Source organism: Collinsella sp. AM34-10 (assembly GCF_003469185.1).
Lineage (GTDB): Bacteria > Actinomycetota > Coriobacteriia > Coriobacteriales > Coriobacteriaceae > Collinsella.
In genome coordinates this window covers 57,672-115,104 of the sequence record NZ_QSIL01000004.1, presented here as the reverse complement: position 1 = coordinate 115,104, position 57,433 = coordinate 57,672, and the positions used below count along the sequence as shown (strand labels likewise).

The window sequence follows — 57,433 nt, the reverse complement described above, 5'->3', positions numbered from 1 at the left end:
GGACTCCTCCTGCACGCGCTCAAGCGGACGGTGGCAGTCGGGGCACAGGTGCTGGCCGACGCTGCCGTACTCCTCGTCGCCCTTCTGGACCTGCGTATCGGTGAAGTAGGTCTCGTCAGGCACGCAATACCAGCCGTCGTAGCTGCCCTTATACAGGTAACCGGACTCCTTCATGCGCTCCCACAGGTACTGCACGGCATGATGCTGGCGCGGCTCGGTGGTGCGGATGAAGTCGTCGTTGGAAATCTCGAGCTTGCTCCAAAGCTCCTTGAAGCGCGGGGCCTGGCTGTCGGTCCACTCCTGCGGCGTCATACCATGCTTGGCTGCGGCCTCGGCGACCTTCTCGCCGTGCTCGTCCATGCCGGTCAGGAACTTGACGTTATAGCCGGCGGAGCGGCGATAGCGAGCCTGAACGTCGGCGATGATGGTGGAATAAGCCGTGCCCAGGTGCGGATCGGCGTTGACGTAGTAGATGGGCGTCGTGATAAAGAACGAAGGCTTGCTTTGATCCATGGGGTTTGTCCTCCAGAAAAACGTTGCATACAGGGGATGATTCTAGCGCAAGGGCTGGATATCCTCCATCTATTGCATATCGAGCACTATGGCATAGACATCGCGCTTGCGGCGCGAATACTTCTGAGACAGGCGCTTGGCCACCGCAGAGGCGGGCTCCCCCTCCTCGAGTGCGGCGCGGATATCCTCGCGCAGGGCCTCGTCGGGATCCGCTGCCGCGGCGCCAACCGGCACGATGCCGGCATCCTCGTCCTCGCTCGGCGGCGCGATGACCAGCGCAATCTCGCCCTTTACCTCGCCGCGAGCACGCAGCTCTTCGGCGAGCTGGGCGGCGGGCCCGCGCAAGACCTCCTCGTGCAGCTTGGTGAGTTCGCGGCAGACGGCAACCTCACGCTGGGGAAAGACCTCCGCCACGGCCTCGAGCGTCGCCACGATGCGATGTGGAGACTCGTAGAAGATGAGTGCGCCGGGCACCACGGCAAGGCGCTGCAAACGACGCACGCGGTCGCCGTGCTTTCGGCCCAAAAAGCCCTCGAAGAAAAAATGCTCACAGGGAATGCCGGACGAAACGAGCGCCGTGACGCAAGCAGAGGGCCCGGGGATAACTTCGACGGGCACATCAGCCTCGCGCGCCGCCTCGACCAGCGCCTGGCCGGGGTCTGACACGCTCGGCATACCGGCATCCGAGGCAAAGGCGAGGGTCTCCCCCGCCAACAGACGGTCGACCAGACCGGCGGCACGGCTGGCGATCACATTCTCGTCGCAACGGACAAGCGGCTTGGAAATTCCCAGGTGCATCAGCAGCTTTGACGTCACACGCGTGTCTTCGCAGCAAATGGCATCGGCGACGGCAAACGCCTCGCCAACGCGCGGGGACAGGTCGCCCAGGTTACCGATGGGCGTACCGACCACATAGAGTTTGCCCGTGTGGGCGCTGTTTTGCGTCATATCAACCTATTCAATCATGCCGCGCTCGAGCGTACCGAGCGCCGCGCGAGCGTCCCATGCTGCAATGCGCTTCTCGGTCTTCCACGTTTGGAAGAACCAACCGGCAGCCGGCGCAAACGAAGCCAGCTGGTTGGCGATAAACACGCGCTCGTAGGCATTGCGGCCCTCGGGCGTAACCGACGAGTTGGCAAAGATCGCCGCACCCGACCATTCGCCCACCAGCACGGGGAACCCAGTCGAAATCGCTTCTTTAAGCTCGCGCTTGTTACGCGAAATCGCCGTCGTCAGCCCGCGGGGGCTCGTGATGTCGAGCGCATGCTCGTCGCGGTAATGGTACAGGTGAAGGTCCATGTAGACGTTCTTGTACTTGGCGCCGCGCATAAAATGCTTCCACTCGCTGGGATGCCCCGAAGACGAGAAGACGACGATCTTATCCTCGGGCATATACGAACGGACGAGCTCGTAGGCATCGCGATAGAAATTGCGTAGGTAGTGGGCCGGAATGCCATCCGTCATGGTAAAGAGACTCTTGCGGACGCTCATCTGTGGCGTATCCAGCAGCTCAATGCCCAGCAGGCTCTCGGCCTCGCCGTAGCGATCGGCCAAGCGCTCGAGCACGTCGAGCGCGACATGACGGCCGTTGGTGGACGAATGCCACTCGGCAACAGCCTCCGGCGTGGTGGGCGAATCATTGGAATCGCCCTGGCCACCGGGCACCGTCGCCAGATCGAGCAGCACGCGGATGTCATACTTGGCAGCCCACTCAATTGCACGGTCGATGTAGTCGACAACCGAGATGTAGGACGCATCGGACTCCTGCGAGCCAAAGGCATACCAGGGCACCGGCAGGCGCACGGCATTGAGACCGATCTGCGCCATGCGGCGAAAATCGTCCTCGCTCACAAACGTCTCGTAATGACGGCGCATGCGCTCGTTATAGGCGGCGGTGCCCATGGCCTCCTGCAGCTCGGCCGCGTTGGATGCACCGGTCGCCGCGTATAGCGACGGGGTCACCCAAGGCTCGGGAATAAACCAGCCAGAGAGATTAACGCCGAGTGTCCTCTCCATCACTGCCCCCTTCGGATCGTGCAGGCCGAGCCTGCATCGTATTGCATAGGAAAAGTATCGTTTTGAGTATACCCGCGCGTGCGGACAGACGACCGAACGGTCTGTAAAGTGGCGCAAAAGCGGGAGGAATGTCTGGGGCGGGCCCGAGCTAGTGCGCCGAGATGTGCACGCACGTCGGAAGCAAGCGCCGGAAAGCGCATGCCGTTTTCTCGTTCAATAACGGGATGCATTTCCGCGGGTCCACATAAAAGAAAAGGACCCCTTTGCAGAGGTCCTAGTCAATTCAAGGTGGCGGGGAAGGGAATCGAACCCCTGACACGAGGATTTTCAGTCCTCTGCTCTACCAACTGAGCTACCCAGCCATTTGAGGTGTGCCTTGTTTCAAGGCTTGATTAGTATAACCAAGGACGCGCTCCGGTCAACCGAGAATTTGAAAAAAGTTTTTGAGCACGGCATCAGCCACAAGTCCGACCCTATAGAACAGCACATTAGAGACATCAACCCACCGCAAGAAGTTTTTCGCTCAGGGCTGCACGGGCAAACTCACTTGGCGTCATTCCTTCAGCCGCCGCCCGTCGACGGATCGCCTCCTTCATCCCTAGGGGAATCTTGACCGATAGCGTTGCCGTCCCTTCGCTTGAGAGTGGAGGCCGCCCGTGCACGATCCCCCCAACGGTATGCTCGCCGTCCGGAAACTCGCCATGCTCGTACGACTCGCACCACGTGTCAATCATTTCATCCGTTATAACCTGACCATTGGCAGCCGTATACGCCTTGCACATCATCGACCCCTCTTCCGAGCTCGCTCGATCTCTTGCCAGAATTTCTTCTGAACCGGAGACAGGGCATGAATAATGAGCCATCCACGAATTAGTTCGACCGCAACAAGTTCCACACTTCGACCATCTGGAAGCCATCCAATGGCAAGCCATCTCGGCGGCTCGTCCTCCGACTCGCGTCGAATGCACTCAGTAACCGCGAACCAGGCACCAAGCACCTGCTTTTCCGTCAAGTGTTTTTTGGCGTTGGGATGGATCTCAACATCCATGCATCTTCTCCTCCATCTTACCCAATTTCGTATGACGAAAGTCCGCTGTCGCCAATTCTTACGCCGGCACTTGTTGGAGGGCGGGAGGCGTAGCGAGAATTGAAGGACGCTCCAGCACCGCCCAGGCACCGGGACAGGAACACATGCGCCAAGGACAGACGTTTTCGTAGCACGCGAGGATGCTGCCGCTACGGTCGATAAAGGCAATGTCGATGGGATAGGCCATAAAGCAGGTGTGGACCGAAGAGCAGCGTGGGAACGCCATGACGAGCGGCAACCCGTTTGCGGCAATCGGAGACCGTCCCAGCATGCCGCGCAGGCGCACGGCAAACGACTCCGCCACCACAAACTCGGCAGGCGTCCAACCCAGCTTGTTGAGCGCCCGCGCGTAGGCAATGTAGGATGAGGCTGCGGTCACATGACCACCCCCGGACGCCACGGATCGACCGTCACCGCGCGCCCGTGCGACAACTGTGCCGGTGCCCCCAGCGAAACGCCGGCGATGCTGAGCGAGCTCGGCCACGGCTCATAGCGCATGGTGCAGGTATAGGTCCTAAACGTGCCGGAAAGCGAAAGCAGGCCGCCATCCGATGTCGTCGCACCCTGTTCACTCGAGACCTCGATCAGCAAGTCATAGCCTTCCATGGCATGTTGAATCTGAGCCTGAACGGTCGCGGAGGCATCGATGGAGCTGCCATCGCCCTCCCCGCTCGGCGCCACGGCATGCGCTAGCACGATATCGGGCACCACGCGATCGAAGCGCGCGACCGCGCTGGCAAAGACCATGACGTTGTACACGATAAGTGCCAGAACCAGCAGGACAGGCGTGACCACGGCCATCTCGACCGTCGCCTGGGCGCGCTCCTCGCGCAGGCGCGTGCGGATGCCCATTACGACCCACCGCCCAGGGCACCCGCCAGTGTGGCGACATCGACGGTAAGTGGAATGGAACCGCCGCCGGGCAGCGGAATCTCCGCAAGCGTGAACACCGTGCCGCTGATGGTGCGCTCGACTTGATATTCCAGCGCCTCGCAAAGCGCCTTGGGGTCGGTCACGCCCAGCGGAATACTTCGTACCTTGTCCTGCACTTTAGAAAGACCTGTGATGTCAGACCCCGGGCTCTTGATGACGTTGACGGTGTCGGTCAGCACCGGCTTTCGCAGGCGCAAGTCGCACGGCTCCAAGCCCAGCGCCGCCACGGACGCCGAAACGGTATCGCCAAGCCACGACGCAATGGAGCCCAACGCACCGCTGCCCCCTCCCAGATCATCGATCATCTCATCCATAAGCTCGTCGGCCGAGCCCTGGATGTCTCCGTATCCCACAAGCAGCCGTCCCCAAACATCCATGACGCCATCGAGTACGCCGGCAACGCCACCCGAACGCTCCTCCAACGTCGAGAAAAACCGCGAGAGAACGTTGTTCTGCGCCGTCGCGTCATCGGGTGCCAGCACCGCAGCAGAGATCGCGCCGCGCTCGCCAAGTCCGACTGTCGTGTTAAACGAAGAGTTGAGCTCATCGGGGCTCGAGATGGCACCCGAAACCGCAAAGGCGACCACGCCGTTGCGACCGGGCGGAGCGATACGCGGGCGCTCGCCCGAAAGCGCTTTAATGGCCTCGTCAAACGCATTGCCCGCACGGTCAGCCTCGTCCTCGGTCTGGCGCATGAGCTCGAGCTCTTTATTGCGGCATTCGACGTATTTCTCCAGGGCGTTTTTGAATCGATCAAAGTGGTACTCGAAGCCGTTTTCGATAGAAGTCGAAGGAGCCGCAACGGCGCCGAGCGACGAAACGCCAAAATGGCATCTGTTGCACTTGTCCTGCCCGTCATAAGCAGCGACCGAAGCTAGCCCGCCTGGTGTCCCTTTCTTATAGTTGGGGCAGCTCGTTCCATAATGCAGATACGTTTTGTCATCGTTGGTACTGGTTGGCCACGCCGCATCGGTATAGAGTTCCGTCGCTCGCACCTCGTCAGTGTTGCGCGGCAACAACGGAATATAGGAAGTGGCCCGGTCTCCGTCTTCGGTTATATATGCGCGATTGACCTCTGCGCTCGCATAGGTGTAAAACGCCTTGCGCGCCGCCGACTCCGCCTTCGTCTCGACGCTTGAACCCTGCGGTTTTTCGTCTGCCAGACGCTGACGGTAGTAAGCTTTTGCGCGGTCGAGCGCCACCTGTGGCTCCCACGTAACGCTCGAGGCATAATGCGGGTTCTGCTCACCTGAGAGCTTTGCCAGGCTCTTCGCGCGTTCCCACATGCATGAGCGGCTGCCGACCGAAGCCGGATCCGACCCGCCGCAATCCGCAAGCCAGGCGCGTTCTTTTGCTTTCGCCGTCTCCTCCGAGGCCTTCTGCAGCTCATCTGCTGCGCGTTCCAGATCTTTCGATGCGTCTTTAATGGCATCGGTCGAGATCTCGGAACCCTCGAGCGCAACGAAATCCGACTCAGACGTTCTGGGCACGGCAAGCGCCGTACCGGTATAGGTCACACCCTCGGTTTCCTGCGCCGAAACCGTCTGCGTAGCTCGCGCGGCAACCAGATACGGTAGAGCCGTCTCGATTTTCTGCAGGCCCTTGGAGGCGCTTTTGGCAAACTTGTTGCGCGTTTTAATGATCTCGATTCCCGTGTCGACCATATCGCCCGCGGCAAGCTCGGCACCCGGAATAAGGATGGCGATCAAGCCGGTGCCGATCGTGGCAAACCCCGCCAGGCCCAAACTCAAAATGCTCGCATCCACCACCGTGGCAGCCGTATGGTAGGACGACACTACATTGGCACCCGCCAGCGCGCCGCTATCGGCCGCCACCTGGGTATCCCCGGCACGCGACATGCTCCATATCGCCGCCGTCGACGAAAACAGCAACGTGAGCACCACCAAGATGACCACAGCAGAGGAGAGCGTGGTATAGGCACCGTCTTCGATAAACAGGTCGATACCGGCTCGACCCATAAAGCCTCCTCGCTTGCAGCGAGCACGCGGTCGGCAACGGCACGCAAGTCCCCTCGTCATCTTCAACAGGCAGCGCTTAATCCCATGCAGCAATCCATGAACCATAGTCTCCCTCCAGCCACTCGGGACGCGATCGATACGAGACATCGACCCTAAGCTCGACATAACCGTTTTGGCCCGCGCTACCCATAGCTTGCGCAAACGCGCCGATCACGGGCAGCGGTTTAACCTCGCCGGTAACGGAAACGGACGAGGCGCCGCCCGCATCGGCCCGACCAAGCTCGATATCCCACGACAGGGGCCCGCCGGCATGAAAAATCGAAACGTCGGGAACCGCGGCAAGACGGCGGCGGGCGAACTCCTTAATATCCTCGTCATCCCCCACCGTCGTCGTGGTCATGAGCCGCGCGGTCTCGGCGGCGGCAGACTCCATGACCGCGCGCGTGTAGAGCAGGCACACCGGCTGCAGCGCCAACAGGACGAGCGTCAGAAACGTCGGCAGCAGGAATGCCGCCTCGACCGTAGACTGCGCCCGGTCCTCGCGCGCGACATCAATACAGCACGATGTCCTTAGAACCCGCAGCAGCGTCGACAACCGATGTCGAAGTGACGCCGTGAGACGCCGCCCGCTCGACCAGCGCCGCCAAGCGCCCATCGGCACCGGCACGCCAAAGCCCCGCGATCGCCAGCACGATGGAAAGCAGCGCCACCGTGACGATGGCGTATTCGACCGTTGCCTGGGCAGATTCCTCGCGCAGGACATCATGCATTTCACGACCCCTCCTTTGAGTTCGTTGTCTGCGGGGTCAGGCGGACCACGCGCAGGCGACACGAAGTATCACCAGCATCCGCGGCAACCGTCACCATATCGACCCAGCCGCGTCCGTCACGCACGATGGCGCCCCACACGTTGCCCTTGATGTCGAGATAGCCGCTCAGAGCAAGTTGCGCCGTAGGCACCTCGCGATAGGAACGCAGCATATCCGCCGTCGCTTCGGTCATCGGTCGGCACTCGGACCATGCGAGACGAACAGCGACGGCATTGTTTGCAGGTGAACCCGTTGCAGCGTCCGCTCGCTCGTCGAGTGCTTGCAAGAACGTTTGCGCCGTGACGACGGCATTCGCATCGTCCGCGTCTCGCGCATCGTCTTTTTGAGACGCCGCAGCCGAACCCGAGCCCGCATCCGCGGCAACCCCTAAACGTTGTTGCCGTGCTGCGTTAAGCCCCCAAACCGCCACTGCCACCGCCACGACCGCACAGGCGAGCACCAGCAACGCGCTGACGGGACGGGCGCCCTCTACAGGCTGTTGATGCCCTCGCTGATAGCGCTCCATAGATCTTGGACCTTGCCCTTAAATGCGACGATGGCAATGATGGCGATCACCACGAGCACACCGACCAGGATGGCGTACTCGGTGGTGCCCTGCGCGCTCTCCTCCCGCAGCAGCTCCTCGGCACGCTGGCGAGCGTGAATTGACTGGCAAAACGCCCAACTCCAGACCTTGCCAGCAACGTCAGTCATCGTATTCATGTATTCCTCCCTACATCATCCCGCCTGCTCCCAGCAGCGGGCCCAATATGGACAGAAGCAACGCCGGCAAGATGAGCGTGCCGGTGGGAATCAGCAGCTTGACCGGCGCGCGCTCGATCTCGCGCTCGACTGCAGCACGATGGGCCGCGCGAATCTCGCGACTTTGGGCTGCCAGCGTCTCGGCAAGCGGGGCACCGAGGGCAAGCGCCTGCCCCGCCGTGATGGCAAAGGTCTCGAGCGCCCGCACATCCAGGTCGCGCGCGGCCGCCAGGAGCTCGTCCTCGCGCGTCCCCACGCCCACCTGCCACGCCATGCAGGCTCGCTCAAGGCGGAGCGCCAACGTCGATCGGCGATTGGCGCAAAAAACCTCAAGCGCCGCATCGAACGAAAGGCCAGCCGAAAGTCCCAGACGCACCACGTCGATCATCTCGGACACCTCGCCAAGCGACACCTGCGTCGCACCACCCGTGCCGAGCATGCCCTTCAACCGTGTTACCAGGGCATTGGTCACCGAGCGGGCAGCCGCGACAACCAGCAGCGCCTCGCATTTGCAGACCTGGGCGATCTTGCATGCGTCCGCACGATTGAGCCCCGTCGCGACAAACACACTGAGCGCGCACAGGCACGCCGCGGCCCCGACCAAGACGCTCATAGCTCCACCCGCATAATGCGTCGGATGACCACCAGGGCGACGGCGTTGAGAGCAAGTCCCAGCACCACGGCACCTGCACCCGCCGGCGTTGCAAGGCCGCGGCGAAAGTCGGCCGAAAGCAGCGCCAGCACCGCGCACATACCCGCCGGCATCGCCGAGACCATATGTGCCGACATACGAGCCTGCGACGTCTTGACGTCCAAGCGGCGTTTGAGCTCAATGCGCTCCCCCACCATGCTCGATGCCTCGGATAACAGGTCGGCAAGCGGGGCACCGGTTCGCTGCGACACCTTGAGTGCCAAAGTGACAAGCGAAAGGCCGGGGGCATCGATACGGTCGAGTAGGTCATCCAACGCATCAGTCGCCGAGACGCCGCAGTCGATCGCCGCCGCCACGCGCAAAAACTCGGTATGCACCGGCTCTTGCGCGTGAGTTCCCACAAACCTCATGCCCTGGGCCAGTGAATGACCCGAGGCGAGCGACATGGAGAGCGCCGTAAAGGCCTCGGGCATGGCTTCTTCCACATCGTGTTGCTCGCGGCGACGGTCGAAAGTGTCGCGAGCGGCGCCTACGCCAAACGGCGCGAGCAGCCCCAGAACAAAGCCGATAGGCGACAGCGATACGGCAGTCAGGGCAATGCCGCAGACACCACTCGATAGCAGCAAGCATGCCAGGCGCGCCTCGTCATCCTCGATAACAAGGCCAACGCGATGTGCTGGAACCAGCGCCGCCCAGGAGCGGGCGATCTTTTTTAGCAGGTCGTTTTCTACCAACTCGCGCGGCAGCTTCTCGGCAACCAACTCAAGCGCATGGCTGACCAGCTCCGCCGGCGGCACGCGCGGCGCACGAGGCTCCGCCCCGCACGCCACCGCGGCAGAAAGTCCTGTCAAACCCCCTACGACGAGGGGCACAACGATCTCCACTCGTCCACCTCCTCTTGCGTGAGCGTTCCCGAGCGCAGGCCCTCTGCGATAAACGGAGGCTCGCGATCGAGCGTCCAGGCGCGCGTGGCGGCATCGAACGTCACGTAGCGCTCAAGCTCCACGCCGCCTGATGTGCCGCGTCGCACCCCCGAATAGGAGGACACGAAACGCCTGCCGTCCGCATGGCGCTCGGACATCACGATGCCGTCGAGCGCCATGGCAATCTGCTCCTCGATAAGCTCGCTCGGCAGGTCGATGCCATAGCGCGCAAGCAGCGTCAAACGCACCACGGTCTCCTGCTCGGTGCCCGCATGAAGCGTGGTGAGCGACCCATCGTGCCCGGTGTTCATGGCCTGCAACATGTCGCAGCATTCCGCGCCGCGCACCTCGCCCACCACAATACGGTCAGGACGCATGCGCAGGGCGTTGGTCACCAGGTCGCGAATTGTCACCGCGCCCTCGCCCTCAATTGAAGCCTCGCGCGCCTCCAGGCGAACCACATGCGGGTGATGCGCAAACTTGAGCTCGGCGGAATCCTCGATCGTCACGATGCGCTCGCCGGTGGATATCTCGCACGACAACGCGTTGAGCAGCGTGGTCTTACCCGATCCCGTGCCACCCGCAACCGCCAGATCTTGACGCAGCGACACCGCACACGACAGCAGCTGCGCATACCAAAGCGGTAGCGACCCCAGGCCCACAAGCTCGTCCAACGAACAGATGCGGTCTGAGAACTTGCGGATGGTGAGGATTGGCCCATCGATCGCCACAGGCGGGATCACCGCGTTGACGCGATAGCCCGTCTTGAGGCGAGCGTTGACGATGGGGCTGCGCTCGTCGATGCGCCTACCCAGCGGCGAGATGATGCGGTCGATGAGCACGCGGATCTGCTCATCGTCCTCAAACGCATGCTCGATGGGATATAAGACGCCGCCGCGCTCAAAGAAAGCCGAGCGACAACCGTTGACCATGATCTCGGTGACGGTGTCGTCCTCGATGAGCGGCTGCAGCGGGCCCAGGCCCACCACGTCATCCAAAATCTCGTCAATGATGGTCTCGCGCTCGGGCGTCGCCAGGTCGATCGCCTCCTCCACGTTGAGCGCCGCCTCCACCGCAGGACGCAATTCCGAGCGGGCGCGCGCCGGATCGATGTATGCGCTGATACGCGCCACCTCGTCATAGCCCATGCGGTCCATCACGGCGCGTTTGGTGCGGCGCTTGACGGCACGGTGGCGTCCCGCATCAACAGGCACTGTCGCCGCGGCCGCACCGGCTTCCTTAATCCTTGTTTGCAAACTCATCGCGAATCACCCTCGCGCGACCAGGGAAGACGGATGCGCGGGCGCTCGGTACGCGTCGCACGGTCGGTGACCATATCGCTCCAGGGACCGACGGCGCAGCCCAGCTCCACGAGCATCTTGCGCGCGGCTTCGCGCACGCTGGTGGCAAAAGCGCTGGTCTGGCCCACTGCCTCGTCAGCACGGCCGAATGCCATGAGCGCCGCCAAGTCCTGCCCGCCGTCGGCGATGCGGATCTTGGAGCTCAACGCGCAGGTAATCTCAAAGCGCATGGCGACATCCTCGTCGGCGCCGCGCGCGCCAAACCGGTTGAATACGGCGCTCATGCGCGTGCGCGGCACGCCCACACGGCTCGCCAACTCGATGACGCGTGCCGCGGACGTCGCAGACGACACCGATGGATCGCCCACGACCAGACAACGGTCGCTTGCCGCCACCGCGGCCGCCACGGCGTCACCCCAAAAGACCGAGGTGTCGACAAGAACCACGTCGGATTCGCGGCGCAAGACGTCGAGCAGCAGCTCTACCGGACGCGCCATGAGCTCGGCCTGTTCGGGCGCGGCGACCGGGCCCCAAAGCGTGACGCCCGGAGCCACGCGCATCGAGGCGGCCACGATGTCCGATTCGGCAAGTGCGCCCGCAGCCGATGGCTCGATAAGCGTCGCCATGTCATGCGGGGCATCGGCACCCAACAGGTCGTAGAGGTTTCCAAACATCAGGTCCAAGTCGAGCACGGCAGCGCGCAGGCCCAGCAGCGACGCCGCGTGCGCCATGGCGGCGACGATCGTCGACTTGCCGCAACCGCCCGAACCCGAGACGGCGCAGACAACCGGGGCTCGATGCGACGAAGCGGCGGCATCCGCCGACGGCGTGGGGGCAGGCGGCGCCGGCACGGGCGGCAACGTCCCTGTCTCCCCGGCAGCGCTCATATGCTGCGCCCAAGCCGGCATGGCAGGCTGCTCGGTCCGCGGGGCCGAATCTGGGGACTTCACGGTCGCATCGACACGAACATTGTCGTTCCCGGCAAGTCCCTCAACCCCGTCGAGCTCATCGACCAGGCTCACGCCATGCACGTATCCCATATCTACAGCAAAAAGATCCTCGCCATACGGCACCGGCTCTCCGACTTCATCGTATGCAAGGGGGTCCCGGGGACACCGACCATGCTCGGCTTCCGCTTTTCCACAATCATCAACACGCGGGCCTCTTGTAGCGCGAGGCGCCCCGGGTTCCCTATCAACAAAAGCATCGGGCTCAATCGTCATACACCGGCCGTAATCAACCGTTTCCTCGCCCGCGCGCCCGTTGCCGCATATGCTGCGCGCAGCGATAACCTCGGTCGCCCCTGCGCGAAACAGCCCCTCGATATCCGAAGGATCGAGCGTCTCTATCAGTACGACCACGCGGCTCACGCGGCCCTCGGCCGTCAGGCGCGCAACGGTCTTTCGCACGTCTTCGGCATCGAACAGGGCTGCCGCGATAATCGCCGCCCCGCGACGCGACGGAAACGCCCGTGCCATGGACACCAGCCCATCCAGGTCGCCCACGCGAAGCACTTGCGCGCCCGCATCGCGGCCCTCGACTTCCCGCTGCAGCAATCCGTAATCACCGCACGCGCAGCATGCAAGCCAGATCGCTTTCATCACTCGTCGCCTCCGCTCTTTTTGTCGCGCACCGTGGCGGGAATCGTCAAACTGACCGTCCCCTTACCCGAGGCCCCCAGCAATTCCTTAACGTCTTCGGGGTCGGCCGCCAGCGTCACCCATTCGATCTTGCCTTCACGCGTGGCGCCGGCATCTTCGCTGGTATCGATTACGCGCGCGCCGCACAGCCGATCGGTCACGCCGTCCTTTTGCACGTACACGTCCACGTAGCTGCCCACGCCCGTGGCGCCCCCGACCGAATGCTCGGCATCGACCGCCACCGAAACGGCGACCTTGCCTTTGGGCACCTCGAACGTGTGGCTTTCGGCCTTGGTGTAGACATCGCAAATCACGGCATTTTTAGGGATGCGTGAGGTCGTCACGTCGCCGCGCACCTGGCGCAACTCGGTCGCCGCATCGCGCGGCAGTAGGCTCGCCAGCCATTCCTGGGTTATGACATTGGTCTCGTCAAGCGTCTCGCCCGCATCGATATCGCGTGCCGCGACGCACACCTCGACGCGATCGCCGCCATACTTGGCCAGCGTCTCGGCCTGGGCCTGCTCAGCCCGCGAGCGGATCGACGATGCGTAGACCATGCAGAGCAACGCGGCGAGCACGCCCGCGATCAGACTGATGGCGATGCGCTTGCTCTTGTTCACGGCCGCTCCTCTCAAGGTAGCACCGGGCGGATGCCCGTACCACCATTGTCCGAGCGGGCAAGCAGCAAAACGACGCGATCGCGATCTTGGTTTTGAGTGTCAAACCAATTGCCGACCAAAAGCTGACCGGTCCGTCAAGCTCGTGGCAAGGTTTTGGTCAGCACGTCGGCAAAACGCACGTTTAAAGACACATCGGCAAGAAAAAAACCGCCTCCCGTACCATTGGGAGACGGCTGTCATAGGTAGATTCGATTACAGATGGACATCGGGATCGAGCATCTGCGCACTCACACGCATGGATGACGCCAGATTTTGGAACGTCTCCAGGCGCAGGCTGTCGATCTGCCCGGCATCCTCGGCCTCGCGAACGGCGCAGCCCGGTTCGTGGGTATGCGTGCAGTCGCCAAACCGGCACGCACGCGACGCCTCGACGATCTCGGGAAACGCGCGTGCCAAGCCCCGCTCATGCCCCACGAGCGGCAGGCTGCGAAGGCCCGGCGCGTCAGCAATAACGCCGGCTTCGCCCGGCAGCGCCACCATCACGCGCGCGACCGTGGTGTGACGACCCTGGTCATCGCGCTCACGCACGCCGCCGGTCGCCAATGTATCGTGACCCAGCAGCGCGTTGAGCAGCGTCGATTTGCCGGCACCCGACTCGCCCAGGATCATGGCGCAGCTCCCGGCGGGCACGCAGACGCGCACCTCGTCCAGGCCACGGCCCTCGGCAGAAGATGTCACGATTACGCGCACGTCCGGACCCACCAGGCGGTGTACGCGGTCCAAATCGCGCTCGAGCTCATCGGTGTCGCAGCGGTCGGCCTTGGTGAGTACCACCACCGGCTCGGCATCGCAGTCGAGTGCCAGCACCAGCGAGCGCGCCACGCGGTCGAGCAGCACCTCGCCGGCGCCGAGCGCCTGCACGATCAGCACGCTATCCACGTTGGAGCAAAGCACCTGACGCTCACCGCGAGCGCGTCCGCGCCAGCGCTCAAAACTCGTGCGGCGCGGCAGCACGCACTCGATCACGCCCATGTCATGCCCGGGCGCACGGCGCACCGCCACGCGGTCGCCCACGGCGGGCAGCAGAACCTCATCCTCGCCACGCGACTTGGCAAACCCCACGGCATGCTCGGCACGAAAGGTGTCGTCGGCAGTCGCCACCAGCGGAAACCCGCGATCCAAGCGCACCACGGCACCAAGTTGCATCTGCTCGGGCTCCTCGGCCTGGGCACAAAAATCATCGAAGGCAGCCTGCTGAGCCCCATCGATCGGCAGGTCGTCGAACGCCGGAACATCCTGCAGCGCGTCGAGCCCCGGCACGCTTGCCAGCAGTTCCTCGGCAGACGCGGGGGCTTCGGTCGCGAGCTTCCGACGACGATCGCGCTTAGCCCGCGCCCCCGTCGTCTTTTTCTTCGCCTTAGCCTTCGCCTTGCCCACAAGCGCCTCCCAGCACCACAAATCACAACTGAGCAGGTATTTTACCCACAAAAAAGAGCTGGTCGAGCAAACGCTCGACCAGCTCACATACTTTCCCTTAGCCAATGGTCCCGAGAGGTTATCCGAAGGCCCGCCCGCCGGGAGGGGTTTCTTCTGAGCGATCCCGCAGCGCGAAGCGCGAGGACCAGCGAAGAAGAAACCCCGCAGGCGGTCGGACCGGTGGGAAGGTTGACCTTTCGACCTACTCCTTCTCGACCGCGCGCATGATCGCCTTGTAGATCTCCATCAGCGGGATGATCAGGAAGGCAAGGCCCAGCGCGGCGATAACGCCCTTGAGCTCAAGCGTCACGGGGCCAAAGAACATCTCGGCAAGCGTCGGCTGCACGGTTACGATCACCGTCAGCACCAGCGCCAGCGCGGCAGAGGCCCACAGCCACTTGTTCTGCTTCTTCATGCTAAACAGCGACGCACGACGGCTGCGCATATTGAAGCAGTGGAAAATCTCGACCATGTTGAGCGTGATGAAAGCCATCATCACGCCTTCCTCGTCGGCATTGCCGGCGATCATATCGGCGATGTGGATGTAGCCCATGTCAAAGTACACGCCCACAAAGAAGCTCGCCAGCACCAGCACAGTGATGATCAAGCCCTGGACCACGCAGTCCAGGCCCATATTGCCGGCAAAGACACCATCCTTGGCGTTGCGCGGCTTGCGCTTCATGATGTCGCCCTCGGCATCCTCCATGCCCAGCGCGAGCGCGGGGAAGCAGTCGGTGACCAGGTTCACCCACAGCAGCTGCACCGGCTGGAAGATGGTGAAGCCGATGAGCGTGGCGATAAACACCGAGAACACCTCGGCAAGGTTAGCCGAAAGCAGGAACTGGATGACCTTGCGGATGTTGTCGTAGATGCGACGGCCCTCTTCGCAGGCACCGATGATGGTGGCGAAGTTGTCGTCGGCGAGCACCATGTCGGCGACGTTCTTGGTGACGTCGGTGCCGGTGATGCCCATGCCAACGCCGATGTCGGCGCGCTTGATGGACGGGGCATCGTTGACGCCGTCGCCCGTCATGGCCACGATCTGGTCACGCGACTTCCAAGCCTCGACGATGCGGGTCTTGTGCTCGGGCTGGACGCGAGCGTACACGCCGTAGTCCTCGATGTGCGCGTCGAGCTCCTCGTCGCTCATGCGATCAAGATCGACACCGGTGATGGCATGGCTGCGATCGGTGACGATTCCCAGCTGTTTGGCAATGGCCACGGCGGTGTCGATATGGTCACCCGTGATCATGACGGTACGAATACCGGCATCGTGGGCCTCGCGGATGGCGTCGGCGACCTCGGGGCGGACAGGATCAATCATGCCGGATAGGCCGCAGAAGACCAGGTCGTGCTCGAGCGCAGCGGGGCTGCAGTCGCTCGGGACCTCGGTGTAAGTGCGGCTTGCCAGCGCCAGCACGCGCAGGGCCTCGTCGGCCATGGCCTTGTTGGCGGCCACGAGCTCGGCGCGACGCTCCTCGGTCAGCGGGACGACCTTTTCGCCCTCGTAGATATGGGTGCACAGGCCGATCACCACGTCGGGCGCGCCCTTGGTGTACTGCTCGTACTCGCCGTCCAGGGTCTCGACGACCACAGACATCATCTTACGGCCCGAGTCGAACGGGGCCTCGCCCACGCGCGGGTGCTCGGCAGTCAGGCCGGTGAGGCCCGCCTTGCCGGCATCGTTGACGAGCGCACACTCAGTCGGCTCGCCCACGGCCTCGCCCAACTCCTCGTCCCACTGGGCATCGGAGCACAGTGCCATACCGGCCAGGAACTTCTCCTTGGGCGCAGCGAGCTCGTGCTTGACGACGGTCATCTTGTTCTGGGTAAGGGTGCCGGTCTTGTCGGAGCAGATGGTCTGCGTGCAGCCGAGGGTCTCGACGGCAGAAAGCTTGCGGATAATCGCCTGGCGCTTGGCCATCTTGGTCACGCCGAGCGACAGCACGATGGTCACGACGGCGACCAGGCCCTCGGGGATGGCAGCGACGGCGAGCGAGACAGCGACCATAAAGGTGTCGAGCAGGGCGGTCGGGTCGGTAAGGACGTTGCCCACGCCGTGGCGGAGGATGTCAACGCCAAAGATCACGACGCAGATGATAATCACCATGATGGTGAGGATGCGGCTGAGCTCGGCGAGCTTCACTTGCAGCGGCGTGAGCTCTTCCTTGGCCTCGGCCAGGGCGCCGGCAATCTTGCCCATCTCGGTGTCCATGCCGGTGCCGACCACGACGGCGCGACCACGGCCGTACACAACGGTGGAACCCATATAGCACATGTTCTTGCGGTCGCCGAGCGGCACGTCATCGGTGCCCGCGGCGAGCTCGATCACGTTGGTATGCTTCTCGACGGGCACGGACTCGCCGGTAAGGGCGGCCTCTTCGATCTTCATCGTGGCGCTCTCGAGGACGCGGCAGTCGGCCGGAACGGAGTCGCCCGCCTCGAGCATGATCACGTCACCGGGCACGAGCTCGGCGCTCGGCAGGTGCACGAGCTTGCCGTCGCGCAGTACCTTGGACTGCGCCGCGCTCATCTCCTGCAGGGCCTCGAGGGCTTCTTCGCTCTTGGCTTCCTGGACCACGCCCAGCACCGAGTTGACGATAACGACGAACATGATAATGACGACATCGGCAAAGTCGGGCTCGCCCTTGACCATGCCCGTGAGCGCACTGATGACGGCGGCAACGATCAGCATGATGACCATGGGATCGGCCATCTGCTCAAAGAAACGCTTCCACAGCGGCGTCTTCTCGGCTTCCTCGAGCTTGTTAGGGCCTGTCTTAGCGAGGCGCGACGACGCCTCGTCGTCGCTCAGGCCGAGGTTCTCATCGACACCCTGGTCGCTGAGCACCTCCGCCGCGGCGGACAGGTATTCCTTTTGCATATAGAGTCCCCTCCTGGGATTCGGGCCACTCAGCAGATTGATGCCCGATCATAATTCCCAGGAGAAGGGCAAGGGCTCATCAAGGCTGCCGTGCTGAGCGGCAGTTGATAGTGGAGCTATGGTACCCCAAAGCAACGCGTCTAGCCAAAACAATCCATTTGGAAATATGGTCCATAAGCAACGGTGCAGGCCGTGTGATGCTCAACATTGATAAAACGTTTTTTCTTCGGCGCATCATCAAACTGAAATATCGCCCAGATAACAGCGGTTAGAACGGTTGGTAAAGTTTTTGCATATACCGTTTTTCCGCAAAAAATGAACTTCTAATTCGGCATACGGTCGATTTTTTGGGGTATTCGGTCGGCATTTCGTTATAATCAACACGGTTTTATTTCTTATGGTTTATCTATCAGCGCAAGACGATGTCAGATGGAGGTCTGAATGTACAAGCGCACTAAGATTGTATGCACCATGGGTCCCGCCTGCGATAGCGACGAGACCATCCGCGAGATGATCAAGGCGGGCATGAACGTCGCCCGTTTTAACTTCTCGCACGGATCCTACGACGAGCACCACGGTCGCATCGAGCGCGTCCGTCGTATTTCCAAGGAGCTCGGTATGCCCGTCGGCATCCTGCTCGACACCAAGGGCCCCGAGGTCCGCACCGGCCTTCTGGTCGATGGCAAGAAGGTTGCCGTCAAGACCGGCGACAAGATCGTCGTCACCGCTCAGCCCACGACCGAGGATTTCCACGGCACCGCTGAGCACATCTCCCTCGACTACCTGGCTCTGCCCTCCGAGGTCGAGAAGGGCTCCCTCATCCTGATCGATGACGGCCTGGTTGCCCTCGAGGTCGAGTCCGTCGACGGCCAGGACATGACCTGCGTCGTCAAGAACGACGGCCTGATCGGCGAGCGCAAGGGCGTCAACATGCCCAACGTCAACATCTCGCTGCCCGCTATCACCGAGCGCGATCGTCAGGACATCCTCTTTGGCCTGACCGAGAACATCGACTACATCGCCGCTTCCTTCATCCGTGACGGCGAGTCCGTCCGCGGCATCCGCAAGCTTTGCCGCGAGAACGGTGGCGAGCACGTGACGATCTTCCCGAAGATCGAGTGCGCCCTGGGCGTCGAGAACTTCGACGAGATCCTCGAGGCTTCCGACGGCATTATGGTCGCCCGTGGCGACCTGGGCATCGAGATCAAGCCCGAGCTCGTTCCCCACATCCAGAAGGAGATTATCGCCAAGTGCAACGCGGCCTACAAGCCCGTTATCACCGCTACGCAGATGCTCGACTCCATGCAGCAGAACCCGCGCCCGACGCGCGCCGAGGTTGCCGACGTTGCTAACGCCATCTACGACGGCACCGACGCCGTTATGCTCTCTGGCGAGTCCGCTGCCGGTAAGTACCCGGTCGAGGCCGTTAAGATGCAGGCCAGCATTGCTCTCGAGACCGAAAAGTACCTCCCGGCTCACGCTCCGCTCGAGGTTCCGGCTGACGCTCACGGCACCCGCGTTGTCAACAACGTTGTGGGTATGTCCGCTGTGAACATGGCCACCACCGTTGGCGCCAAGTGCATCACCGTGCCGACGACCACCGGTCGTACCGCTCGTCTGATCTCGCACTTCCGTCCCAACATGCCGATCTGCGCGTTCTCCCGCCACGAGTGGGCCGTCCAGCAGATGATCATGTACTGGGGCGTTATCCCGCACCAGGCCGAGATTACCCAGGGCACCGTCAACGGCACGATCGTCAAGGCGATCGAGACCGCTAAGGAGCTCGGCTACGTCGAGGCCGGCGACCTGACCGTCGCCACCGCTGGCGATCCCCGCATGAGCGTCCAGCTCGAGGACAAGGTCTCCTCGACCAACGTCGCTTACGTCGCTCAGGTGCGTTAAATCACACTTGCAAACACACTTGCATTGCAAAGGGCCCGGAAGGCTTCGCCTTCCGGGCCCTTTTTCTGTGCCAATGCCGGCGCACAGCAAAACACGCACTCATTTCTTTACCAAAAGTGCGAAATCCACCCTTCGAGGCCCATAAAATAAAGTCCCAAGCGCTAAAAGTGTTCGCCCGGTGGCAAACCCACACCTTAACCGACACTGCTAAATCGTTTTAGCAAGAGTCAGATCGACCTGGTTTTCGGAAGTGCGGGGAAAAATTGCTTACCTCCGAGTACAAGCCCTTTTATTTCAACAAAACCCCTGATAAAGTTGGCTCAAATACCGCTTGTGCTTTGCCTGTTTGTCTTTTTCCCCGCACTTCCGAAACCGATAGCTTTTCTAGCCCAAACTACGCTCAAACGATCGGATCGCTATGTCATTTCTTGCCTGCGGACCCACGGCTTTTCAGTACTATCGCATCCCGCCCCAGATACTGGGACTCTATCCGGCAATCCTGCCGCCCGACCATGACCATCGCTTGGTGCACTACTCAAAACAACCAGTATTTAAAGACTTGCTCGGCACACCAGTTTGGAGATTCGTGGGCGAAAGAAAACAGCGCGCGAACGGAAAGCTATTTCATAGCCGTCTGCTAACCCAAGAGCCGCCTCCTGGGTCGTTTAGGCAGACTGAGCATGGGTTTGATGTCACTTCACCGGAGTTCACGCTGCTCAGCCTTGCCACGCAGGTCTCACGCAGCCAGTTACTCATGGCTTGCTACGAGATGTGCGGCTCCTTTGCAGTGTTTAAGCCCTGCGAGCGAACGCAACAACAACTCGATGAAGCTATTTCGCTTAAGCTCATTCCGCCCAGCTGCGGCTGGGAGCGAGTTAACGACACCAAGGGCAATAACACCAGCTTGTGGAAGCGCACGCCGCTTCTTGCCGCAGCGGATATCGCCGCGTTCGCCAAGCAGGCCGCAGGCCTGCGCGGCGTTAAGCAGCTCCGCTGGGCCGCCGAACGCATGACAGGACAGACCGCCTCGCCCTTCGAAGTCCAGACGTCAATTCTCATCTCGCTCCCCCGCGATGAGGGCGGTCTGGGCATCGACATCACCAACAACGTGCGCATCCCACTCAGCGACGCCGCACGTTCGCTGTATGACAAAACCTGCTGCTACGCCGATATCCTCATCGAAAGCGCCACCGACAGCACGGGCGTCATCCTTGAATGCCAAGGCCGCTCCGCCCACGACAGCGAAGCCGCAAGCCTCTCCGATGCCGAGCGCGCCACCGCACTCACAAGCATGGGCTACGATGTCATCCAAATTACCTATGACCAGATCAAGGAGAAGAAGAGCTTCAACCACATAGCCGAGCTCATCCATAAAAAGGCTGGGCTTCCCTACACCCCAAAGACTAAACAGGAGTGCACTGCCGAAGATGCCCTGCGGCAAGAGCTACTTGTCGATTGGGTTGAGCTATTCACTGCCGGGCCGGCCAGCTAGCAGCTAGCAATCAGGGGCAGCGCAGACACATCGGGCGATTCGACACGGGCGGCAAAACCCGCCTCGGTTAGCTCGACGACCTCGGTAAACGTTGCATCGAAAAACTCCTCGGTTAGCAAGCGATACGGCGGATGATCGGGCTCGCCGGGGTTTTCGCGTACAATCTCGTGCATAACGCCGATGGTCTTGAGCACATACTCCTTATGGATGGGATACTGACCAAAACGCGTCGCCGCAGTATAGAGGCGATCGGTCGCGCGCGGAATCGAAACAATACCGAGCGTCTTGCCAAACCAGTCAAAGTCGCCTTGCTTTTTAATGCGGAATTCCTCGCACGGCTTGCCGCCGTGCGCCTCCAGGTACTGGTTCACGCGGGTGTTCCACACGGTATCGGCCACAAGGTGAGACCAAACGCCCAGCGTCAGATCGAGCAGCGACTGCGCCACATCTTCGGACGCAAGCGAAAACTCACAGGCGCCGGGGCCGGCAACCGGCTCGGCGTCCTTGTAACGTTGGGGATAATGCACCCGATTGAGTCGCTCGCGCTCCTCGGCGATCGAGGTCGCGGCAGCCGGCGTACCAACAGGCGCCCCTTTGAGCAGCGGCGCCACATAGGTATCCCAGAACTCGTGCTCGCGCGGCTTAGGGATAGGCTCGGGCTTGGCAAAGTGCGTAATGCGGTACGGGATGGGATCGGCGATGCCAGGGACCATATAGCCCACGAAGATATCCGGAACCACACAGCCAAACAAAAAGGCATTGCGGTCGCGCACGCTCTTGGCAAGCGCACCGGTGCGCTCCAGCAAACGCTCCGTCTGAGCGATATGAATGTTCCAGCTTGGCATAGCCACCCCCATAAAAACCTGGATAACTATACCATCACGGCAAAGCCGCGCGGGCGGCTACGCACGCTCTACGCAGCAACTAGTCCGTAGAACCGCTTTCGGTTCCATACGACGGCGAAGGCGCCACAACCACATGGTGATATCGATCGATATAGATGGCGCGGGCGCCCAGGCGTCGCACCAAATCCTGGTGATGTGTACTCATCAAGACCGTCTTACCCGCCGCGACGTAGGCCAGCAAGAAGTTGACCACGATGTCGCATGAATCCTCGTCGAGCCCATTGGTAGGCTCGTCGAGCACCAGGATATCGGGATTCATCGACACGACGGCGGCCAGCGCAACGCGCTTCTTTTGCCCGCCCGAGAGCTGATAGGGAGAGGCGTCGGCAAGGTCAGCAACCTGGAACAGCTCCATGGCATCGCGGACGCGGCGCTCGAGCTCGTCTGCCGGCAGCCCCATTTGAGCCGGGCCAAACGCGACTTCCTCGCCCACCGTGGCGCAAAAGAGCTGCGCATCGGCATTCTGGAACACAAAGCCCACGCGCTGATGAAAACGCTGAGCGGCCGCGGAATCCTTTAGAAACGCCGCATCGATCACGTGCCCGTCAAACAGGTATGCCCCTGCGTCCGCGAGTTCAAGGCCGTTGATAAGACGCATGATCGTCGTCTTGCCGCAGCCGTTAGGACCAAGCAGAGCAACGAGCTCCCCACGGTTCACCTGCAATGAAACGCCGTCGACCACCGTATGACCCGCATAGGAAAACACCACGTCGCGAAACTCGATGAGCGGCGTGGCCTCGGCACCGGCAGCACCGCTCGCACCCATCGCGCCATTCGTATCGTTTGCCAAAACGTCGCCCTTCCCTATTCACATCGACGGTTAAACCGCCCGCGCTACAGCACCGCGCACAACACGGCAAGCAGCACCACAACGGCCGCATAAACCGCATCGCGCCAGCCAAAGCCGCTCCGTGCAGGCGCCGGATACACGCCGGCGAAGCCGCGACACAGCATGGCCTCGTCCATCGCGCGGCTGCATTCCATCGCCTTGATAAACGTCATGCCCATGATACCCGCCAGCGAATCGGTGCGCGAAAAACCCGCAGGCGCGGAACCGACACTGCGCAGCATGACCGATTCGCACAGATCGTGCGCCGTGCGTCCCAGCACCTCGATATGCTTGAGTGCCATATCAAACGTAAAGATAACCTCGTCGGGCAGGCGCAGCATTTTGAGCGCCGCCGACATGCGGCTCCAGGTAAGCGTCCACGAAACGCCCAGCACCAGCGACACATTAATGAAGGTCTTGAGCGCGATCTTGAGCATGGCGCCCGTGGCAGACGCGCCCAGCAGCAGGGCAGGCAGTGCCAGAACCACCGCAAGCCCCGTGGCGCCGAGCGCCGGTACAAAGGTCGCACGCAGCCCGCGTGCGGGGCGCACCGCGACCAGCACCAACGCGATCGCCGCCATCAACATCAGGTACAGCGGGCTTTGCGTCAGGCACACGCACAGGACGCAGACGAACATCCCCACCAGGCGCACCGGAGCCGAAACGCAAGAAAGGGCGCGGTCGACCATCGACCCGCCCTCGTGCGCGCCTCCACCCAGGCGAACCCGCTCAAGCAGGCTCGCCAGGTGCAGGACATTCTTTTGCATCACACGATGCCGAGCCCCCGCGGGCTCGTAACGTTGCTCGACCGCAAGCCAGCTAGGCAGCTCGGCTATTGCCATGAGCACCGCTTTCCTTAACCGTCAGCGAGATCAGACGGAATGCGATGGTGAGCACCGCCACGCCAATCACGCCGGACAGGATATACATGGCAGCCTGACCGGCAAAGCCAAGACCCTGCTCCTCGGAATAGGCCTGCAGGTAATCACCCGTGGGCAGCGCGTCGGCAAAGGTCGGGGTATCGAGGCCGACCGAAGCCTGCAGGCTGTCGTCGCCAGCCTCCTGAACGGCGGTCGCGGCGCCCTCGGCGTCCCACTCACCCCAGGCGTCACCGGTGGCAAGCAAGCCGAGCGGCGTAGCCACGACAAGCACGGCGACCAGAATGAGCGTGGGGATCAGGGAAGTCTTCTTGGCGGTACCATCGGCGGCAAGCTGGCCATCGGCGGCTTCGGGGCCGACGATAATGCCCGGCGCCGTCTTCTTAATGAAACCGTAGATGGCGGCCGTTGCCACGCCCTCGATCACGCCGGCAACCAGCATATGCGGGATCAACATAGCCGGAATAGCCACGGACAGCGGGAAGGGGCAGTACAGCGGCGCGCCCGAGGCGTTGGTGAAGAGCATCGGCTGAATACCGAACTCGATCGCCGCGCAGAGGGCCGCTACGCACAGGCCGACCCAACCGCTCACGATGGCAGAAACCGAGGTGCCCCAGCTCTTGTCGTGCAGACGGCTGTTGAGCGCACGGAACACGATAGCAGCGACAAACGGCAGCACAAAGGCCATGTTAAAGCAGTTGGCACCAAACGACAGAACGCCACCGTCGCCAAACAGCAGCGCCTGCAGCGCCAGCGCGACCGAGACGGCAATGGCAGCAGCCTCGGGGCCTAGCAGCAGCGCGATGAGCGCGCCACCAACGGCGTGACCAGTGGTACCGCCGGGCAGCGGCACGTTGAACATCATGAGCAAGAAGGAGAATGCGGCGCAGATGCCCAGGAACGCCATGTGCTCGCGATCGAGCGTGGCGCGCACCTTCTTGATGCAGTGAACCCAAACGGGCACCATTGCCACCGCCATGACGGCATCGGTCTGCGGAGACAGATAATTATCTGGAATGTGCATGTACGCCTCCCGGTTATCGGCGCACGGAATTGCAACGCCGCTTAAATCACCTTAAGAGTGTTACGTATTGTTAGATTCGTAACACGCCGCGGGCTATCATAGCAAAACGGCGCACTGCCGACAAAGCAGCACGCCGTTATGTAATGCGCGTGTCATATATGCAGGCTCAGCGGTGTCTCATACCGAGCATAGCGGTCACGTAGGACTCAGCAGCAGCCACAGCTGACCTATACCCAGCGCAAATCCTAGCCGCGGACCTCGCCGTTTACGCCCTTGCACACCTTGGTGACGATCTTCTGGTGCGCCTTCTCGACCTCTTCGCTGGTGAGCGTGTGGTCGTCGGAGCGATACGTAAGCGCGAAGGCCATGGACTTTTTGCCCACGCCCACGCGGACCGGATCGCGATAGACGTCGAACAGACGCACGCCCTCGAGCAGCTTGCCGCCGGCGCTGGTAATGCGGCGCTCAAGATCCTCGCAGGTCACGGAGTTATCGACCACGATAGCCAGATCGTGCTCAACAGCCGGATACTGCGAGAACTCGCGGTAGTTCTCCTGATTGCGGGCGCCCTTGATCAGCTTGTCCAGGTCGAGCTCAAAGGCAACGACGACCTCATCGATGCCCATCGCCTCGCGCGCCTCGGGGTGGATCTCGCCGACCCAGCCCAGCACGGTACCGCCGGACAGAACCTCGGCGGCACGACCCGGCTGCAAGAAGGCATAGCCCTCGCCCTCGGCGGGACGGAAGCGGACCTTCTCGATACGCAGCTGGGCGAGCAGCTCCTCGACAATGCCCTTGCCAAAGAAGAAACGCAGCTTGCGGTACTTCATGCTCCAAGACTGCTCGCTCCACTGGCCCGAGAGCACGCCCGCCACGGACTTGGTCTCCTTGGGCAGGCTGGCATTCTCGCGGCCGTGGAACAGGCTGCCGACCTCGTACAGGTGCACGTTGGGCGTGCCGTGGGCCTCGTTATAGGCCACGGATTGCAGCAGGCCCGGCAGCAGCGAGCGACGCATCTCGGTCTGCTCGGCCACCAGCGGATTCATGAGCACCACGGGGCAGCCGCGGCCCTCGGTGGACATGCCGATCTTCTCCAGGTCGCCCGGGGCGGCAAAGCCAAAGGTCGTGGTCTCGTTGAGGCCGCAGGCGCGCAGGATCTCGCCGACCTTGCGGGTGAGCTTCTGCTCGCGGGTCAGACCGCCGATGTGGTTCTTGGCGGCCGGGATGGTCGCCGTCACGCGGCCCATGCCCCACAGGCGCAGGACCTCCTCAATCAGATCGATCTCGCGCGGCAGGTCGGGGCGGAAGCTCGGCGGAGTGACCATAAAGTCCTCGCCGTCGCGCTCGACGGTGCAGCCCAGGCGGGTGAGCGAACGCTCGATAAAGTCGGGCTCGATGTCGGCGCCGCAGATGGCATGCACGCGGGCCAGGCGCAGCTTGATGCTGTCGATGGTCTTGGGCGCGGGGAACACGTCGACGTAGCCGGGAGCGACCTCGCCGCCGGCGATCTCCTCGATCAGCGCGCAGGTAACGTTGGCGACATCCACGCAGCCGGTCTCATCGACCTGGCGCTCAAAACGGATGGAGGCGTCGGAGATCAGCGACAGATCGCGGCTGGTGTGCGAGGTGCGACCGGCGTTGAAGCAGGCACTCTCGACCATCACGTCGACGGTGTCATCCTCGATCTCGGAATCCATGCCGCCCATAACGCCGGCCAGCGCCACGGGACGCTCGCCGTCGGTGATGAGGCCCATGCCGGCGTCGAGCGTGCGCTCCTCGCCGTCGAGGGTCGTGAACTTCTCGTCCTGTTGGGCGGCGCGAACCACCACGCGGCGATGGCCATCGCGTTCGGCAAAGGTATCCAGGTCAAAGGCATGCAGCGGCTGACCGGTGAGCATCATCACATAGTTGGTGATGTCGACGATGTTGTTGTGCGGACGCACGCCCAGGGCGTTGAGGCGCTTGACCATCCAGTCGGGCGAGGGACCGACCTTCACGTTGCGCACGATGCGGGCGACATAGCGGTCGCACAGGCCCTCGTCGGCAATCTCGGCCGAAAGCTCGTCGTCGGTCGCGCGGCCAGTCTCCGCCTTGATGGCGGGCAGCTCAACATGGAAATCGCGGTCGAAGATGGCACCGGTCTCGCGGGCCATGCCAATCATGGACAGGCAGTCGGGACGGTTGGGCGTGATCTCGCAGTCGAGCACGGTATCGCTCGAGCCCACGTACTCGGCAAACGGCATGCCGCAGGGCGTATCCTCGGGCAGGATCATGATGCCGGAGTGATCGCCGCCCAGGCCGAGCTCGCGCGCAGAGCAGTTCATGCCCATGGACACGACGCCGCGAAGCTTGCTCTTCTTGATCTTAACGTCGCCGGGAAGCACAGCACCGATCATGGCCGTGACGATGTGGTCGCCGGCCTCAAAGTTCTGCGCGCCGCAGACGATCTGCAGCGGGGCGGGGTTGCCGTCGGCGTCGAGGTTCTTGTCGCCCACGTCGACCGAGCACACATACATGTGGTCGCTATCGGGGTGCGGGGTCTTGGTGAGCACCTTGGCAGTCACCACGTGGTCGAAGGACTCGCCCACGGTGTCGATCGCCTCGACCTCGGTACCGGTACGGATATATTCGTCCGAAAGGGTCTTGGGATCCTCCGGAATATCGATCATGGTCTTGAGCCAGTCGTAAGAAACTCTCACTTGATTACTCCTTATGAGAAAGAAATGCCTGATAAAACGGGTGATTTAGAACTGATTGAGGAACCTCATATCGCCCGTCATGAGAGTTCTGAGGTCGGGCAGGTCGTAGCGCAGGGCCGCGACGCGCTCGGCGCCAATACCAAAGGCGAAGCCGGTGTACTTCTCGGGGTCGATGCCGCAGTTGATCAGGACGTTGGGGTCGACCATGCCGCAGCCCAGGATCTCGATCCAGCCGCTGTGCTTGCAGAAGTTGCAGCCCTTGCCGCCGCAGACGTGGCAGCTCACGTCCACCTCGCAGCTAGGCTCGGTGAAGGGGAAGAAGTGCGGGCGGTAACGCGTCTTGCGATCCTCGCCAAACATGCACTTAACAAAGTAGTCGAGCGTGCCCTTGAGGTCGCCAAAGGTGATGCCCTCGTCAACGACCAGGCCCTCGATCTGGTTGAACTGCGGCAGGTGGCAGGCGTCGGCCGTGTCGGGACGATAGACGGTGCCCGGGCAGATCATGTAGATGGGCGGCTTTTGCGACTCCATAGTGTGGATCTGCACGCCCGAAGTCTGGGTGCGCAGCAGCACGTCGGACTCGCCGTGGGCGTGAGCCTCAGGGTGCGCGACGCTGCCGGGGTTGTTGTCGACCACGTAGAAGGTGTCGCGTGCCGAGCGGCTCGGGTGATCCATGGGGGCGTTGAGCGCGGTGAAGTTGTAGTAGGAGGTGTCGACCATGGGGCCGGACTCGACGGTGTAGCCGATGCCGCAGAAGATGTCCTCGGCCTCCTCGATGATCTGCTTGATCAGGTGCTGGTGACCGATCTGCGGACGGATACCCGGCAGCGTGATGTCGACGGCCTCGTGCTCGAGTGCGTGCTTGAGGGCGGCGGCCTTCATCTCGGTGGTACGCTCGTCGAGCATGCCCTCGATCAGCTGGCGCATCTCGTTGGCGCGCTTGCCCATCACGGGACGATCCTCGGGGGCGAGCTTGCCCATCATGCGCATCAGGCCGGTGATGCGGCCCTTGCGACCGAGCAACTCAACGCGTGCAGCCTCGAGCTTGGCGGCGTCGTCGGCGCCTGCGACGAGCTCCTTGGCCTCTTCCTCGAGTTTGACCAGATCATCAATCAGACTCATGTCTTCCCTTTCGTCTCTCGCGCTCCCCACTCGCCGGGACGACTGCCGCCGCCTGGCGTTGCGAAAACGCGGCCCGGTTCGGTAACAAAAAACCGTCCTCGGGCATGTGCATTGCCCAAGGACGGTTGAATTCCGCGGTACCACCTTGTTTGACCCGGCGGATGTCTGGCCCGCCGTGCCCACTCTTCGCCCCTTGTCGCGAGGCTCGCGGCTTCCCTACTGGGGACATCGCCGCCGCTGGCCGCGCGCCCGTTGAGGTCGCTGCTCGGGAGTGAACGCTTGGCCCTTGCCACCGCAGGAAGGTTTGCAGCCCATGACCTTCCCTCTCTTGCCGGCGACGCGGCGGGCAAAACCCTCTCCGTCAACGCATTGGGCTATAGGATAGCACATCATGTGGGCGTATCGCCGCGTTCCGTTTTGTTCGCGCTGGGTACAAGGCGAGTAGCTGTGCAAACTGGCCGCGCGCCCACCCGTGGCGCTCGACCTGCGAGATCAAGGATATGGTATGGGAAAGAAACTCGATAAGAAGGCCGAGCCTGTAGTGGGCAAGACATCCAAAGGCATGAAGGTCGATAAGGCCGTCAAAAAATTCCGCAAGCTCGAGGGCAAGCTGTGGACTCGCGAGTACCTGCTCAAGATTGCCGAGTTTGACGGCGCGACCATTGCTCCCGCCAACGGTGCCGCCGCCCGTGCCGACGCCATGGGCACCCTTGCCGGCGAGCACCATAAGCTCCTGACCAGCGAAAAGTCCATTGAGCTTGTGCGCTCGCTGGCACGCGAAACCGTCGCCGGCGGCAAGATCAATGACCCGCAACTGCTCGACGAGATCCGCGTGCTCGGCCGCGACCAGCGCGAGGCAAGCGCCATTCCCATCGAAGAAGCCGAGACCTGGACCAGGCTCACCTGCGAGGCAGACGCCGTGTGGCACAAGGCCAAGACGGCCAATGACTGGGCGAGCTTTGAGCCCTATGTGGATAGAATCGTCGCCCAGCTTAAGCATCAAGCCGAGCTCATGGACCCCAAGCGCGACCCATACGACGTGTGGCTCGACCAGTACGAGCGTGGCCTTTCCACCGAGAGCTTCGACGCGTTTTGCGATGAGGTCAAGGCCACGGTCGTGCCGCTCGTGCACGCCATCGGCGAACGCGGCCAGCAACCCGCTGCCGACTTTTTGCACGCCCGCGTGCCCGAGGCCGCCCAGCGCGCCATGAGCTTTGACCTTATGAAGCTTGTCGGCCTGGACCTGGACGACACCACGCTTGCTTTTACCGAGCATCCGTTTAGCGAGGGCTTTGCCGTGGGCGATGCGCGCATCGCGACGCACATCTACGAGGACGACTGTATCTCCAACGTCTACAGCATCATCCACGAGGCGGGGCACACCATGTACGAGCTGGGCGTCAATCCCGCCTATGCGCGCACCTGCCTGGAAGGCGGCACCTCCATGGGCATCCACGAGAGCCAGAGCCGCTTTTTTGAGAACACCGTGGGTCGCAGCCGCGCCTTTATGGGACCGCTGCTCGAGGTGCTGCGCCGCCACGCGCCCGAGGTCTACGGCAGCGTGGACGAGGACACGCTCTACCGCGCCGTGAACATCGCGCAGCCGTCGTTGATCCGCACCGAGGCCGACGAGCTCACCTATCCGCTACATATTATGGTGCGCTACCAGATCGAGCGCATGCTGTTTGCCGGCGTGGCCACGGCCAAGGATATCCCCGCGCTTTGGAACCGCTTTATGGACGAGTACCTTGGCATTCCCGTTCCCGACGACACGCACGGCTGCCTGCAGGATACGCACTGGAGCGGCGGCTCGTTTGGCTACTTCCCCACGTATGCGCTGGGTAGCGCCTACGATGCCATGTTTGTGCCGGCCATGTGCCGCGACGGTGTCGACCTCAACGGCGCCTGTGCGAGCGGCGATTTGGCGCCCGTTCGCGCCTGGCTGGGCGAGCGCATTTGGCAGTGGGGCCGCGCCAAAGACGCGCCGGAGCTCATCAAGGGCGCCTGCGGCATGGACTTTGACGCCCGCTACTACTGCAGCTACCTGCAGGACAAGTTCACCACGCTGTACCAGCTGTAAAGCTTAGGCAACACGTCAACGCAAAGGGGGCGCCGCGGGATCTATCCCGCGGCGCCCCCTTTTTCACCTAGTCATTGGGGACGTTTGCAGCGTCGAGCCGTTACGCGGTTTGGTAAAACCGCGTAACTAAAGAGCTTCCAGCGCCGCGGCGATGCGCTTCATGGCGGCGTCGGCGGCGGCTTGGTCGGGGGCTTCGGCCAAAACGCGAATCACCGACTCGGTTCCACTCTTGCGCACCAGCACGCGGCCCTCGCCCGCCAGCGACGCCTCGGCCTCGGCGATGGCGGCTTGCACGCCCATGTTGCCCAGCGCGGCGTCTTTATCCGCCACGCGCACGGCAACCTGCGCCTGCGGCAGCAGCTTGCACGGAGCCGTGAGTTGCGAGAGCGTCTCGCGCTCGGCGCGAATCACTTCCATCACGCGCAGCGAGGTCATAATGCCGTCGCCCGTGCGCTCGATATCACCAAAGATCGTGTGGCCCGTCTGCTCGCCGCCCAGGCTGTAGCCGCCCTCGCGCATCTTGGCATACACATGACGGTCGCCCACGCCGCTGGTCACGGCACTTAGACCGGCAAGCTCCAGCGACTTGACCAGGCCAAAGTTGCTGGCGATCGTCGGCACCACGGTACCGCCCGAGAGGCGCCCGTGCTTGTTCAGGTACACGCCGCACACGTACAGGATCTGGTCGCCGTCGACCACGCGACCGCGCTCGTCCACGGCCAGGCAGCGGTCGGCATCGCCGTCATAGGCAAAGCCCACGTCCAGGCCCTGCTCCACCACGTGGCGCTGCAGGCGCTCCATATGCGTGGAGCCGCAGTCGACGTTGATGTTAAAGCCATCGGGCGCGGCGTTAATCACGCGTACGTCGGCACCCAGCGCGTCGAACACCGGCTTGGCCACCGAGGATGCCGAGCCGTTGGCACAGTCGAGACCGATCTTGACGCCCTGCAGCGAAAAGTTCGCACTTGCAATGAGCGAGGCAATATAGCGGTTGCGACCCTGCATGTAGTCCACCGTGGCACCGATGTGGTTGCCCGTGGCCAGCGGCACTTCGCTCTTGCCATCGATGTAATCCTCGATGAGCTCCAGCACGTCCTCGTCCATCTTATAGCCGTCGCTGTTGACGAGCTTAATGCCGTTATCGCAAAACGGGTTGTGGCTTGCGCTGATCATGATGCCGCAATCGAAGCAGCCCTCCACGGTCTGATGCGCCACGCCCGGCGTCGGGATCACATGCAGCATGTAGGCGTCCGCACCGCTCGCGACCAAGCCACTCACCAGCGCCGCCTCGAACATATAACTCGAGCGACGCGTATCCTTGCCCACGATCACGCGCGCCTTGGTCCCGCGGTTGGCGCCGTAATACCAGCCCACAAAGCGGCCGATCTTATAAGCGTGCTCTACCGTCAGCCCAACGTTGGCCTCACCGCGAAAGCCATCGGTGCCAAAGTACTTCATATCTTACTTATCCTGTTCAAACGTTTGAGCGGTTGGCGTGGTGCGAACCTTAAGCGCTTTGTGCCCAGAGTCCTTCGAAGTCGTGACCGTGTACTCGACCTTTATGTCTTGTCCAAGAAGCATGTGGACGCCGCCCCATGCAACCTTCAGGCCATCGTGCGTCGCTTCGTTCATCTCGATAGAACCGGAGCCCGAAGTCTTAATGCCCGAAATGCTGCCTCCCGCGGGAGCGTAGAGATAGAGCCTCAGCACCTCGTCATCAATATCCTGGCTAATGCCGTTATGGCCCTGGAAATAACCAGGCATCTCGGCCTTCTCCTGGGGGGTCATCGTGTTCTTGAGCGTGGTGGTCACTCGATACGTCGTCGAACCATCGGCATTTTCAACCGAAGAATCGATGGTGACTCGCTTATCAAGGAACCAATCCATCTTTGAATAGCTGTAGTTGTTCACAAAGACGCCCAAGATCGGAGCCTCAGACGCATCGTTTTGGAGAGCGCCGGAAATGCCAAGGGCCTTCGCGGCCTTTTCCTCGTCATCGTTTCTCGAATACATGAGGATGCGACCCTCGGAAGCACCCTTTTCGATGGCTCCAGCGATCTTAGTAATATCGCTGGAGCCCAGTTCGTCCACGATCTTGTTAAAAGCCGATCCGGCAACCGCCGCAAAAATGGCGTCCTGTTCCTCTACCGGGTAATTCCAATAAATATCGTGCAGCAGCACCTTTGCAGCGTTGCTTCCATCAACGACGGTGCCGTCGGGAAGCTGCGTGCCGCCCACAATGCCGAGCATATACTGCAAAAATACCGGATCGACTGCAAATACGCCGTCGATGTCATCTCCGACAATGGCCTTTTGCATATCGCTGGCAAGCTGAGCCGCACGCGGATAATCGGGCGTCATCGTAACGTCGCCCATCGTGTATCCGAGCGTGTTGAATCCGGTCAGGCCCCATCCGGTCGTGAACAAGTTTGCCTCTTCATCGGTGATGGGAAGCGGGCTCAAGGGCTCTTTCATCATGTCGACTTTGACAAAATCGCCCAGTTCGAGCTTACCGTCAGTCACTGACATCACGCCGCGCGAACCCGGGAAACCGCCGCAGGCGCGGATCTCGACATTGCTCATCGCGAGCACAAGATAATGGCGCGTCTGGCCGTTGGCGCCGAGCATCTGGGGCAGAACGGGGGCAATCTTCTCTGCCGCGTCGACTACACCGTCCAGGGTGGCAAAGCCGTCCTTTGCCTTATCGACCAGCTCAGTCACCTGGGCGATATGCGTATCGCCAATACCCTGCACCTTTTTGTTGGCGCTCTTGAACGCCTTCGAGCTATCGGAGAGCGAATCGGCGACCGCCTGCAGCGCGGACACGTTGATTGTCCCGTCCTGGAACAGCTTGCCGGGCGTTGCCTGAGCGAGATTATCGGCCATGGGGACCAGCGCGCCGCTCGAAACATCGGACAGAGCGTCGACCATGGTGCGGGCGGCATTAATGTCGCCGCCGTACACCGGAATGAACGAGGCCATCGTCCACACCGGGCTCGAGGTCTCCTTCTTCATGCTGCTGCAGAGCTCGTCGATCTTTTTCGCATCGTCGGGCAGGGTCGAAAAATCGCCCGACGTGACCTTGTCCTTAAGGCCGCCGACGATCTCGACAGTTTCCTTTGCCTGGCTCTTCACGGTTTTTGCCGAGTTAAACAGCATGAAGCCACTCACGCCAAAAGCGACAAGAACCACCGCGACGATGACAGCAACAACGGCTGCAACGCGGCGCTTCTTGCGCTCGCCCTTGCGATGGCGATGGCGAACCAGGCCGTTCGAGGTCGGGCTCGTCGAGGAATCACCGCCGTAGTTCAAGCCAAAATCGTAATAATCTTCTTTAGAGCCCGAGCCCTTAAACTCGGCACCGTCGTCATTGAGACGGGCAAACGTGCCGGTTTCGGAAGCGCCCGTATAGATAGTGCCTAGGTTACCCGTAAGCCCTGCGTCTCCAGCAGAAGAAGCACTATTGGCGGGATTGGCAGAGTTGACGGGGCCGGCGTTGTGGGCGCGATGAGCGTTGTTAGCGGGGCCAGTGGAGCCGGCGACATTTGCACCGCCCGTTGGCGCCGGACGGACCCCGGCCGACGAAGCCGCAGAGCCCGCCCCGCCCGGAAATGCCTGCCTGCCTACGCGACCAGCCTGTTTTGCCTTTTGAGACTGTTCGTACAGAGCGGCAAACATCGCCGTTTCGCCCGGAGACGTACGGTTGCCAGCACCGTTTTGGCTGGATCCACTCGGTACGTCAGCGTTTCCAGTCCCATTTGAACACGGCGGAACTGCAGGGCGCTCGCCGTCGCCGTTCTTAAAGTGGTTACCAGCCATAGAGGAGTCCTCGCAATACTAAAAGTCAATAACGCTATTAGTTTATGACATATTTGGCATCGTCAGTTAAACTCCAGATGCAGGCACCAATTCGCGGAATTGTGGTGCAACACCGTGTCCGTCTAGGCAGCGGCGTAAGCTATACCGTCAGGAACATCATCACGATAATCATGGCAAAGCCAATCAAGTCGGTCGGCAAAAATACCGTGCCCAGCATAACGGCGCTGGTGATGGTCGCCGAGACCGGCTCCACGGTTCCGATGAGGCTCGCACGCACCGAGCCGATGTCCTTAACGCCCTGCATATACAGCATGTAGGCAAAAAACGAGCCAATGACCACAAACACCGCGAGCGCCTCGATACCGGCAGCATCGAGCGCCGGCATATGAGCCCACGGCTGCACGAAGACGCACGAGACCACGCCCGCTGTGAGCATGGCAGAGCCTGTAACGATGGGGCTGCCGTATTCGGGCAGAATCTTGGCGGGAATCACCGCCATACAGGCTGCGCTAACCGCACACATAAGGCCTGCGACCAGACCAAGCGGCGATATGCTCAAACTGGTCGGATCGCCGCCGGTAGCGATTAAAAAGGTGCCACCGAGGGCCAGACCAATGCCGATCGTCTCGCGAGCGCGCGGCATGCGGCGATCGACCACGCAGGCGTAACCCATGATGATGACCAGCTGCAGGCACTGGAGCACCGTCGCGGTTCCGGCATTGGTCAGACGCACGGCCGAAAGATAGCAGAACTGGTTGAACAGCAGGCCAAAAGCGGTAAAAAGCAGCAGTTGCCTACGGTCGGCGGGCGTGGTCCAGAGCCTAACCAGACGCTCGCGATCGCGCGTGACCACCACGGCCATAAAGAGCAGGCCGGCGAGAATCTGGCGCACACTCATAAGCCACAGGGTATCAACGTGATAAGTATCGAACAGGAAGCTCGCGCTGGTGCCCGAAAAACCCCAAAACGAACCGCCCGCCAGCGTGGCCAGAACGCCCGTAATCATCTTGCGCGACGACGCATCGTTGAGGCGCTCGCGCCATGCACGGCGGGTGCTGCGGCTGAGCTCGTCAGTTCCCTCGGGCACGACAAAATCGGACGCCGCCGTCATCGGTACCGAAGCCTTTTTGCGTGCACGCTGCGCTGAGCGCTCCTGCTCCATTCCACTCCCCCGAAATCAATTGGCAACAAAGCGCTCAAACTGTAGCACGAATATTGGTATGAAAAAGCAGACGATTCGGAACATCTACGAGCGTCCAATTTGCAGGGACGAAAGGAATGACGGAAGGTCACTATGCCAAGGGACTGGGTTCGTCTGGAGCGCTGGAGTCGGAACCGGAACTCGGCTCAGCCTCGGCGCCGTGCTCAACGCGATTGTCGGCATCGTCCTCGTCACCGGTGTCGTCCTGCTCCTCCTGCTCGCGACGGCGCTTTTCGCGAATCTGCTCCACGGCCGCGCGCAGGGCGGCCTCGTCCTCGGCACGCGCCACATCTTGCGTGGCCTTAACCATGTGGCGAATCTCGAGCACCAGCAGCACGATCAGCGGCACCACGATAAGCGGGAAGAACAGCAGCGGATTGGTGAGCAGCGACACCACCACGCCCAGGCCTGCCGAGACAAAGACCACGCGGCCCACCACATCGGCGGCGGGCACGGGCGCGGCGTCCTCGACCGGATTGGCGTCGCCCTTGGTGTGGTAGACCGGCGAGCCGTCGGACGCGGCCTCCACGGATACGATGCGGTGCGTGTTGAGCGAACCCTCCAGCGCGTCATCGGACGAATGGAAGGTGATGATATCGCCCACCTGGTAGACCTGGCTGTTGTCGGTATCGACGACGATAAACGAATGCACGGGAATCGCCGGCTCCATCGAGCCGGTCAGCGTACGCATAAAGCCGTAGCCCATGATGGTGGGAATTTCGCCGGCGGGCGTGAACACCGTGCGCAGCAGCACCACAAAGGCGACCAGGATCACCACGGTCGCCAGCACGTTGATCACGCGGAGCACGTGCTTCATCACTTGTCGGCGTCCTTTGCGGAAGCGTTGTCGTCGGTGGTGTCGGTGGCGTCGGCGGTGTCCTTTGCAGAGGGCTCAGGCTCGCCAGCGGCACCCGCGTCGCCCTCGGCACCCGCGACCGGCTCGCCGGCCTCGCCGCGCAGGCGGGCCAGCAGATAGCGCGACAGGCTGTTGCCCTCGGCACGGCGCTCGGCACGAGCGCGATTGCGCTCGGCCTGCTCCAGCTCATGCGCCAACGAGTCCAAGCGTTGCTGCATCTCCGCGCGGGCGGCCTCGAGTTCGCGCTCGTGCGCGGCCTTGGCGGCGGCGAGTTCTTGCTCAATACGCTCCCCTGCCTCGAGCTCGGCTGCGGCGACACGCGCGTCGGCGTCGGCACGAGCCTCCTCGGCGGCACGCGCGGCGGCATCGCGCTCGGCAGCGGCAGCGGCGACCTTCTCGTCGGCATCCACCGCAGCCTGCTCGACGGCAGAATCGGCGGCAGCACGGGCGGCATCGATCGCGGCATCGGCCGCCTGCTGAGCGGCGGAAACCTTCTCCTCGGCCGCGGTGACGGTGTCGGCAAGCGCCTGCTCCGCTGCTGCCGCGGCGGCGTCTGCCGCCTCCTGCGCGGCGCGGGCATCGCGCTCAGCCGCTAGCTGCATTTCCTCAATCTGCAGCTGAGCGGCGTCCAGTTTGGCATGCAGCTCGGCAACCTCCTTAGCGCACGCCTCGCGCACGCCGGCAAGCTCAGCCGCGGCGGCATCCTTGGCTGCCTGCAGCTCGGCGGCATCGGCCGCCGTCTTGGCAGCCAAGGCCGCGGCGGCATCGCTCTTGACCTGCGCGATCTGCTCGGAAGCCGCCTGCTCGGCGGCAGCAACCTTGGCGTCCGCGTCTGCCCGGGCGGCAGCCACCTCGGCATCGGCCTCGGCGCGCATCTGCTCAAGCTGCGCCGCCGCGGTCTCACGCGCCTCGACAGCGTCGGCCTCGGCAGCCTTCTTGCCCGCCTCGACATCCTCCAGCGAACCTTGCAGCTCCTCAACATCAGCCTCGGCCATCTGCGCGCGTTGCGTCAGCGCCAGCTCGCGCGTCTTGGCCTCGTCCAGCTCGTCGGCCAAGTCATCGCGCTCGTCGGTCAGCGCGTGGGCCTGAACCTTCCAGGACTTGACCTGCCCCTGCAGCTCCTCGATCTGCTCGCGCGCCTCGGCCAGCGCCTGCTCGGCATCGAGCTGAGCCTGCGTGACCTCCTCCACAAACACGCGACGGATCTCAACATCGGGCAGGTCGGGGCTATCGACCTGCACCTCCTTAATCTCCTTAATAAACTTGGGTGCCACCGGCGCGTGTTGCACGCTCTCAAGCTCCTGCAGGTTGCGCTCGTCGTCGGTCAGGCTCTTAAAGACGGTGTAGTTGTTGATGAGGTTGGTGTACATCTGCACCATGTACTCGTCATCGAACGCCAGCGCCTGCTGCTGCACGTCGATGTTGTAGCCCACCTTGTCGTAGCGCTCCATAAACTGCCACAGCTGGTAGCACTTGCGGTAGTTGGGGTCCTTCATGATGAGGTTGGTGCGCTGAATGGGGCTGCGGACCGCGCTGCACCCGTTCATGATCTGGCAGAACGACGCACCGCGCAGCGCCATGACCAGGCGGCGCACGCGGTCGATGCGCATAAAGACGTCCATGTTGTCGGCGTCGTTCTCGGCAAAGCTCTGGCGGTTTTTGACCGTCATCTCGACGTTGTACTCGATCTCTTCGTACGCATCGTCGATCTTGCTGTGCATCTTAAAGCGGTTGCGGATCTCGTTGCCCGTAGACCAAAAGATCACGTCGGTGCGCTTGTCCACAAACGTCAGCAGGCGCTGAATCAGGTGGTAGATAAAGCGGTTCTCGTACAGGTCGTAGGTCTCGACGGTATTGACGTTGAGGATGCGCGTGGGATGGACGCCGCCATCGTCGCTCGGCGCCAAGAACTGTGTGTTCTGGCTCAGGTGACGGACGCTGTCGGCGCTGATCTTTTTGGCAAGCGAGACCGGCACCACCTCTTCCTCGGTGGTGATGAAGCGGCGCGGCTTTTCGATAATGGTATTGATGGCGTCGAGCGAGTCCTCGATCATGCTGATCCATTCCTCGTCCACCACCTTGACGAGCTCCTCGCGCTGCTGCTCGATCGTGGTGCCCGAGGCCTGCGCCATCTCAAACAGATAGCGAAAGTAGCGGCTGTCCTCCTGGATGGGCTCCATCTGCTCGGAGAAGCTGGTATAGAGGTCCTGAATGGTCTCGGACATGGGTTACTCCATAGGTTGGATCGATCGGAAAGGGACGGGGCGACATCACGCCGCCCCGCACTTACGCCATTAGTAGAAGTTCTGGATCCGCTGCAGGTACATGACGGAATCGGGCAGGCCGCCCTCGCCAAAGGTCTTCTCGATGTACTCGATCAGGCCCTTCATCTCGTCGCGCACAAAGCTCACGTTCATGGACTCAAACTTCTTGAGCACCTTGCGGGCGATGATGTAGTCCATGCCGCCCAGCTCGGTGCCGCCGCACGCCACGTACACGGGGATAAAGTCGTACATCTGCTTGATGATACGGTTGCCAAAGGCCAGCTTAAAGCGGGTCTGCAGGTACTGGTCCAGCTTGTGCATCTTCTGGAGCAGCTCGTCGTCGATTACGTACTCGACCTTGGCCTTTTGGAACAGATACTGCAGGTGGTCGGCCGTCACGTGCACGCGCTCGTGCGGCTCGCATTCAAACGCGTCGGCGCGCTCGTTGAGCTCGATGGGGATCGCACGGTCGTACACCTTGTCCGTGATGGTAAAGGTGGAGTCGTCGTTGTTGGCGGTGCCGATAAACCACAAGCTGTCGGGAATGGTGAGCTTGCCGTCGTGCAGGGCCTTGGGGTCGGCGGCCCACTGGGTGGGCACCAAGTCGAGCACCCACTCGTCGTGGCTGGGCATCTCGAGCACCGACAGGATCTCGGCAAAGTAGTACTCCACGCGGGCGAGGTTCATCTCGTCGAGCACGATCATGGACGGGTCCTGGCGAAGGCCTGCCTCGTACACGGCGCGCAGGAACTCGGTCTCGTTAAAGCGCTTGGAAAACTCGTTGAAGTAGCCCAGCACCTCGGTGCGATCGCGAAAACTCGGCTGCACCGACACGATGGTCGCGGGGTTATCCAGGTAGCGGCTAAAGCTGTAGGGCAGCGAGGTCTTACCGGTACCCGAGATGCCCTCCAGGATCAGCAGCTTGGAGGCGGCCATGCCGGCCACAAAGCGGCGGATGATTTCGGGCGTGTAGTAGAGCTTCATCTGGCTGCAGGCGAACGCGCGGAAGCTGTCGACAAAGTCCTCGAGCGAGATGGCATCGTCGTAGGCCGGCGACTCCCAGTCGCGGTACTTAAGGTCCACGAGGGACAGCTTGGGAAAGCGGTTGGCCTGGGCGATCTCTTTTTCCTCGGCAAGGGTCTTGGCCTCGACGGTGGCCTTGGCCATGGCAGCCGCGGCGTCCTTGACGCCCGCGCCATCAAGCGCGAGCGACGCGTTGCCCGACATGACGGCCGTCGCCGCGGCGCCCTCGCCCGCAGGCGCACCGGCGCCCGCAGCGGCGCCCACCACGTTGCCCACCGTCGGCAGGTGATCGTCGGCAAGAGCCGAGGCGCCCACGTACGGAATCTGCTTGGTACCGCCCATGGCATTGACCTTGAGCGCCAGCAGCTTGTTCTTCTCGTCCATAAGATCGAGCACCTGCTTGTTCAGGCGGCCGATCTCGCGATAGAGCGCCTTGTTGGACGTGTCGTCGCGATGCAGGCGGCGGTTGATGCGGTAGCGGTGGACCAGGATGGCCACGATCAGCACGGGGACCGCGATGAGCATGGCAAACAGAATGACCGCGCCGATCTTGCCCACCAGGTCAAACGTGGTGAAGTAGGTCATAAAGATGTTGAAGTACTCAACCCAGCCAAACACCAGCAGGTTGAGGATAGAGCTCACGACGGCAACGACGTTATAGACGACCTTTGCCAGCAGCTCCCAGGCAAATCCCAGAAACTCACTCACCGTCGGTACCCTCCTGCTTGGTCGCGCTCATCGCCGCCTCGGCCTCGGCCTTTAAACGACGGGCTTCCTCGAGCTTGGCCTCGGCCTGGGCGAGCTGCTCGGCGGCGTTATCGGCGGTGACGGCGGCGGTGTCACCCTTGCCCTCGGCGTCCACGATGGCAGCCGCGGCGGCCAGGCGGTCCTCCTCGGCCATGGCGCGCTTAAGGTTCATGCCCACCACGATAAGGTGATACACCTGGTAGATAAAGAACAGCAGCATGGGCAGAACAATCACAATGAGGAAGCCCATGGAGCTGGACAGAAAGTCCATGACCTTGCCCATCTGCGGCAGCGCGAACACGTACTTGCCCACGATGTCGCCGTCGCTGATGATGTGCGTATCGGCCACGTCGTTGTTGTCGCCCTTGGTAGTAAAGCTGCGCATGCCGTTGACCTCGTCGATCGCGGCGATGCGGTGCGTGTTGAGCGCGTACTCGTTGTCGATGATGGTGTGGAACGTCACGATGTCGCCCACCTCGAGCTTGGAGGTGTCGCACTTTTGGATGACGATGAGGTCGCCCTTGTTAAACGTGGGCGCCATGGAGTCGGACTGCACGGCGAGCGGGGTAAAGCCGGCGATGTCGGAGACACCGCCGTCCTCGCGCGTAGCGAGCGTGGTAAACGCATACAGGGCCGCCACCAGGATGATGATCCACATGACGACGCTCAGTGCGATGGATGCGACTTTTTTAACAGATTGCATGATGTCCCTTACTACCGTGTCTGACTAGGTCGTGCGCGGCCCGGTGGCCGCCGTGCGTATCTACTGTTCCTCGATGCCCTCAAAGCGCATCGAAACCGAATAGTTAGCTCCCTTTAGCATATTAGTGCAATTTGGGTCCGTTCCCTCGAGCCATATGCGAACGGTTACCGGCTTATCCGTATCTTTTATCAGGTCGAACATATCGCTGGCCGCGCTCGCTTCGCCCGAGTCGAGCCCAAAGACGGTGGCCGAACCGGACGAGCCTCCGCCCCCGTTGGGGCTGTAGACCCAGGTTTGGCCGTCGGCGGTAAAACTCATGCGCATGGCGCTGGCCATACCTTGCGTGTCGGAGCTAAACCGCGTGCCGGATATGCCGCCGTCGCCGTCCTGCCCGGTCAGGCGAACGCGCAGATCCGTGCTGCTCATAAAGTGCAGCGTAAACTCCAGGTAGGCGCCAGTGGCGGGATCGGCGGTGGAACCGTCTTCGAAGGTGAAGGTCTGGTAGTCGCTCGTGGTGACGGGTTTGAGCTTGGATGCGTCGATGTCCACGCCCTTTTCGCTGGCGATGCGCACCGAGATCTGGTCGAAGCTCAGACTGCGGACGTATTCGTCGAAGGTGGCATGCTCGTCCAGGTCAAAGCGCAGCGAACCGTCGGCGTTGGCGTCGATCATGAGCATGCGGGTTTTGGCGCTATCGGCGATGGAGAACCAGGCAAACGTTGCCATGGCTATCGCCACCAGGGCAAACAGGACCAGCACCACGGTGGTGGTGAGCTTGCGGCGCAGATCGGTGTCGGCGGGGGCGGCAGCGTTGGACTTGCCGGTGGCGGGCGCGCAGTTGGCGGCGGGTTGCTTACGCGTCATTGCTACTCACCATCCAGGGTCGCAAAAAGCGCCAGGTGCAAGGTGCCCGGATCTTGATAGAGATAGTCGGCGCTATCGGGGTCGGTGCCCTCGATGTAGTAATAGATATCCAGACGATAGGTCTGGCCAAGCCCCAGCGTGGCAAGCGTGTTTTGCGGGCGCGTGGCCGTCTCGCTCGTGTCCAGCGTAAAGGCGGCCGGGTCCTGCGTTACGTTGGCACCGCAAGCAAGCTGGCCGTTTTGCCAACCCAGGAGCATGCCCTCGGTGTAGCCCGCCAGGCCCGTAGGCGCGGTCGCGGGGTGCTCGTCGCGATGGCCGCTATCGGAACTGTCGAGCTCAAAGATGCTGGTGGCGAGCACCTGGCTGCCGCTCGAGATCTTTATGCCCACGCGGGCTGCGCGCAGCAACTCGGCGTCGGCACCCTGCGGGACCAGCGATTCGGCCAGATACAGGTTGACCTTACCCTTTACTTTGCTGGCGCCCGTTCCGGTAATGGTGGGGCGCAGGTCGATCCAGCCGTGATAGAACGCGGAACCGTTGTCTTTTGCCTGCTCAAACACTGTGGCATCGCCGACAGAGTTGTTTTGCGCGCAGGCAGCAAAGCCGTTGAGGTCAAAGGTCGAGACCGGGTAGAGCGTCACGGCGCCGCTCGCGGTGGAGGCCAGAGATGCATCGCCTTGCTGCGACCAGCTGCCGCGGTCGGCGTCGCCCAGCTCCAGCGCCAACTTGGACGTGTCGCTGTGCACGCTCACCGAGTTGGTGTTGACCTTCATGTTGTTGGTAAACCAGGCGTAGGTTGCGGCACCCAAAGTGGCGGCGAGCGCCACCATAACGAGCGCGATGTAGGCACGCGCGCGGCGGGCATGGCGGCTGGCGGCGGCGTCCTCGAGGTGTGAGCGCTCGGCGGACGCGCTGGAGGGGGCTGCGGGGCCCGTGCTCTGGGTTTTGGCTTCGCAGCTATCTGCGGGCATGTGCTTCTGATCTTTCATGTCGCTCGCCCCCTTATGCCTTGGCCGCGGCAAAGGCAAGCTGCAGCACCACATCGCGGGCCTGGGCCTCGTCGATGCAATTGGCGTCGCAGCCTTCCATGTACACAACGTAGCGAACGCTTGCCACCTCGTTGGCGGGCAGCGTGCAGATGGGCGTAGCGCCCGCGCGCGCCGTGGGCGTGTCGCCGGTGCCGTCCATGCTGTAGGCGTTTATGGCGCGCGCAGGGTCGGCGGCGTAGGTCCAGCCCGAGGCGCCCGCCGCCACGACCACGCCGTCTTGCGCGGTGGTGCGCCTGCTGGTGGCGCCCGCGGTGCTGCCCAGGTCGTCGCAGGTAAAGATATGCGTTTGCGTACCCGACTGGGTCGTAATTACCAGGCCCAGGCGCAACGCGGCCAGCAGCTGTGGGTCGCTCGTCACGCTCATCTGGCCCGGATACAGGTACACGTTGAGGGCGCTGTCGCCGCCCTTAAGGTACAGCGTGCCCGAAAGGGCATAGCCATCCAGCTGCGCGGTGCAGTCGGCGTAGTCAGTCGTAATACCCGCGGCGTTTTGGAACGTGCCGCGCCAAAAGCGGGAAAGATCTGCCGTCGAGATGGGATAGAGCGTCTTGTCGGCGGCGGCAAGTGTGGCCGTCGTGTCCCAGGGTCCGTTGGCCGAAAGGCCAATCTGCAGGTCGGAGCTCTCGTCGCTTACCGTGTGCGCCACGGGCGTCACGTTGGTGTAGCGCGAGCTGCTAAACCAGGCGTAGGTAGCGGCGCTCAGGGCGACTACCAGCACCAACATCCACGCGGCCGCGGCAACCATGCGACGGCGCGAGCTTAGGATGTCTTTGATGTTCGATGCGCTCATCCCCGGCCCCCTTACGAACGCTTGCCGGCAAAGCGCAGCGCCAGCGATTGCAGGCTGGCGGCGGCCAGGTTGTTGGTGCAGTCGGGGTCGCAGCCTTCCAGCCACACGTACACATCCACACGCACGGGCGTGCTACGGTTGGCGCCCTTGGCGGCAGCGGGCAGGCTGCAGATCTTGGTCGTGGCCTCCTTGAGGCTCACGACGCCGGTGTCTTCGTTGTAGTCGCAGAAGTTTGCGCTGGTCAGCTGGTCAAAATGGACCGTGGCGCCGTCGGAGCGGCTGCTGTCGAGCACCAGGTGGTTCTGCTCGTTTTTGCCAGCGTCCTTGCCATCGAGCGTGTTGTAGTGTGCCTGGGGATTGTGCTCGCCCGAGGCCTCAAAGACGTACTGGCCCGTAACGGTGTCGCCCTGCCCTGGAGCATAGGCGACCAGCCCCACGCGCAGGGCAGTGGAGATGGGGTTTGCCGGATCTTGCTCGGTAAAGTCGATGCCCGACAGGTACACGTCGGTTGCGGCCGAGTTGGTGGCCAGGTACAGGGAGGTCTTGTAGTAGTCGGAATGCTCGGCCGCGCCAAACATGCTGGCAAACAGCGAGTCTTGCGTGGTTCCGCCAGTGAAGCCCGTTACCTTTTGAAAGCCGTTGAGCACGTTGTCGGTCGAGACGGGATCGAGCAGGCCCGCAAAGCTCAAACCGGCGTTGGTTTTGTATTCGCCGTCGTACTCGTTGGAGATGAGGAAGGTCACGCCCGTGCCCGCGGCCATCTTGACGTCGGTGATATGGCGGTTGGCGTTGTAGATGTACCAGGCATACGTTACGGCTCCGGCAACAGCAAGGGCCACCAGCAACGTGGCGAGCATGCGATTGAACTGTTTTTGCAGCGAACGCGCGTCCGACATGCCCCTCCCCCAGATGCCGTGTTGTAAACTGCCTGGACACCATTTGCCCATAATGGAGTTATTTTACGCGAATGTGCAGTTCGTCGGGGGTACAAACGCGACTTTCCGCGTGCTGTTCGCGCTACATCGGAGCGGATAGGGTCGCAAATCGCTGCTTTTTAAAAAATAGTTCTTGCCACCGGGTGGGAGCTCCGTTATATTATTCCCTGCGCACTCGCGCACCCTTGATCGGGCGTTTAGCTCAGGGGGAGAGCGCTTCCCTGACACGGAAGAGGTCAGAAGTTCAAATCTTCTAACGCCCACCAAATGTTCAACCGGTCTACCTGCGAAAATGCGGTAGACCGGTTTCTTGTATATAGCGCTGTATCCCAAATGTATCCCAAAAGGCGGCGCGCGAGCACTCGCTGGAGGCGGCGATGAGGGACATCGCCAGAAACGACCTGGTCATCCTGGACGAGTTCGGCCACGTGCCGCTGGACCTCGACAGCGCGAGGCTGCTGTTCCAGGGGGTGTCGGACTGCTACGAGAGACACAGCCTGGTCATCACCACAAACATTGAGTTCAGCAAGTGGGGCACGGTCCTGGGGGACGACAAGATGGCGGCGGCGATGATCGACCGCATCGTCCACCACGGCCGCCTGGTCGAGTTCACCGGCACGAGTCACCGTATGGAGGCGACGCTCATGCTCGGCAAGGCGGTGGGATAGGTTAACGCGGCGTGTTTGCCAAAGTGCTCAATTTGGTCGCGCCACAATGTTCAGTTTGTCGTCGACACAAACAGCGGCTCCCGCGTTTGGCAGCCCCGTGGTCCCAGCGGGCGCGGGGGGACCGAGAAGAGCCAGGGCTCCGCCTCCTTGAGCGCGCCCACGTCGCCCCCGTGTTCGTCGAGAAGGGCACGCGCGGCCTTGACGCTCCGCGCCCCAGCGAGCCTGAGCTCAGTACTCCACGCGCTCGTCGGCTGCTGCGCCCTCCACCGCTTCGATCTCCGAGCGAAGGGTGTCCGCCACCTCTGCCGACCTCGCGTCCTCTTGCCCTTCCGCGAGCTCGACCTTCGCCGCCTCGTCGCCATGAGTCTCACCGTCCATGTATCCTGCTTTCAAATCGCGGCAGGCACAACAAGGCGCCCGCCCAGTTACTCGATACGAGCAGCCTAGACGGGCGTCACAAAGAGGCAGAGGGGCACGACTCTAATGCCAGGCATCTGCTGGTATCATTAGAGTGCAGCATTGGTTATGGGAAAGGACTTCACATCCCACAGCCAGTCAGACCTAAGTTGGCTTCGTCCTGCTATAGATTGAGGTGAAGGCGATTGACTGATCAACAAAGTGAGACGATCGAGATTTCCGAACAGATTCGCGACAAGAAAAAGGATGTGCGATTCAGCACTCGCGAATACGTTGCGGAATACCTCATCAATAAGTTCAATGCTGATGCATTCTACATTCCGCTTGACTATCAACGGAACTTCGTCTGGACGGACGTTGACTGCAGCTACTTTATTGAGTCTGTGCTAATTGGCCTGCCCATTCCCTACATGTTCTTTGCCGATGCTGAAGATGGCAGAACGGAAATCGTTGATGGAGCGCAAAGGATGAACGCCTTGGTGAACTTTGCCAGAGGCGATTTAACCTTGTGCAATCTAGACATCCTTACATCTGTCAACGGAAAGACCTATTCAGAACTTCCCATAGAAGTACAAAGAAGATTCGATAACGCGAGCTTTCGAGTGGTTTACCTTGAGGAAGGGACCACCTTTGACGTCCGACAGGAGATTTTTCGTCGTATCAATTCATCGGGCAAGCAGCTCAAATCGCAAGAAATTCGCCGTGGCTCCATGGGCGGCGATTTTACAAAACTAGTAAGCGAGCTCTCCAAAGATCCGCTCTTTATAAAACTTGCCCCGTTAAGCGAGACGGCGCGCAAACACTACGATGACATGGAACTTGTCACTCGTTTCTTCGCCTATGCAGACGGCTACCCAGATTTCGAGGGTTACAAAGACCGCGTTGCTAGTTACCTGGATGAATACACGAATCGCATGAACATCGAGCTTGCCAAGTCACCTGACAAGCGCAATGAACTCGTCGCTCGCTTCAAAGAAATGTTGGAATACGTTGAGAAGTGCTTGGGAGACAGGGGTTTCAAAAAGACACCGACAGGAAAAACGACTCCTCATGCGCGTTTCGAAGCTATTGCGGTCGGCGTTGCCGTGGCGTTGTCGGAGGACAAGGACCTTTCGCGCAAAGACATGTCTTGGGTTGATTGCGAAGAGTTCCAGACCCTTGTGCGGTCAGACTCGGCAAACGTAAAGGCCAAGTTGAAAGCTCGCATTGATTTCGTTGCCAACAAGCTGAAGGCGGAGCGGTAAACCTTATGGATTCCAATGACTTTAACTTGGGGTACGGAGAGGTCTACAACGACCGCCTTGGTGAGACCAAGAGCATGATTACGCTCGCGACCCTGCTCGATTCGCTTGACCAAGGTGCAGAGGGCGTGCGCTACAATGCTGTAATGCGAGGAGCGTACGAAATCGCTGAAAAGGCAAATCCCAGTGGCCTGCCCTCATCGACACCAGATGTGACCCTCGTTTCCAGTGTCATCCGCTCCAACGTCAAGCTTATGATCTACAACATCATTGAGTACTCAGTCACTAATCTCATGCAGGCGATTTACGACAGAGTAAAGGACGAGGGTTGCGGCTACGCTGAGGTTTCCGAAAAGCTTCAATCGATTTGGCACCATACCCAAATGTATAACGGGTTGAGCGACCCAAAAGCCAGCAATAGTACCGCCGAGTCCATAAGCAAGAGGTTGCTTGATCATGCTGTTAAAAATAACGTACTTCAATTCAGCGTTCGGAACACCATCGCCGGTGGAAATCTAGATGCAGACAAAATCCTCAAGCTCTTTGATGACCACGGAATATCGATTCATGATGATATAGCGAACTGCAAGAGGGATGAGATTAAGAGCGAGCTTAAAGACATCAAGAATCGACGGAATGACCTAGCTCATGGATCAATTTCGTTTGCAGAAGCAAGCAATCAGGTGACAACATCGGAGCTTGCGGAGCTAGTCAATCATGTTGACTCATTTTTGATGCAGCTCCGCAAGGATGTTTCGACCTACCTCAACGCCGGTGAATATCGGCGCGGTATGACCGAATCAGAAGAGGGCTAGTGTACGCAAGCGGCAATTATGCTTTTGCCAACCGCTTCGCCGAGCTTTGGTGGCACGGCGTTTCCAATATGCCGTGCCACAGCTTTCTTGCTGATCTTCTCGCCAGGCCTAATGAACTTGTAATCCTGCGGGAAGCTCTGCAAGACGGCACCCTCACGCAAGGTTAGGGCTCGATTTTGCTCTGGATGCCCAAACCGGCCCGTACCGTACATATAGAACTGCGTAGTTATAGTTGGGGACGTCTCGTCCCAAGCCATCCTCCCGTAGACCGCAGGGTACGTTTGGCCAGCAGCCTTTTTATGACAATCAAGCCTCAGGTCCTCAGGCCAATCTCGCCACGTGCCATTAGGCGTCGAAGCCTTAATGCGCTTCAAGTTTAGTTCTGATAGCGCCGACGCCGTTTGCAGAGAGTCCCCCCTGCAAGAGCCGCCAGCGCTCACGGCAGGCAGCGCACCTATTGCCTGCCGAACCGTAACAGCATGAGCGTTATCATTCGTAGGGTCAATCAAGCTGATGGACCCATTTCTAGAAGCTAGCAGAATCAATCGCCGCCGATGCTGGGGCACACCGTACTCCTCAGCCTTTACGACGCTGTATTCCACCGAGTATCCGGACTCCTTAAGCGTATTCAAGAAACCAGAGAAGATGCTCTCCTTCTCGAGCTCGGGCACGTTCTCCATGGACACGTAATCTGGCTGCACTTCACGTACAAGCCTCCCAAACTGCGCAAGCAACCCCCAGTCCTTGTGCTTCTCGCGATGCTTCTTGTCCTTGCGGTGCTTCGAGAAGGGCTGGCAAGGAGCGCACCCTACCAAGACTTTGATGTCAAAGTCCTTCAGGAGCTCCTTGACTTCCTCCCCGGTGACCTCGGCGATGTTCTTGCAGATGAACTTGTCCTTGCCGTTGTTCGCATCGTAGGCGTACTGGCAAGAGGAATCGAGGTCAAACCCAGCCACCACATCGATGCCAGCGGTGCGTAAACCGTAGGTCAGGCCCCCGACCCCGCAAAACAAATCCACAGCACCAATGGAGGCGCTCTGAGCCTTATCCTCTGTGGAACTATCAACGCTCATCGCAATCACCCCTTCGGCGTCCTAGAATGACCGTATGCGAGCGTCACAAACTCGAAAAGAATTCAACTCGCTAACTTTATAGATTAGCAGCAATCAGAGGGATTGGAGACCTGAGCTTGAAAACGTCACCGAACGGCTGTTTGCTTCCCGTAAGCAGCAGAAGTGCAGGTAAAACGCCTTGGCCTCGATTTGCTTGATCGCCTGCTCCAAGTACGGCAATCCGGAGAGGTCCTGGCCGCCGGAGGCCGTGCAAAGCGCTCCGCTTGTATGGTCGCCCGTGCTCTTTCAGCCTGCGTTCGCCGCATGCCAGAAGAGCGTGCCCGCCGTGATCCTACCGCCCTCGTCCACATGCTCGAAGAGCTTGCGGGTAACGGCCTCGTCGTACTTCTCGGGGTCGTGGGAGCACCAGCTGAGGAACGTGTCGTGGTCGCCTCCAGCGGCCTCGTAGCTGATGCCGATGTTCTTCCAAGTCTCGTAGTTCTTGGACGGCTCCATAGAGAGGAACGCCAAGTCGGCCTTCTCCTTATCGTTCATGCTGGCTCACCCCGCAATCGAGCTGCGAGGCGGCGCTCCCCGTGACCGAGCTGTAAGATGCAGCCACGACAGGCCCCCGTCCTGTCCACTCGCCGCCGGTGGCCCCGCCGCCAAGTATACGGCCACCGGTGTCATTTTCCTTGAATGCTTCCATAGGCATCGCTAGTCCTCAATGCCGAGCATGTCGCAGATTTTCTGCCCGCTGATCGCCCAGGTGCCGCCGATCATCATCGCGGGGAGCGTCCCGTCCGCGCACCACTTCTGGACTTGGCGCAGGCTCCACCCGCCGATCTCGGCCACGTGCTTGGGGGTCTCGCACACCTTCACGTCCGCGCGCCGGATTTGCGAGCAGCCGAGCGGCTCCTTCCCATGCCCTATTCTCGCCTTTGTACCGAGCCATTCAGTCACCGCCCTAACCTCTGAGCTACTAATGACGTGTGATCACGGTTAAGACTGTACAAGAGCGAATTGCCGCGTTTAACTGTCGTTATGTAGTGCAGCAGTGGCAAAACTGCTTGACGGCGCGGGACTTCCATTTTGCTTTGCGACTGCTTGGACGGCCAAATTGCTCATTTGCTGACTTATAGCAATGCCCCAACGGCACCGTCGCGTTTGCAAACAGCCGCGGCCAACAGCAAGAACATCAGCAATTCCGTCGGCATGCATCGGACGTTCGCCGCTGGGGTATCCTTGGAGCACATGCACCGCAAGCCGCACAAAGGAGCCGCCATGCGCACCGAGCTCGATGTTCCCTTTTCGCACAAAGACGAGGCCAAGGCCCTGGGCGCCAAGTGGGACCGGACCAAGAAGATCTGGTACGTGCCCGACGGCGTCAACCCCGAGCCCTTTGCCGCGTGGCTGCCCGGCGTGGATCGCTCCGACCCCAGCGCGCCCTACATCTACCTGGTGCTGGGCAAGCGCGAATGCTGGAAGTGCCACGAGCAGACAACGGTCGCGGCCTTTGGCATTCCGTATTGGGCGGCCGAGGACTCGGGCAGCAAGGCTGCGCCCAGCGCTGCGCCCGCCATGGACGACGCGGGCCACATCGTGATCGACACAGCCCGCGCCAACGCCGTGGCCATCGTCCCCGCGCTGGGCTGCGTGCCGGCCGAAATCCGCGACTACCTACGCGAGCGCTGCGGCTACAAGCCCGTAACGTCGCGCACCACCAAGACCGTATCGCTCGCCAGCACCTGCACAGGCTGCGGCGCGCTGCAAGGCAGCCATTACCTGTTCGAGGAGCCCACGTCGCCGTTTGCGCTCACGGCCATCAACAAGCTGCCCGCGCTGGAGTTCGTGCGCGTGGAAGTCGCCGGCGTTTATGGCATCTCCGCCAGCCAAGGCAACTTTGACCAGGCGCTCTTCACCTGGGCACGCGATCACCACACTCAGTTCCACAAGAGCCTGTTCGAGGGGATTTACCTGTAGGGCAAAGCTCGAAAATCGAGTCCAGACTTCCTCGAAAATCGAGTGTGAAAATCCTCGTAAATCGAGTGTGCACAGGTAGTTGAATTGCCGACTCGAAGGCTACAGCCCCAGAATGTGCTCCAGATAGCCCTTATGGAACCTGAACCACTGCCTGGTCATGTCACCGGCGTACCCCACCGCATCGGCGAAGCCATGGTTGAGGTGTACGGGCTATAGCCGAACCAATATTGACATAAACGAGACGAGGGCCAGTTCAAACCTGAACTGGCCCTCGTCTTTGATGAAAGTTGCTAGCAGCGTTTACACTACTTTGAATCAGCTACGATGCCAACCAAGCTGACCGTTACGTCAAAGGTCGGGCTTCCTTCGCCCACATCGAGGCCAGACATATTCTGACAATCGCTGTCGGTGCCTTCCATCCAAACGACAACTTTCATGTTCGTGCCGTTGTAATCGACGTTCGAAGCGACCTTTTGCGCGTTGCCGATCGGCTTAATGTAGACTTCGCCCGCTTTCGTGGCACCCCAGTTATTGCCGTTTTGATCGAGCGAATCGGTGCCAGAAAGATGCAAATACGTAGGGGCAACAACCTCGTTCAGAGATTCAGAGTTGACACACGACCAACCTGCAACGGTAGTCACATCGTTGCCCATATCGGTTGTCGAGGGAGCAGCTGGCGCATAGACAACGCGCAGCTCGCCGTTAATTACAATGCCCACGCGCAGGCTGTCTTTGATTTTGTCGAACCATTTCTGCGTGCCGCCATGCTGCGTAATCGTTATGGGCGAGCCGTTGCTCGCATCCAAATACACGTCGGCAACGCCGGTGTTCGCCACGGTATACAGCGTGTAATTCGCAACGGTGAATGCATAGTAATCGTTGCCTTGAATAGTGTACTTGCCGGGATTCTCACCCGAAATGGATGTGTCGACCTTTTGATAGGTGCTCACATTAACGCCCTGCCAGCTTTGGGGAACGTACCAGTTTTTGGCATCGTTCGTCGATGAAGGGCTAATCTCGTGACCGGCTGCGGAAGCGACCGTGGAGGTGTCGGAGCCATGGTCGGGCGTGTCGCCCTCAACGATTTGGAGTACCATGCCATTCGCTTGAGCGGAAATGGTGCTCGTAGTTGCATGAACCCTACTATTGGAGACAAACCAAGCGTAGGTGGTTGCAGAGAGCGCCACCGCCGAGACGACGACAGTCAACGCCGCCCCAACAAGCTGAACCTTAAGCCTCTTAACTGAATCGTGCATCTCCGTCGCCTCCCCTCGTTAAGGAAAAGGGCAGGGTCCCGGGCCGGGAACCTGCCCTTCGCAAGCTGTGTATGGAACTACTTTATTTCTTATTCTGATTATCAGCAGTAAAAGTTACGGTCAGTTTGGAAGAATCGGTCAGCTTCTTGAGGTTGTTCGTATAAACCTTTGCATCGCTGCCCTCGAAGAAGACGTAAATATCGACCTCGGTATCCTTGTCGGCAGTAATAGTGTCAGCAAGAATGCCATCGGCAGCAGTGATGCCATTGGAACCAAGCTTGAACGTACCATCCTTGTCAAGAACAACCCACCTGTCCCCGCACTTCACCAAAAGACGAAGCGCAGAGTTGATGTCAGATGTGGTAGCAAGGTTCGTCGCATTACCGTCAGCAGATTTCGCCTCGACAGAAGCGACCTTCAAGTTGGAGAGGTTCTGGCCGCGGGAACTGATATTGAAAACATTCTTCTTAGCAAAGCCCTTGGTAACGGCCTCATCGGGCGTACCTGCAGTGCCAACAGTTTTCAATGTTCCGTACAGAGTTCCATCGTCCACAGTATTGCCGTAACCCGTCATAAACTGACCCTCGGTAGAACCCTCCTGCTCACCAAAGGTGGCGGGATACAGTTTGGTTGCTTCTGTATCGCCGGCAACGTCAAATGTACTGTCCGCTCCCACAGCAGTGGCGTTGTACTTAATCGTCATATACGACGCGTTCGACTGTGCGCTGATGCTGCTCGTCGTCGCCTTAACGGTATTGTTCGTCACAAACCATGCGAACGTGGCAGAGCCCAGCGCTACGGCTGCTACCAGCACCATGGCGATGGCGGCGCCCATCTGCTTCTTTAATGCCTTGGTATCCATGCGGACCCCTTTCTTTCCCCATTCATCCCAGATGACCCTCGAGAAGCCCGGAAGGGGAGCCCGCGCTTTCGTGTTGGATGTTGCTTGCCCATCCTTTAGACATGGAATTGAGAATACCATAATTCTTACGATTTCCTTATGAGTTTTCGGCAGCCCACATTCCGGCAGATTCATAGGTCTACCTCGGGTTATGCGCGGGGCTATGTGAACATCGTTTACCTTATTTGATCTCTCCCCCGCAAAGCCGTAAGTCCCTCTTAAGGCTTGCGGCCGCAGCGCCACGCCATCGCATACATTCACCCTCCGCCGAGCTTCGCCCGAGCCTCCCCCCACTCGCTATACTGGTGCAGAACGTTTAATTTTTGCCTGCTAAACGGGCTATTTGTTGGGAGGGCTCATGCCTGCCGCCAATCAACCCAAGGGAAGCGTTTCCACCGGATCGATCAAGCCGGTGACGCGCAAAGCCGTTCGTTGCCAGCGCGAAGTCGCTTGGCTGGTCACGCAAGCGGCCGGCAAGCTCGTCGCCACCACCGACGACGTCAACGCGCCCACGCCCAGCTTTGTGCTGGCGGCGGCATTGTCGTTCGCTCGTGAACAGGAGCAGGCCGTACGTGACCGTGGCGACGTAATCGACTACAAGGCCGTCATGGGCCCCGACCTTGCGAGCTTTTGTGCGGCTGCGGGGCTGCCCGCAGCGCCCAACGCGCTTTCGGACGCGGGCTACATGTTCACGCTCTCGGGCGCGGACCTCATCCGCGACCTCTACGCCTACTGTAGTGACCTGGGCGAACGCATGGGAGACGCGGCACAGGTCAAACCGGGCTATGCAATCAAGCTCGCGCTGCGACTGTTCTTGCTAGACGCCGCCGCTGGCGACGCCTCCGACGGCAAAACCTCGGCATAAGCCATCACCAAAAGCGCCGGGCCGGGAAATCAATCCTGGCCCGGCGCTTCTTCGTTCTACTTGTCCCCGTCCCCTGCGGGCGAGTTCTTTTGATTGCGGCGGTTACTCCAGGTCACGTTGTGCTCCTTGTAGTAATCGGGCGCCTCGTTGCCGCTCGCGCTAATGGGGTCATTGCCGGTCAGGGTATCGGCAATATCCTGCACGAACTTAACGAACAGGCTCGAATCGTCGGTCTCGGACGAATCAAAGTCAAAACCGAACTCCACCGCGCCGCCAATAATCTTGTCCACGCACTCCGGGTCGTCGCCATCCAGCCAAATGACCACGGTGTACTTGTCCACATCGCCCACGCGGAAGTTCTTGTGGCTGATGGTCGTCACCACGTCTTTGGACGCAAACGGCTCGGTGTTGGGTTCGGGATTGCCATCCGCCGCGACGGCCGCGTAGGTGGTGGGCTTGCCGTTGCGATACACCCTCACGCGCGCCGCCTTTTCCACGCCCTTGCTGGCGCTGACCACCTTGAGCTTGGCGCTATAGCCCAGATCGGTCTTGCCGGCGTTGCGGATATAGAAGGTGTACGCCACGTAGTTTTTGCCGTTGTGGCTGCCGTCGATGTCGTCCAGGTTGTCGGGCAGGTCGTCGGCAGCGATATTGGTGCCGTTGTCCACGGCGTCGGCGGCCAGGCGCGCGGTGGCGTTGTTAAAGTCGCCGTTGTCGGCAATGGCCACGCCGCGGCGGAACAGCTCCAGGCGGTTGAGGTTGATGGTGAAGTTACCCATGTTTTCCTGCATAAACGACAGGGCGAACAACACGCCAAAGGCAAGCGCCAGCACCACGAGGGCCTTTTGCAGCTTGTCCATGCGCAGCAGCGCCGCGCCGATGCGCTCCATGCGGCGCTTGGGCATGTACATGGACACGACCGCGTCGGGGTCGATGTCATCGAGGTCCTGGTCGGCCAGCGCCTGCTCCAGCTCCTCGATGCGCACCACGCCGCGCAGGTTGCGCTTGGGCTTGCGGTTGGGCTTGCCAAAGCGCTTGCGGGAGGCGGGAGCCTGCTCGGGTGCGGAGTCCTCGCCGGGCGCGTCCTCGGCATTGGAGCCGGGCGCATCCTGCGACGTGTCCTCGGCCTGGCCCTCGGCCAAATCCTCGGCCAAATCCTCGGCAGCTTGATCTTTGTCGTTACGCTTGAACAGTGCCATGGCGATCAGAGCTTATATTTGGCGCGGATGTAGCCGACGTATTCTTTGACGAGCTCGCGCTCCATGTCGTCGGCGTAGCGGAACTGCAGTCCGCAGACGTTGCGGTACAGGCTGCCCTTGGGCGCGCGGCGCACCCAGCACACGATGCCCAGCTGCTCGGGCAGCTCATGGCGCTCGCCCTGCAGGCGGATCGTGGGCATTTGCACGGCCAGGGCCTCGCCCACGTCGGGGTAATCGTTGAGGTAAATGGCCAGGCCGCCGGCCGAGACGTCGATGGTCATGGCGTCCTCGGGCTCGGAGGTCGGCGCGTTATCGCGCTGGTAGGTCAGGCGCATGGCGACCTTAAAACGCTCGTCGCGGCGCTTGACAAAGCTGCGCTGCTCGGCGACTTTGCGCATTTTCCAGTAGGTGCGGATGCCCTTTTTCTCGACTGCCTCGGGATAGCCGGCGAGCACGAACGTTTCCTCGCCCACTTTGTACTGCAGCAGGAGCTTTTGGTTTTCGTCCATGAGCAGCGGCTTGCCGGTGAGCATGGGAGCGCTCATAAGGAAGTACGCCTCGTCCAGGTCCTCTTTGTACGTGGCGAGCATGTTGAAGTCGGTTTTTTGGCCCATGGGCACGTCGAATGCCACCTGAAGCTTAGTCCCCGGCGTTATCTGTTGCTCTGCCATGTATTCTCCCCTAGTCGCGGGCGCCGATATCATCGTCGTGCGCGATGCGCATTGGGCTATTGTAACTGCTTTGCCGCAGGTTTCGATGCGCAGCGCGTGAAATGGCGGGATGGTAGGAGCCGAACGCTAGTGCAGCCGCTCTGCGCGCTCCGTTAGCCGGTACTTGCGGTTGCGGCTCGTCGCCGACGCCGTAGGTTCAAGCTCGCCCTGTGCGATGAGCGCATTGACGCGTACCCTAACCTGGGAGACGGTGAGTCCCGTGCATTCTGCCAGTTCACGTGTTCCCAGTTCGCCGTTGCGCTTGAGTGCCGCCACAATTAAGTCCCCGCCATGATCAATTTGTTCAACCTTCGCTCGGTAAAGGACAACCTTAAACCGGTCGAAACCCGGGCAAAACAATGGCTCGGCCAGACCTTGCGCACGCATGGCATCGAGCATCATTGGAATGCCCGACCCGTTGCCTTCGGCAGGAGAGCCCGCACCGTCGGGCAATGGGACAAGCGACATGAGCTTCACAAGCGTCGCATTGCGACATCGGGAGCTGCCGTCAAACAGGTTCTCGCGAGTCTTTCCTCCGTATAGGCCGCCGGGGTTCGTCACCTCGATACGGTCATCAAAAACGTCGACAGCAATCGATTGTCCACAGAACCGATCTCCGTATTCTCGGTGGATTGCGGCGTTGGCGATTGCCTCGCGCAGGACCTCCTCGGGAATCTCCAGCGAGTCGACACGCGAGACGCCTTGGATCGTCGAGGTTCGCCGCAAATTCTTGACGACTGCCGCGACGGCATCCGAGACCATTTCGCCCAACGTCCCCTCGCAGATCGTACGGTCCATGAACCTCAACGACCCCGCCGCGCCCTTCTGCGTTCCGGCATAGACCGCCACATCGATAAAGAGCTTGGGATAGAACTGCTGAGGATAGGCACCCGCAGCCAGGAGCCCGGCCTTAGTGACATTGCCCTGGGAGTCGAGGAAATTCAGGCGCTCCAGCTTCGTTTTCTTGTCCGGCGCGCCGCGCATCGCACGGGGTGTCAGTGAGAAAGCACGCTCTATCGTGCGGTCGACCAGGGCCTCGTCAAGATCGCCTGCGACCGCACCGGGCACTGCATCGCGATCACTGGGGCTCGTCCGTTCATACGATGACAAGGACAGGACCTCGGTCGACGAGAGCGGAACATCTTTGTCATCGATGCGTTTGTAACTGCCGCCTTGAGCGCCCCGCTCTATGACATAACAAGGCTTGCTCGACGGGTCGAGCTCCTCAATCGTGATGACCAGAACCACGGTGCCCTGGAGCTCCACGCGTTCAATGGTGTATTTGGGCGGATTGGCCAGTTTTCCGCGACCGCCGGCATCACCCATGCCCGCTACGAATTGGTTGAGCACCTTCTCGGTCTCAAAGTTCTCAACCGGGACAAAGCCCGCGCGCTCGCTCACGCCGAGCACGATAATTCCGCCAGCAGTATTCGCGAATGCGCTAACTGTTTCCCATACGTCGCGGGAAAGCGTCGTGGCGCTCTCCTTGACCTCGACGTTAAGATCGTCCGAGCCCATGCGCCTTAAAGACTCGAGCAGACCGGTCAGC

At 61.1% G+C, this 57,433-nt stretch carries 53 protein-coding genes and 2 tRNA genes (2 of these 55 only partly in view); 9 read left to right on the top strand and 46 right to left on the bottom strand.

The features are described from left to right. From metG to DW823_RS05055, 20 genes are all read right to left on the bottom strand, one after another. On the bottom strand, positions 1-513 hold the start of the coding sequence (gene metG / locus DW823_RS05145; protein WP_118080812.1) for a methionine--tRNA ligase. It extends 1,089 nt beyond the left edge of the window; 513 of the gene's 1,602 nt are visible here — the first part of the coding sequence; its start codon is at positions 511-513; its stop codon lies beyond the left edge, outside the window. Between the two features lie 69 nt (positions 514-582). Beyond that, positions 583-1,461 carry a 16S rRNA (cytidine(1402)-2'-O)-methyltransferase gene (gene rsmI, locus DW823_RS05140; RefSeq protein WP_118080810.1) on the bottom strand — a complete coding sequence of 293 codons (879 nt, stop codon included), beginning with the start codon at positions 1,459-1,461 and terminating at the stop codon, positions 583-585. 6 nt (positions 1,462-1,467) lie between these two features. After that, the gene (locus DW823_RS05135) at positions 1,468-2,529 is read right to left on the bottom strand and encodes a glycoside hydrolase family 5 protein (protein WP_118080808.1); all 1,062 of its coding nucleotides are present in this window, start codon (positions 2,527-2,529) and stop codon (positions 1,468-1,470) included. A gap of 289 nt (positions 2,530-2,818) precedes the next feature. Then, positions 2,819-2,891: transfer RNA gene (locus DW823_RS05130), tRNA-Phe, on the bottom strand. Between the two features lie 135 nt (positions 2,892-3,026). Then, positions 3,027-3,311: a ribbon-helix-helix domain-containing protein gene (locus tag DW823_RS05125; RefSeq protein WP_118080982.1), complete on the bottom strand. Its 285-nt coding sequence runs from the start codon at positions 3,309-3,311 to the stop codon at positions 3,027-3,029. Then, complete coding sequence (locus DW823_RS05120) at positions 3,311-3,577, bottom strand: hypothetical protein (RefSeq protein WP_118080806.1); 267 nt, start codon at positions 3,575-3,577, stop codon at positions 3,311-3,313. Before DW823_RS05120 ends, DW823_RS05125 begins: the two co-directional genes overlap by 1 nt. Before the next feature lie 58 nt (positions 3,578-3,635). After that, positions 3,636-3,995, bottom strand: coding sequence for a DUF192 domain-containing protein (locus tag DW823_RS05115; RefSeq protein ID WP_233543000.1), 360 nt, complete (start codon positions 3,993-3,995; stop codon positions 3,636-3,638). Further along, a complete protein-coding gene (locus DW823_RS05110) occupies positions 3,992-4,468 on the bottom strand; it encodes a hypothetical protein (RefSeq protein WP_118080804.1) in 477 nt (158 codons plus the stop codon). Before DW823_RS05110 ends, DW823_RS05115 begins: the two co-directional genes overlap by 4 nt. Then, positions 4,468-6,528: a hypothetical protein gene (locus DW823_RS05105; RefSeq protein WP_118080802.1), complete on the bottom strand. Its 2,061-nt coding sequence runs from the start codon at positions 6,526-6,528 to the stop codon at positions 4,468-4,470. The genes DW823_RS05110 and DW823_RS05105 overlap by 1 nt, the downstream gene beginning before the upstream one ends. 76 nt (positions 6,529-6,604) lie before the next feature. Beyond that, positions 6,605-7,123, bottom strand: coding sequence for a TadE/TadG family type IV pilus assembly protein (locus DW823_RS05100; RefSeq protein ID WP_233542999.1), 519 nt, complete (start codon positions 7,121-7,123; stop codon positions 6,605-6,607). Next, entirely contained in the window at positions 7,080-7,298 is a 219-nt protein-coding gene (locus tag DW823_RS09680; RefSeq protein ID WP_147350657.1) for a hypothetical protein, read from the bottom strand. Before DW823_RS09680 ends, DW823_RS05100 begins: the two co-directional genes overlap by 44 nt. A gap of 1 nt (position 7,299) precedes the next feature. Next, positions 7,300-7,863 carry a hypothetical protein gene (locus DW823_RS09675; protein WP_147350656.1) on the bottom strand — a complete coding sequence of 188 codons (564 nt, stop codon included), beginning with the start codon at positions 7,861-7,863 and terminating at the stop codon, positions 7,300-7,302. Next, positions 7,827-8,060 carry a Flp family type IVb pilin gene (locus DW823_RS05090; RefSeq protein ID WP_117770508.1) on the bottom strand — a complete coding sequence of 78 codons (234 nt, stop codon included), beginning with the start codon at positions 8,058-8,060 and terminating at the stop codon, positions 7,827-7,829. The genes DW823_RS09675 and DW823_RS05090 overlap by 37 nt, the downstream gene beginning before the upstream one ends. A 10-nt stretch (positions 8,061-8,070) precedes the next feature. Beyond that, a complete protein-coding gene (locus DW823_RS05085; protein ID WP_118080796.1) occupies positions 8,071-8,712 on the bottom strand; it encodes a type II secretion system F family protein in 642 nt (213 codons plus the stop codon). Then, positions 8,709-9,635, bottom strand: a complete 927-nt coding sequence (locus DW823_RS09920; RefSeq protein WP_233542997.1) for a type II secretion system F family protein — start codon at positions 9,633-9,635, stop codon at positions 8,709-8,711. The genes DW823_RS05085 and DW823_RS09920 overlap by 4 nt, the downstream gene beginning before the upstream one ends. Beyond that, positions 9,608-10,936 (bottom strand): CpaF family protein, encoded by a 1,329-nt coding sequence (locus DW823_RS05075; RefSeq protein ID WP_118080794.1) that lies wholly within the window; start codon positions 10,934-10,936, stop codon positions 9,608-9,610. Before DW823_RS05075 ends, DW823_RS09920 begins: the two co-directional genes overlap by 28 nt. Then, on the bottom strand, positions 10,933-12,576 hold the full coding sequence (locus DW823_RS05070) for a P-loop NTPase (RefSeq protein WP_118080792.1): 1,644 nt from the start codon (positions 12,574-12,576) through the stop codon (positions 10,933-10,935). Before DW823_RS05070 ends, DW823_RS05075 begins: the two co-directional genes overlap by 4 nt. After that, positions 12,576-13,235 carry a Flp pilus assembly protein CpaB gene (gene cpaB / locus DW823_RS05065; protein WP_233542995.1) on the bottom strand — a complete coding sequence of 220 codons (660 nt, stop codon included), beginning with the start codon at positions 13,233-13,235 and terminating at the stop codon, positions 12,576-12,578. Before cpaB ends, DW823_RS05070 begins: the two co-directional genes overlap by 1 nt. Positions 13,236-13,487: 252 nt before the next feature. Then, positions 13,488-14,441: a ribosome small subunit-dependent GTPase A gene (gene rsgA, locus DW823_RS05060; protein WP_199574359.1), complete on the bottom strand. Its 954-nt coding sequence runs from the start codon at positions 14,439-14,441 to the stop codon at positions 13,488-13,490. A 472-nt stretch (positions 14,442-14,913) separates the two neighbouring features. Next, positions 14,914-17,595, bottom strand: coding sequence for a cation-translocating P-type ATPase (locus DW823_RS05055; protein ID WP_118080788.1), 2,682 nt, complete (start codon positions 17,593-17,595; stop codon positions 14,914-14,916). A gap of 441 nt (positions 17,596-18,036) precedes the next feature. On the opposite strand from DW823_RS05055, the gene pyk reads away from it, so the two are divergent. After that, positions 18,037-19,497 carry a pyruvate kinase gene (gene pyk / locus DW823_RS05050; RefSeq protein WP_118080786.1) on the top strand — a complete coding sequence of 487 codons (1,461 nt, stop codon included), beginning with the start codon at positions 18,037-18,039 and terminating at the stop codon, positions 19,495-19,497. A gap of 754 nt (positions 19,498-20,251) precedes the next feature. Next, positions 20,252-20,989, top strand: coding sequence for a hypothetical protein (locus DW823_RS05045; RefSeq protein WP_147350655.1), 738 nt, complete (start codon positions 20,252-20,254; stop codon positions 20,987-20,989). On the opposite strand, the gene DW823_RS05040 is transcribed toward DW823_RS05045, so the two are convergent. From DW823_RS05040 to pheS, 6 genes are all read right to left on the bottom strand, one after another. Then, positions 20,986-21,834 carry a hypothetical protein gene (locus DW823_RS05040; protein WP_118080782.1) on the bottom strand — a complete coding sequence of 283 codons (849 nt, stop codon included), beginning with the start codon at positions 21,832-21,834 and terminating at the stop codon, positions 20,986-20,988. The genes DW823_RS05045 and DW823_RS05040 overlap by 4 nt on opposite strands. 79 nt (positions 21,835-21,913) lie before the next feature. Beyond that, positions 21,914-22,684, bottom strand: a complete 771-nt coding sequence (locus DW823_RS05035) for an energy-coupling factor ABC transporter ATP-binding protein (protein ID WP_118080780.1) — start codon at positions 22,682-22,684, stop codon at positions 21,914-21,916. 44 nt (positions 22,685-22,728) lie between these two features. Further along, a complete protein-coding gene (locus tag DW823_RS05030) occupies positions 22,729-23,565 on the bottom strand; it encodes an energy-coupling factor transporter transmembrane protein EcfT (RefSeq protein WP_118080778.1) in 837 nt (278 codons plus the stop codon). Continuing rightward, entirely contained in the window at positions 23,543-24,625 is a 1,083-nt protein-coding gene (gene cbiM / locus DW823_RS05025; RefSeq protein ID WP_118080776.1) for a cobalt transporter CbiM, read from the bottom strand. The genes DW823_RS05030 and cbiM overlap by 23 nt, the downstream gene beginning before the upstream one ends. Positions 24,626-24,870: 245 nt before the next feature. Beyond that, entirely contained in the window at positions 24,871-27,324 is a 2,454-nt protein-coding gene (gene pheT, locus DW823_RS05020; protein WP_118080774.1) for a phenylalanine--tRNA ligase subunit beta, read from the bottom strand. A gap of 45 nt (positions 27,325-27,369) precedes the next feature. Beyond that, a complete protein-coding gene (gene pheS, locus DW823_RS05015) occupies positions 27,370-28,446 on the bottom strand; it encodes a phenylalanine--tRNA ligase subunit alpha (RefSeq protein ID WP_040359117.1) in 1,077 nt (358 codons plus the stop codon). A 505-nt stretch (positions 28,447-28,951) separates the two neighbouring features. Here pheS and DW823_RS05010 point away from each other — a divergent pair. Further along, complete coding sequence (locus tag DW823_RS05010) at positions 28,952-30,526, top strand: carboxypeptidase M32 (RefSeq protein WP_118080772.1); 1,575 nt, start codon at positions 28,952-28,954, stop codon at positions 30,524-30,526. Between the two features lie 126 nt (positions 30,527-30,652). Here the strand turns inward: DW823_RS05010 and glmM are convergent, their stop codons facing one another. From glmM to DW823_RS04955, 11 genes are all read right to left on the bottom strand, one after another. Next, positions 30,653-31,984 (bottom strand): phosphoglucosamine mutase, encoded by a 1,332-nt coding sequence (glmM, locus tag DW823_RS05005; protein ID WP_118080770.1) that lies wholly within the window; start codon positions 31,982-31,984, stop codon positions 30,653-30,655. Between the two features lie 3 nt (positions 31,985-31,987). Beyond that, the gene (locus tag DW823_RS05000) at positions 31,988-34,345 is read right to left on the bottom strand and encodes a DUF4012 domain-containing protein (protein WP_118080768.1); all 2,358 of its coding nucleotides are present in this window, start codon (positions 34,343-34,345) and stop codon (positions 31,988-31,990) included. A 139-nt stretch (positions 34,346-34,484) separates the two neighbouring features. After that, positions 34,485-35,507 (bottom strand): DMT family transporter, encoded by a 1,023-nt coding sequence (locus tag DW823_RS04995; RefSeq protein ID WP_233542993.1) that lies wholly within the window; start codon positions 35,505-35,507, stop codon positions 34,485-34,487. Positions 35,508-35,637: 130 nt separating this feature from the next. Beyond that, on the bottom strand, positions 35,638-36,363 hold the full coding sequence (locus DW823_RS04990; protein WP_118080766.1) for a signal peptidase I: 726 nt from the start codon (positions 36,361-36,363) through the stop codon (positions 35,638-35,640). Beyond that, the gene (locus DW823_RS04985; protein WP_118080764.1) at positions 36,363-38,627 is read right to left on the bottom strand and encodes a DUF2357 domain-containing protein; all 2,265 of its coding nucleotides are present in this window, start codon (positions 38,625-38,627) and stop codon (positions 36,363-36,365) included. Before DW823_RS04985 ends, DW823_RS04990 begins: the two co-directional genes overlap by 1 nt. Positions 38,628-38,696: 69 nt before the next feature. Then, entirely contained in the window at positions 38,697-40,397 is a 1,701-nt protein-coding gene (locus DW823_RS04980; RefSeq protein WP_118080762.1) for a hypothetical protein, read from the bottom strand. After that, a complete protein-coding gene (locus DW823_RS04975) occupies positions 40,390-41,139 on the bottom strand; it encodes a signal peptidase I (protein ID WP_118080760.1) in 750 nt (249 codons plus the stop codon). Before DW823_RS04975 ends, DW823_RS04980 begins: the two co-directional genes overlap by 8 nt. A 60-nt stretch (positions 41,140-41,199) precedes the next feature. Then, a complete protein-coding gene (locus tag DW823_RS04970) occupies positions 41,200-42,003 on the bottom strand; it encodes a hypothetical protein (RefSeq protein WP_118080758.1) in 804 nt (267 codons plus the stop codon). A 2-nt stretch (positions 42,004-42,005) separates the two neighbouring features. Further along, a complete protein-coding gene (locus tag DW823_RS04965) occupies positions 42,006-42,992 on the bottom strand; it encodes a hypothetical protein (protein WP_118080756.1) in 987 nt (328 codons plus the stop codon). A gap of 13 nt (positions 42,993-43,005) precedes the next feature. After that, positions 43,006-43,842 carry a hypothetical protein gene (locus DW823_RS04960; protein WP_118080754.1) on the bottom strand — a complete coding sequence of 279 codons (837 nt, stop codon included), beginning with the start codon at positions 43,840-43,842 and terminating at the stop codon, positions 43,006-43,008. 11 nt (positions 43,843-43,853) lie between these two features. Continuing rightward, positions 43,854-44,738 (bottom strand): hypothetical protein, encoded by an 885-nt coding sequence (locus DW823_RS04955; protein ID WP_118080752.1) that lies wholly within the window; start codon positions 44,736-44,738, stop codon positions 43,854-43,856. A 230-nt stretch (positions 44,739-44,968) separates the two neighbouring features. Between DW823_RS04955 and DW823_RS04950 the strand changes: the two genes are divergently transcribed. Next, positions 44,969-45,043: transfer RNA gene (locus DW823_RS04950), tRNA-Val, on the top strand. A gap of 60 nt (positions 45,044-45,103) precedes the next feature. Beyond that, a complete protein-coding gene (locus DW823_RS04945) occupies positions 45,104-45,445 on the top strand; it encodes an ATP-binding protein (RefSeq protein ID WP_118080749.1) in 342 nt (113 codons plus the stop codon). A gap of 228 nt (positions 45,446-45,673) precedes the next feature. On the opposite strand, the gene DW823_RS09790 is transcribed toward DW823_RS04945, so the two are convergent. Beyond that, positions 45,674-45,823 (bottom strand): hypothetical protein, encoded by a 150-nt coding sequence (locus DW823_RS09790; RefSeq protein WP_158567271.1) that lies wholly within the window; start codon positions 45,821-45,823, stop codon positions 45,674-45,676. 224 nt (positions 45,824-46,047) lie between these two features. On the opposite strand from DW823_RS09790, the gene DW823_RS04940 reads away from it, so the two are divergent. Further along, on the top strand, positions 46,048-47,106 hold the full coding sequence (locus DW823_RS04940; protein WP_118080747.1) for a DUF262 domain-containing protein: 1,059 nt from the start codon (positions 46,048-46,050) through the stop codon (positions 47,104-47,106). 5 nt (positions 47,107-47,111) lie between these two features. Beyond that, the gene (locus DW823_RS04935) at positions 47,112-47,918 is read left to right on the top strand and encodes an MAE_28990/MAE_18760 family HEPN-like nuclease (protein WP_118080745.1); all 807 of its coding nucleotides are present in this window, start codon (positions 47,112-47,114) and stop codon (positions 47,916-47,918) included. Here the strand turns inward: DW823_RS04935 and DW823_RS04930 are convergent. From DW823_RS04930 to DW823_RS04920, 3 genes are all read right to left on the bottom strand, one after another. Beyond that, positions 47,915-48,991, bottom strand: a complete 1,077-nt coding sequence (locus tag DW823_RS04930; protein ID WP_117765512.1) for a DNA cytosine methyltransferase — start codon at positions 48,989-48,991, stop codon at positions 47,915-47,917. The genes DW823_RS04935 and DW823_RS04930 overlap by 4 nt on opposite strands. Before the next feature lie 285 nt (positions 48,992-49,276). Next, positions 49,277-49,525, bottom strand: a complete 249-nt coding sequence (locus DW823_RS04925) for a PriCT-2 domain-containing protein (RefSeq protein ID WP_118080743.1) — start codon at positions 49,523-49,525, stop codon at positions 49,277-49,279. A 162-nt stretch (positions 49,526-49,687) separates the two neighbouring features. Next, positions 49,688-49,933: a helix-turn-helix domain-containing protein gene (locus DW823_RS04920; RefSeq protein WP_147336052.1), complete on the bottom strand. Its 246-nt coding sequence runs from the start codon at positions 49,931-49,933 to the stop codon at positions 49,688-49,690. 321 nt (positions 49,934-50,254) lie between these two features. On the opposite strand from DW823_RS04920, the gene DW823_RS04915 reads away from it, so the two are divergent. After that, positions 50,255-50,953 (top strand): DUF5710 domain-containing protein, encoded by a 699-nt coding sequence (locus DW823_RS04915; RefSeq protein ID WP_118080741.1) that lies wholly within the window; start codon positions 50,255-50,257, stop codon positions 50,951-50,953. A 305-nt stretch (positions 50,954-51,258) separates the two neighbouring features. Here the strand turns inward: DW823_RS04915 and DW823_RS04910 are convergent, their stop codons facing one another. Together DW823_RS04910 and DW823_RS04905 are read right to left on the bottom strand one after the other, a co-directional pair. After that, on the bottom strand, positions 51,259-52,209 hold the full coding sequence (locus DW823_RS04910) for a hypothetical protein (RefSeq protein ID WP_147350654.1): 951 nt from the start codon (positions 52,207-52,209) through the stop codon (positions 51,259-51,261). 82 nt (positions 52,210-52,291) lie between these two features. Further along, positions 52,292-53,071, bottom strand: coding sequence for a hypothetical protein (locus DW823_RS04905; protein ID WP_118080738.1), 780 nt, complete (start codon positions 53,069-53,071; stop codon positions 52,292-52,294). Positions 53,072-53,468: 397 nt separating this feature from the next. On the opposite strand from DW823_RS04905, the gene DW823_RS04900 reads away from it, so the two are divergent. Next, a complete protein-coding gene (locus tag DW823_RS04900) occupies positions 53,469-53,975 on the top strand; it encodes a hypothetical protein (protein WP_118080736.1) in 507 nt (168 codons plus the stop codon). 56 nt (positions 53,976-54,031) lie between these two features. On the opposite strand, the gene DW823_RS04895 is transcribed toward DW823_RS04900, so the two are convergent. From DW823_RS04895 to DW823_RS04885, 3 genes are all read right to left on the bottom strand, one after another. After that, entirely contained in the window at positions 54,032-55,174 is a 1,143-nt protein-coding gene (locus tag DW823_RS04895; RefSeq protein ID WP_118080734.1) for a hypothetical protein, read from the bottom strand. A gap of 5 nt (positions 55,175-55,179) precedes the next feature. Then, positions 55,180-55,845 (bottom strand): PilZ domain-containing protein, encoded by a 666-nt coding sequence (locus tag DW823_RS04890; RefSeq protein ID WP_158567270.1) that lies wholly within the window; start codon positions 55,843-55,845, stop codon positions 55,180-55,182. 126 nt (positions 55,846-55,971) lie between these two features. Continuing rightward, on the bottom strand, positions 55,972-57,433 hold the 3' portion of the coding sequence (locus DW823_RS04885; RefSeq protein WP_118080730.1) for an ATP-binding protein. The gene runs 14 nt beyond the window's last position; 1,462 of the gene's 1,476 nt are visible here — the last part of the coding sequence; its start codon lies off the right edge, out of view; its stop codon occupies positions 55,972-55,974.

What these genes read in the sequence shown, in the direction of transcription:
- pyk (WP_118080786.1), top strand. Translation starts at nt 18,037, where the DNA reads ATGTACAAGCGCACTAAGATTGTATGCACCATGGGTCCCGCCTGCGAT.
- DW823_RS05010 (WP_118080772.1), top strand. Translation starts at nt 28,952, where the DNA reads ATGGGAAAGAAACTCGATAAGAAGGCCGAGCCTGTAGTGGGCAAGACA.
- DW823_RS05105 (WP_118080802.1), bottom strand. Translation starts at nt 6,528, where the DNA reads ATGGGTCGAGCCGGTATCGACCTGTTTATCGAAGACGGTGCCTATACC.
- DW823_RS04900 (WP_118080736.1), top strand. Translation starts at nt 53,469, where the DNA reads ATGCCTGCCGCCAATCAACCCAAGGGAAGCGTTTCCACCGGATCGATC.
- DW823_RS05045 (WP_147350655.1), top strand. Translation starts at nt 20,252, where the DNA reads ATGGCTTGCTACGAGATGTGCGGCTCCTTTGCAGTGTTTAAGCCCTGC.
- cbiM (WP_118080776.1), bottom strand. Translation starts at nt 24,625, where the DNA reads ATGCACATTCCAGATAATTATCTGTCTCCGCAGACCGATGCCGTCATG.
- DW823_RS05090 (WP_117770508.1), bottom strand. Translation starts at nt 8,060, where the DNA reads ATGAATACGATGACTGACGTTGCTGGCAAGGTCTGGAGTTGGGCGTTT.
- DW823_RS09680 (WP_147350657.1), bottom strand. Translation starts at nt 7,298, where the DNA reads ATGCATGATGTCCTGCGCGAGGAATCTGCCCAGGCAACGGTCGAATAC.
- pheS (WP_040359117.1), bottom strand. Translation starts at nt 28,446, where the DNA reads ATGAGTCTGATTGATGATCTGGTCAAACTCGAGGAAGAGGCCAAGGAG.
- DW823_RS05120 (WP_118080806.1), bottom strand. Translation starts at nt 3,577, where the DNA reads ATGGATGTTGAGATCCATCCCAACGCCAAAAAACACTTGACGGAAAAG.
- DW823_RS04985 (WP_118080764.1), bottom strand. Translation starts at nt 38,627, where the DNA reads ATGTCCGAGACCATTCAGGACCTCTATACCAGCTTCTCCGAGCAGATG.
- DW823_RS04935 (WP_118080745.1), top strand. Translation starts at nt 47,112, where the DNA reads ATGGATTCCAATGACTTTAACTTGGGGTACGGAGAGGTCTACAACGAC.
- DW823_RS09675 (WP_147350656.1), bottom strand. Translation starts at nt 7,863, where the DNA reads ATGGAGCGCTATCAGCGAGGGCATCAACAGCCTGTAGAGGGCGCCCGT.
- DW823_RS05000 (WP_118080768.1), bottom strand. Translation starts at nt 34,345, where the DNA reads ATGGCTGGTAACCACTTTAAGAACGGCGACGGCGAGCGCCCTGCAGTT.
- DW823_RS04960 (WP_118080754.1), bottom strand. Translation starts at nt 43,842, where the DNA reads ATGAGCGCATCGAACATCAAAGACATCCTAAGCTCGCGCCGTCGCATG.
- DW823_RS04895 (WP_118080734.1), bottom strand. Translation starts at nt 55,174, where the DNA reads ATGGCACTGTTCAAGCGTAACGACAAAGATCAAGCTGCCGAGGATTTG.
- DW823_RS04990 (WP_118080766.1), bottom strand. Translation starts at nt 36,363, where the DNA reads ATGAAGCACGTGCTCCGCGTGATCAACGTGCTGGCGACCGTGGTGATC.
- DW823_RS05055 (WP_118080788.1), bottom strand. Translation starts at nt 17,595, where the DNA reads ATGCAAAAGGAATACCTGTCCGCCGCGGCGGAGGTGCTCAGCGACCAG.
- DW823_RS05085 (WP_118080796.1), bottom strand. Translation starts at nt 8,712, where the DNA reads ATGAGCGTCTTGGTCGGGGCCGCGGCGTGCCTGTGCGCGCTCAGTGTG.
- DW823_RS05040 (WP_118080782.1), bottom strand. Translation starts at nt 21,834, where the DNA reads ATGCCAAGCTGGAACATTCATATCGCTCAGACGGAGCGTTTGCTGGAG.
- rsmI (WP_118080810.1), bottom strand. Translation starts at nt 1,461, where the DNA reads ATGACGCAAAACAGCGCCCACACGGGCAAACTCTATGTGGTCGGTACG.
- DW823_RS09790 (WP_158567271.1), bottom strand. Translation starts at nt 45,823, where the DNA reads ATGGACGGTGAGACTCATGGCGACGAGGCGGCGAAGGTCGAGCTCGCG.
- glmM (WP_118080770.1), bottom strand. Translation starts at nt 31,984, where the DNA reads ATGAAGTACTTTGGCACCGATGGCTTTCGCGGTGAGGCCAACGTTGGG.
- DW823_RS05125 (WP_118080982.1), bottom strand. Translation starts at nt 3,311, where the DNA reads ATGTGCAAGGCGTATACGGCTGCCAATGGTCAGGTTATAACGGATGAA.
- DW823_RS04965 (WP_118080756.1), bottom strand. Translation starts at nt 42,992, where the DNA reads ATGAAAGATCAGAAGCACATGCCCGCAGATAGCTGCGAAGCCAAAACC.
- DW823_RS04915 (WP_118080741.1), top strand. Translation starts at nt 50,255, where the DNA reads ATGCGCACCGAGCTCGATGTTCCCTTTTCGCACAAAGACGAGGCCAAG.
- DW823_RS04970 (WP_118080758.1), bottom strand. Translation starts at nt 42,003, where the DNA reads ATGACGCGTAAGCAACCCGCCGCCAACTGCGCGCCCGCCACCGGCAAG.
- DW823_RS05110 (WP_118080804.1), bottom strand. Translation starts at nt 4,468, where the DNA reads ATGGGCATCCGCACGCGCCTGCGCGAGGAGCGCGCCCAGGCGACGGTC.
- DW823_RS05070 (WP_118080792.1), bottom strand. Translation starts at nt 12,576, where the DNA reads ATGAAAGCGATCTGGCTTGCATGCTGCGCGTGCGGTGATTACGGATTG.
- DW823_RS04955 (WP_118080752.1), bottom strand. Translation starts at nt 44,738, where the DNA reads ATGTCGGACGCGCGTTCGCTGCAAAAACAGTTCAATCGCATGCTCGCC.
- DW823_RS05030 (WP_118080778.1), bottom strand. Translation starts at nt 23,565, where the DNA reads ATGGCAATAGCCGAGCTGCCTAGCTGGCTTGCGGTCGAGCAACGTTAC.
- rsgA (WP_199574359.1), bottom strand. Translation starts at nt 14,441, where the DNA reads ATGCAACTTGGTGCCGTGGTGCGCTTGGATCGCGGGTTTCCGCTGGTG.
- DW823_RS04910 (WP_147350654.1), bottom strand. Translation starts at nt 52,209, where the DNA reads ATGCACGATTCAGTTAAGAGGCTTAAGGTTCAGCTTGTTGGGGCGGCG.
- DW823_RS05135 (WP_118080808.1), bottom strand. Translation starts at nt 2,529, where the DNA reads ATGGAGAGGACACTCGGCGTTAATCTCTCTGGCTGGTTTATTCCCGAG.
- DW823_RS04975 (WP_118080760.1), bottom strand. Translation starts at nt 41,139, where the DNA reads ATGCAATCTGTTAAAAAAGTCGCATCCATCGCACTGAGCGTCGTCATG.
- DW823_RS04925 (WP_118080743.1), bottom strand. Translation starts at nt 49,525, where the DNA reads ATGAACGATAAGGAGAAGGCCGACTTGGCGTTCCTCTCTATGGAGCCG.
- DW823_RS04995 (WP_233542993.1), bottom strand. Translation starts at nt 35,507, where the DNA reads ATGGAGCAGGAGCGCTCAGCGCAGCGTGCACGCAAAAAGGCTTCGGTA.
- DW823_RS05075 (WP_118080794.1), bottom strand. Translation starts at nt 10,936, where the DNA reads ATGAGTTTGCAAACAAGGATTAAGGAAGCCGGTGCGGCCGCGGCGACA.
- DW823_RS04905 (WP_118080738.1), bottom strand. Translation starts at nt 53,071, where the DNA reads ATGGATACCAAGGCATTAAAGAAGCAGATGGGCGCCGCCATCGCCATG.
- DW823_RS04890 (WP_158567270.1), bottom strand. Translation starts at nt 55,845, where the DNA reads ATGGCAGAGCAACAGATAACGCCGGGGACTAAGCTTCAGGTGGCATTC.
- DW823_RS04930 (WP_117765512.1), bottom strand. Translation starts at nt 48,991, where the DNA reads ATGAGCGTTGATAGTTCCACAGAGGATAAGGCTCAGAGCGCCTCCATT.